General features: G+C 55.8%; 46 protein-coding genes (1 of these 46 cut by a window edge). 32 read left to right on the top strand and 14 right to left on the bottom strand.

Features of this window, described 5'->3' with window-relative positions; all coding sequences use genetic code 11:
• Positions 1-259: 259 nt before the first annotated feature.
• The 3 genes from PGR09_RS09080 to nhaB form a co-directional block, all read right to left on the bottom strand.
• Positions 260-604 (bottom strand): DUF1971 domain-containing protein, encoded by a 345-nt coding sequence (locus tag PGR09_RS09080; RefSeq protein WP_045390422.1) that lies wholly within the window; start codon positions 602-604, stop codon positions 260-262.
• A 119-nt stretch (positions 605-723) separates the two neighbouring features.
• Complete coding sequence (gene dsbB, locus PGR09_RS09075; RefSeq protein ID WP_015705844.1) at positions 724-1,254, bottom strand: disulfide bond formation protein DsbB; 531 nt, start codon at positions 1,252-1,254, stop codon at positions 724-726.
• 132 nt (positions 1,255-1,386) lie between these two features.
• Positions 1,387-2,937 (bottom strand): sodium/proton antiporter NhaB, encoded by a 1,551-nt coding sequence (gene nhaB, locus PGR09_RS09070; RefSeq protein WP_045390425.1) that lies wholly within the window; start codon positions 2,935-2,937, stop codon positions 1,387-1,389.
• 235 nt (positions 2,938-3,172) lie between these two features.
• Between nhaB and fadR the strand changes: the two genes are divergently transcribed.
• The gene (gene fadR / locus PGR09_RS09065) at positions 3,173-3,892 is read left to right on the top strand and encodes a fatty acid metabolism transcriptional regulator FadR (protein ID WP_045390428.1); all 720 of its coding nucleotides are present in this window, start codon (positions 3,173-3,175) and stop codon (positions 3,890-3,892) included.
• Between the two features lie 67 nt (positions 3,893-3,959).
• On the opposite strand, the gene PGR09_RS09060 is transcribed toward fadR, so the two are convergent.
• A complete protein-coding gene (locus tag PGR09_RS09060) occupies positions 3,960-5,492 on the bottom strand; it encodes a SpoVR family protein (RefSeq protein ID WP_015705842.1) in 1,533 nt (510 codons plus the stop codon).
• Between the two features lie 321 nt (positions 5,493-5,813).
• On the opposite strand from PGR09_RS09060, the gene PGR09_RS09055 reads away from it, so the two are divergent.
• Both PGR09_RS09055 and dadX read left to right on the top strand, forming a co-directional pair.
• Positions 5,814-7,112 carry a D-amino acid dehydrogenase gene (locus PGR09_RS09055; protein ID WP_047045257.1) on the top strand — a complete coding sequence of 433 codons (1,299 nt, stop codon included), beginning with the start codon at positions 5,814-5,816 and terminating at the stop codon, positions 7,110-7,112.
• A gap of 9 nt (positions 7,113-7,121) precedes the next feature.
• Entirely contained in the window at positions 7,122-8,192 is a 1,071-nt protein-coding gene (gene dadX, locus PGR09_RS09050; RefSeq protein ID WP_047045256.1) for a catabolic alanine racemase DadX, read from the top strand.
• 16 nt (positions 8,193-8,208) lie between these two features.
• Here dadX and PGR09_RS09045 read toward each other — a convergent pair whose 3' ends face one another.
• Together PGR09_RS09045 and ldcA are read right to left on the bottom strand one after the other, a co-directional pair.
• Positions 8,209-9,942, bottom strand: a complete 1,734-nt coding sequence (locus PGR09_RS09045; RefSeq protein ID WP_015366069.1) for a potassium/proton antiporter — start codon at positions 9,940-9,942, stop codon at positions 8,209-8,211.
• 90 nt (positions 9,943-10,032) lie between these two features.
• On the bottom strand, positions 10,033-10,947 hold the full coding sequence (gene ldcA, locus PGR09_RS09040; protein WP_289578501.1) for a muramoyltetrapeptide carboxypeptidase: 915 nt from the start codon (positions 10,945-10,947) through the stop codon (positions 10,033-10,035).
• 95 nt (positions 10,948-11,042) lie between these two features.
• Between ldcA and emtA the strand changes: the two genes are divergently transcribed.
• Positions 11,043-11,654: a membrane-bound lytic murein transglycosylase EmtA gene (emtA, locus tag PGR09_RS09035; protein WP_015366071.1), complete on the top strand. Its 612-nt coding sequence runs from the start codon at positions 11,043-11,045 to the stop codon at positions 11,652-11,654.
• 57 nt (positions 11,655-11,711) lie between these two features.
• Here the strand turns inward: emtA and PGR09_RS09030 are convergent, their stop codons facing one another.
• From PGR09_RS09030 to PGR09_RS09010, 5 genes are all read right to left on the bottom strand, one after another.
• On the bottom strand, positions 11,712-12,533 hold the full coding sequence (locus tag PGR09_RS09030; protein WP_430916069.1) for a TIGR04222 domain-containing membrane protein: 822 nt from the start codon (positions 12,531-12,533) through the stop codon (positions 11,712-11,714).
• 15 nt (positions 12,534-12,548) lie between these two features.
• Positions 12,549-13,400 (bottom strand): TIGR04222 domain-containing membrane protein, encoded by an 852-nt coding sequence (locus PGR09_RS09025; protein ID WP_289578503.1) that lies wholly within the window; start codon positions 13,398-13,400, stop codon positions 12,549-12,551.
• A gap of 198 nt (positions 13,401-13,598) precedes the next feature.
• Positions 13,599-15,719, bottom strand: coding sequence for a TonB-dependent siderophore receptor (locus PGR09_RS09020; protein WP_430916068.1), 2,121 nt, complete (start codon positions 15,717-15,719; stop codon positions 13,599-13,601).
• 221 nt (positions 15,720-15,940) lie between these two features.
• Positions 15,941-17,674, bottom strand: coding sequence for an alpha,alpha-trehalase (locus PGR09_RS09015; protein WP_289578506.1), 1,734 nt, complete (start codon positions 17,672-17,674; stop codon positions 15,941-15,943).
• A 122-nt stretch (positions 17,675-17,796) separates the two neighbouring features.
• A complete protein-coding gene (locus PGR09_RS09010; RefSeq protein WP_315710919.1) occupies positions 17,797-18,567 on the bottom strand; it encodes an AraC family transcriptional regulator in 771 nt (256 codons plus the stop codon).
• A 91-nt stretch (positions 18,568-18,658) separates the two neighbouring features.
• Here PGR09_RS09010 and PGR09_RS09005 point away from each other — a divergent pair, with 91 nt between their 5' ends.
• The 7 genes from PGR09_RS09005 to tdcG all read left to right on the top strand — a co-directional run bounded on the left by PGR09_RS09005 (position 18,659) and on the right by tdcG (position 28,779).
• On the top strand, positions 18,659-19,804 hold the full coding sequence (locus PGR09_RS09005; protein WP_430916067.1) for an MFS transporter: 1,146 nt from the start codon (positions 18,659-18,661) through the stop codon (positions 19,802-19,804).
• A gap of 584 nt (positions 19,805-20,388) precedes the next feature.
• On the top strand, positions 20,389-21,327 hold the full coding sequence (tdcA, locus tag PGR09_RS09000; RefSeq protein ID WP_045390453.1) for a transcriptional regulator TdcA: 939 nt from the start codon (positions 20,389-20,391) through the stop codon (positions 21,325-21,327).
• 94 nt (positions 21,328-21,421) lie between these two features.
• Positions 21,422-22,411: a bifunctional threonine ammonia-lyase/L-serine ammonia-lyase TdcB gene (gene tdcB, locus PGR09_RS08995; protein ID WP_045376007.1), complete on the top strand. Its 990-nt coding sequence runs from the start codon at positions 21,422-21,424 to the stop codon at positions 22,409-22,411.
• A gap of 21 nt (positions 22,412-22,432) precedes the next feature.
• Positions 22,433-23,764 (top strand): threonine/serine transporter TdcC, encoded by a 1,332-nt coding sequence (tdcC, locus tag PGR09_RS08990; RefSeq protein ID WP_045390456.1) that lies wholly within the window; start codon positions 22,433-22,435, stop codon positions 23,762-23,764.
• Between the two features lie 28 nt (positions 23,765-23,792).
• A complete protein-coding gene (gene tdcD / locus PGR09_RS08985; RefSeq protein WP_430916066.1) occupies positions 23,793-25,001 on the top strand; it encodes a propionate kinase in 1,209 nt (402 codons plus the stop codon).
• A gap of 32 nt (positions 25,002-25,033) precedes the next feature.
• Complete coding sequence (gene pflB, locus PGR09_RS08980) at positions 25,034-27,328, top strand: formate C-acetyltransferase (RefSeq protein ID WP_045390461.1); 2,295 nt, start codon at positions 25,034-25,036, stop codon at positions 27,326-27,328.
• Positions 27,329-27,414: 86 nt separating this feature from the next.
• Positions 27,415-28,779, top strand: a complete 1,365-nt coding sequence (gene tdcG / locus PGR09_RS08975; protein WP_047045224.1) for an L-serine ammonia-lyase — start codon at positions 27,415-27,417, stop codon at positions 28,777-28,779.
• A gap of 4 nt (positions 28,780-28,783) precedes the next feature.
• Here the strand turns inward: tdcG and PGR09_RS08970 are convergent, their stop codons facing one another.
• Positions 28,784-29,470 carry an RluA family pseudouridine synthase gene (locus tag PGR09_RS08970; RefSeq protein WP_289578598.1) on the bottom strand — a complete coding sequence of 229 codons (687 nt, stop codon included), beginning with the start codon at positions 29,468-29,470 and terminating at the stop codon, positions 28,784-28,786.
• Positions 29,471-29,656: 186 nt separating this feature from the next.
• Here PGR09_RS08970 and PGR09_RS08965 point away from each other — a divergent pair, with 186 nt between their 5' ends.
• The 19 genes from PGR09_RS08965 to tssJ all read left to right on the top strand — a co-directional run bounded on the left by PGR09_RS08965 (position 29,657) and on the right by tssJ (position 51,699).
• A complete protein-coding gene (locus PGR09_RS08965) occupies positions 29,657-30,445 on the top strand; it encodes an ABC transporter ATP-binding protein (RefSeq protein WP_430916064.1) in 789 nt (262 codons plus the stop codon).
• A gap of 15 nt (positions 30,446-30,460) precedes the next feature.
• A complete protein-coding gene (locus PGR09_RS08960) occupies positions 30,461-31,417 on the top strand; it encodes an ABC transporter substrate-binding protein (RefSeq protein ID WP_430916063.1) in 957 nt (318 codons plus the stop codon).
• Positions 31,414-32,421 carry a FecCD family ABC transporter permease gene (locus PGR09_RS08955; protein WP_430916062.1) on the top strand — a complete coding sequence of 336 codons (1,008 nt, stop codon included), beginning with the start codon at positions 31,414-31,416 and terminating at the stop codon, positions 32,419-32,421. The genes PGR09_RS08960 and PGR09_RS08955 overlap by 4 nt, the downstream gene beginning before the upstream one ends.
• 473 nt (positions 32,422-32,894) lie before the next feature.
• Positions 32,895-33,119 carry a hypothetical protein gene (locus tag PGR09_RS08950; protein WP_227505020.1) on the top strand — a complete coding sequence of 75 codons (225 nt, stop codon included), beginning with the start codon at positions 32,895-32,897 and terminating at the stop codon, positions 33,117-33,119.
• 70 nt (positions 33,120-33,189) lie between these two features.
• Positions 33,190-34,533, top strand: a complete 1,344-nt coding sequence (gene tssK, locus PGR09_RS08945; protein ID WP_430916061.1) for a type VI secretion system baseplate subunit TssK — start codon at positions 33,190-33,192, stop codon at positions 34,531-34,533.
• Positions 34,530-35,195: a type VI secretion system protein TssL, short form gene (gene tssL, locus PGR09_RS08940; protein WP_315710905.1), complete on the top strand. Its 666-nt coding sequence runs from the start codon at positions 34,530-34,532 to the stop codon at positions 35,193-35,195. The genes tssK and tssL overlap by 4 nt, the downstream gene beginning before the upstream one ends.
• Positions 35,192-36,871 (top strand): OmpA family protein, encoded by a 1,680-nt coding sequence (locus PGR09_RS08935; RefSeq protein ID WP_430916060.1) that lies wholly within the window; start codon positions 35,192-35,194, stop codon positions 36,869-36,871. The genes tssL and PGR09_RS08935 overlap by 4 nt, the downstream gene beginning before the upstream one ends.
• Positions 36,872-37,071: 200 nt before the next feature.
• A complete protein-coding gene (locus tag PGR09_RS08930) occupies positions 37,072-39,450 on the top strand; it encodes a type VI secretion system Vgr family protein (protein WP_430916059.1) in 2,379 nt (792 codons plus the stop codon).
• A gap of 39 nt (positions 39,451-39,489) precedes the next feature.
• Positions 39,490-39,747, top strand: coding sequence for a PAAR domain-containing protein (locus PGR09_RS08925; protein ID WP_047045199.1), 258 nt, complete (start codon positions 39,490-39,492; stop codon positions 39,745-39,747).
• Positions 39,744-40,904: a hypothetical protein gene (locus PGR09_RS08920; RefSeq protein WP_047077779.1), complete on the top strand. Its 1,161-nt coding sequence runs from the start codon at positions 39,744-39,746 to the stop codon at positions 40,902-40,904. The genes PGR09_RS08925 and PGR09_RS08920 overlap by 4 nt, the downstream gene beginning before the upstream one ends.
• A gap of 2 nt (positions 40,905-40,906) precedes the next feature.
• Complete coding sequence (locus PGR09_RS08915) at positions 40,907-41,665, top strand: DUF4123 domain-containing protein (RefSeq protein WP_047045193.1); 759 nt, start codon at positions 40,907-40,909, stop codon at positions 41,663-41,665.
• 56 nt (positions 41,666-41,721) lie between these two features.
• The gene (locus tag PGR09_RS08910; protein WP_430916058.1) at positions 41,722-42,309 is read left to right on the top strand and encodes a DUF3304 domain-containing protein; all 588 of its coding nucleotides are present in this window, start codon (positions 41,722-41,724) and stop codon (positions 42,307-42,309) included.
• A complete protein-coding gene (locus PGR09_RS08905) occupies positions 42,282-42,623 on the top strand; it encodes a hypothetical protein (RefSeq protein ID WP_430916057.1) in 342 nt (113 codons plus the stop codon). The genes PGR09_RS08910 and PGR09_RS08905 overlap by 28 nt, the downstream gene beginning before the upstream one ends.
• A gap of 179 nt (positions 42,624-42,802) precedes the next feature.
• Positions 42,803-43,372 carry a DUF3304 domain-containing protein gene (locus tag PGR09_RS08900; RefSeq protein WP_430916056.1) on the top strand — a complete coding sequence of 190 codons (570 nt, stop codon included), beginning with the start codon at positions 42,803-42,805 and terminating at the stop codon, positions 43,370-43,372.
• 237 nt (positions 43,373-43,609) lie between these two features.
• The gene (locus tag PGR09_RS08895; RefSeq protein WP_430916055.1) at positions 43,610-44,851 is read left to right on the top strand and encodes a hypothetical protein; all 1,242 of its coding nucleotides are present in this window, start codon (positions 43,610-43,612) and stop codon (positions 44,849-44,851) included.
• Positions 44,852-44,916: 65 nt separating this feature from the next.
• Positions 44,917-48,300, top strand: a complete 3,384-nt coding sequence (locus PGR09_RS08890; protein WP_430916054.1) for an ImcF-related family protein — start codon at positions 44,917-44,919, stop codon at positions 48,298-48,300.
• A 72-nt stretch (positions 48,301-48,372) separates the two neighbouring features.
• The gene (gene tssF, locus PGR09_RS08885; protein WP_430916053.1) at positions 48,373-50,133 is read left to right on the top strand and encodes a type VI secretion system baseplate subunit TssF; all 1,761 of its coding nucleotides are present in this window, start codon (positions 48,373-48,375) and stop codon (positions 50,131-50,133) included.
• The gene (gene tssG / locus PGR09_RS08880) at positions 50,097-51,182 is read left to right on the top strand and encodes a type VI secretion system baseplate subunit TssG (RefSeq protein ID WP_430916052.1); all 1,086 of its coding nucleotides are present in this window, start codon (positions 50,097-50,099) and stop codon (positions 51,180-51,182) included. The genes tssF and tssG overlap by 37 nt, the downstream gene beginning before the upstream one ends.
• Positions 51,160-51,699, top strand: a complete 540-nt coding sequence (gene tssJ / locus PGR09_RS08875) for a type VI secretion system lipoprotein TssJ (protein WP_315710884.1) — start codon at positions 51,160-51,162, stop codon at positions 51,697-51,699. The genes tssG and tssJ overlap by 23 nt, the downstream gene beginning before the upstream one ends.
• 94 nt (positions 51,700-51,793) lie before the next feature.
• Here the strand turns inward: tssJ and PGR09_RS08870 are convergent, their stop codons facing one another.
• Both PGR09_RS08870 and PGR09_RS08865 read right to left on the bottom strand, forming a co-directional pair.
• Positions 51,794-53,059, bottom strand: a complete 1,266-nt coding sequence (locus PGR09_RS08870; RefSeq protein WP_045398194.1) for a Y-family DNA polymerase — start codon at positions 53,057-53,059, stop codon at positions 51,794-51,796.
• A 2-nt stretch (positions 53,060-53,061) separates the two neighbouring features.
• Complete coding sequence (locus PGR09_RS08865; RefSeq protein ID WP_015705808.1) at positions 53,062-53,481, bottom strand: translesion error-prone DNA polymerase V autoproteolytic subunit; 420 nt, start codon at positions 53,479-53,481, stop codon at positions 53,062-53,064.
• A gap of 653 nt (positions 53,482-54,134) precedes the next feature.
• Between PGR09_RS08865 and PGR09_RS08860 the strand changes: the two genes are divergently transcribed.
• Both PGR09_RS08860 and PGR09_RS08855 read left to right on the top strand, forming a co-directional pair.
• Positions 54,135-56,351, top strand: coding sequence for a type VI secretion system Vgr family protein (locus PGR09_RS08860; protein ID WP_047077920.1), 2,217 nt, complete (start codon positions 54,135-54,137; stop codon positions 56,349-56,351).
• 12 nt (positions 56,352-56,363) lie between these two features.
• Positions 56,364-57,671 carry the 5' portion of a hypothetical protein gene (locus tag PGR09_RS08855; protein ID WP_430916050.1) on the top strand. 246 nt of this gene lie beyond the right edge of the window, so only the first 1,308 of its 1,554 coding nucleotides appear in the window; the start codon lies at positions 56,364-56,366; its stop codon lies off the right edge, out of view.

The raw sequence follows: 57,671 nt of genomic DNA, 5'->3' as shown, positions 1-57,671 counted from the left end.
ATAAAAATAGACCCGGCGCGGTGGCCGGGCTGAGAGGGAGTTGACGAGCTGCCAGGTCTCCCCGGCGCGATGACTGCTTGCGGCGATCAGATGGGCAGGAAACTCATCATCAAATACGCGACGACAATGCAGATTAGCGTCATATACCAGACTATGCTCATGGTGACTTATCCCATTTCAGACTCAAGAAAGACGAGCCTATCGGGTAACGACTTTAAACATCCGGATGTCGATTTTCAACCGCAAGCACGTGAGGGGCTTAGCTTTTCCTGGCGTGGAACAGGCCGTCTTCGCCGTGGCTTTCATCTTCAACCCAGAAGTTAATATTGAATTGGGCATCATCGCTGAGCTCGATACGATGCCAGTATTGCGGCGGGCTGGTGGCGAACTGCCCGGCATTAATGACGACTTTCATCTCCGGTTCGCTAGCCTGCTCATCATGAAAACCGTAATAAGTTACTGTGCCTTCCATTACGCACAGCTGACCGAAAACGTTAGCGGCAGTATTGTGATGGGTGAGCAGCGCTGGCGGAACATTTTCTTTAGTGAAGAACGGAGTGGAGCGTTTGACTTTCCAGTTAGCCGGGATACGCAGGTGGGACATAGTAAGCTCCTTAGTGGATGCAAATAAGATGTATTTAATGTGCAACTTTAAGGGGGCATCGTCAACTTACAGGCACAAAAAACGCCCCCGAAGGAGCGTTTACCATCTGGCAGGATAGCTTAACGGCCGAACAGATCGCGCTTTTTGGCTTTAAATGGCTGAGCGATCAGTACCAGCAGGCCGATGACCAGATAAGCTGCAAAGATGCCTACCAGCCACTGCGGCATTTCCAGAGTCAGGAATTCCCACTGGCGCACGGAACAGTCGCCGGTGGCAACGAATACCTGCGGTAGCCATTTATCCAGCGGCAGCCACGTCGGGAAACGAGCGGCGAAATCGCAGGTCTGGAACGGAGAAGGGTGTAGCTGAATCATGGTGTGCTCCCAGGCTAACTGCAGACCGCGCAGTGCGCTGTATAGCCAGATGAGCAACGCGACATAGCGCAGCGGGGTTTTCGGCGCGATAGCGCCCACCAGACCGGCGCCCATAATGCCAAACAGAGCGCAGCGTTCGTAAATACACAACACGCAGGGCTGCAGCAGCATCACGTGCTGGAACCACAGCGCCACTAATTCAAGTATAAAAGCGGTTAACGCCATCAAGAGCCAGGCGCCGCGTCCCCTTGAGCACTGGTTTAAGTATTGCAACATAATCATTTCCCTGGAACATGCTAAATCATGGCAGTGTAAACGAAAACTACCGCGACGCCATCCGCTAGTCGGAAAATATTACGTAAATGAATATTCGTTACCCGGGGGGAACCCGGGTAACGGGCTGCGCAATTAGGGCAGTACTGGGGTGGTCAACCAGCCATGGCTGAGCATCCACTGGGTGGCCGGCATCAACAGGGTTTCGACGCACAGCAGGCCGACCAGCGTGAGCACGATGGTATAGGGAAGCGCCATCCACACCATTCTGCCATAAGAGAGGCGGATCAGCGGCGCCAGCGCCGAGGTCAACAGGAACAGGAACGCGGCCTGGCCGTTGGGGGTCGCGACGGAAGGCAGGTTAGTGCCGGTATTAATGGCGACCGCCAGCATTTCAAACTGCTGCAGGCTGATAACGCCGTGTTCCAGCGCCGCTTTTGCTTCGTTGATATACACCGTACCGACAAAGACGTTATCGGAGATGGACGACAGCAGGCCATTAAACAAATAGAACAGCGATAGCTGAGCGTGCGGTGAAGCCTGCAGGACGAACTCAATCACCGGGGCAAACAGATGCTGATCGATAATCACCGCCACGATGGCGAAAAAGACCGTCAGCAGGGCGGTAAACGGCAGCGCTTCGGTAAAGGCTTTACCGATGGCGTGTTCGTCGGTCACGCCGGAAAAGGTGGTCGCCAGCACGATGACGGAGAGGCCAATCAGGCCAACTTCCGCCAGATGCAGGGCGAGGGCGGCAATCAGCCACACGCCGATGATCCCTTGAGCGATAAGGCGCATCCGATCCTGGCGGCTGCGGCTCTGGCGGCTACGGTCGTCGAAATCCTGTAGGACTTTGCGCACCGGGACTGGCAGCGGCTCGCCATAGCCAAACAGGCGGAATTTTTCCAGCAACAGACAGGTTATCAGGCCGCATACGATTACCGGCAGGGTTACCGGCGACATACGGATGAAGAATTCGCCGAAGTGCCAGCCGGCGGCTTTGGCGATAATCAGGTTCTGCGGTTCGCCGACCATGGTCATCACGCCGCCGAGCGCGGTACCGACGCCGGCGTGCATCATCAGGCTGCGTAAAAAGCTGCGGAACTGTTCGAGCACGTCGCGGTAGTGTTGATCGATATGGCTGTCATCAAGCATGTCGTTATCATCAGGCCGCGCGGAGGCGACGCGATGATAAATACCGTAAAAGCCGACCGCTACGCTAATGACCACCGCAACAACAGTTAGCGCGTCAAGGAAGGCGGAGAGAAAAGCCGCTGCCAGGCAGAAGGCCAGCGACAGCAGCATCTTGCTGCGGATCCCGAGGAGCAGCCGAGTAAAAATAAACAGCAATAGCTGCTTCATGAAGTAGATCCCGGCCACCATGAACATCAGCAGCAGCAGGACTTCGAGATTATTGGCTATTTCTTCGCGAATATGTTCGGGGCTGGTCATACCGATCAGCACCGCTTCTATCGCCAGCAGGCCGCCAGGCAGCAGCGGGTAGCATTTGAGCGCCATCGCCAGGGTGAAGATAAACTCCACCACTAACAGCCAACCGGCGACAAACGGTTGAAGATAAAACGCCAGCGGGTTAACCACCAGGAAGATAATCAGGAGAAGCTTGTACCAGTCTGGCGACTGGCCAAGAAAATTGCGCCACAGGGCGCGGCCATAAGACATTTCCACGACAGAGGTCCTTCCGTCAAACAACATGATTTTATGCGTAACTATTGCAAGATTACCAGTTGAGTAAAAAGGGAAGCAACTTTCTTCGCGGCGCATTACAGGTAATGGAAGGCGTTAAGCAAAAGCTGAAAATGAAACGGCGATCCCCTTTTAATTACTTTCAGATGCTATCTGGCGTATGGCTGCTCTGGTATGATGAGTGCAATTTGCAACGCTGTGTAATGGAAATCTTATTATGGTCATTAAGGCGCAAAGCCCTGCGGGTTTCGCGGAAGAGTACATCATTGAAAGTATCTGGAATAATCGTTTCCCGCCTGGATCCATTCTCCCTGCTGAACGTGAACTTTCTGAACTGATTGGTGTGACCCGAACCACTCTGCGCGAAGTGTTGCAACGTCTGGCCCGTGATGGCTGGTTGACTATCCAGCACGGTAAACCGACGAAAGTGAACAACTTCTGGGAAACCTCCGGACTGAATATCCTTGAAACGCTGGCGCGTCTCGACCACGATAGCGTGCCGCAGCTGATTGATAACTTGCTGTCGGTGCGAACCAATATCTCAACGATTTTTATTCGTACCGCTTTCCGCCAGCACCCGGACAAAGCGCTGGAGGTCCTGGCTACCGCGCGTGAAGTTGAAGATCATGCCGATGCTTTCGCCGAACTGGACTACAACATCTTCCGCGGTCTGGCGTTTGCCTCCGGCAACCCGATCTACGGTCTGATCCTCAACGGCATGAAGGGGCTGTATACCCGCATTGGTCGTCACTATTTTGCTAATCCGGAAGCGCGTAGCCTGGCGCTGGGTTTCTACCACCAGTTGGCGAAAGTGTGCGAAGAGAGTCAGCACGATAAAGTGTACGAAATCGTCCGCGCCTATGGCCACAACAGCGGCGAGATCTGGCATCGGATGCAAAAAACGCTGCCCGGCGATTTAGCCATCAATATGCGCTAAGTACGGACCACCCTATAAAAAATGCCCGGATAATCCGGGCATTTCGCTTTTTGGCACTTGATCCGATTTACAACGCGTTCTGCCGCGGCGGGGTGCGATCCAACAGCTCAACGCTGCCGTCGGCATTCTGCTGCTCAAGGATCACATCAAAGCCCCACAGGCGGTGAACGTGTTTAAGCACTTCGCGACGGCTCTTATCCAGCGGCACGCGGTTGTGCGGCACATAGCGCAGCGTCAACGAACGGTCGCCGCGCAGGTCAACGTTCCAGACCTGAATATTCGGCTCAAGATTGCTGAGGTTATACTGCGCCGACAGCTTAGAACGAATTTCCCGATAGCCTTCCTCATTATGAATGGCGGAAATCTCCAGGTAATTATTATGGTCGTCATCGAGTACCGTGAATAAGCGGAAGTCTCGCATCACCTTCGGCGACAGGAACTGGCTGATAAAGCTCTCATCTTTAAAATCGCGCATGGCGAAATGCAGCGTCTCCAGCCAATCGGAGCCGGCGATATCCGGGAACCAGTAGCGGTCTTCTTCCGTTGGCGACTGGCAGATACGTTTAATATCCTGGAACATAGCGAAACCCAGCGCGTAGGGGTTGATTCCGCTGTACCACGGGCTGTTGTAGGGCGGCTGGAACACCACGTTGGTGTGGCTGTGCAGAAACTCCAGCATAAAGCGCTCGGTCACTTTACCTTCGTCATACAGATGATTGAGGATGGTGTAGTGCCAGAATGTCGCCCAGCCCTCGTTCATAACCTGAGTCTGCTTCTGCGGATAAAAATACTGGCTGACCTTACGAACGATACGCAGGATCTCGCGCTGCCAGGACTCAAGCAGCGGCGCGTTCTTCTCCATAAAGTACAGCAGATTCTCCTGCGGTTCGGAAGGATAGCGGCGGCTTGCCTCGATGGCTTTTTCCTCTTCCCGTTTTGGCAGAGTACGCCATAGCATGTTCACCTGGCTTTGCAGATACTCTTCACGGCTTTTCTGCCGCGCCTTCTCCTCCTGCAGCGATATTTTCTGCGGGCGTTTGTAGCGGTCGACGCCGTAGTTCATCAGCGCATGGCAGGAGTCGAGCAATTTTTCAACTTCATCGACGCCGTAACGCTCTTCACATTCGGTAATGTATTTACGCGCAAAGATCAGATAGTCGATGATTGAGCTGGCATCGGTCCAACTGCGGAACAGATAGTTATTTTTAAAGAAGGAGTTATGCCCATAGCAGGCGTGCGCCATTACCAGCGCCTGCATGGTAATCGTGTTCTCCTCCATTAAATAAGCGATACACGGGTTGGAGTTAATGACTATCTCATAGGCCAGGCCTTGCTGGCCGTGTTTATACGCCTGTTCGGTTTCGATAAATTTTTTGCCGAACGACCAGTGCGGATAGTTGATCGGCATCCCGACGCTGGAGTAGGCGTCCATCATCTGTTCGGAGGTGATCACCTCGATTTGATGCGGATAGGTATCGAGACGATACAGCTTCGCCACCCGGTCAACCTCGGCAAGATAGGTTTCCAGCAGTTCAAAAGTCCAGTCGGGTCCATCGCTTAACCGGGTGGTGTCCCTGTTCATGGAATCAATCGTAGCCATTAGCGCGCCCTCGTTGTTGGTGGTTCTCTCTTTGTGGAGAACCTCTTATCAAGCATAGAACACGCCATAACAAACTGCGTCTGCGGGTAATTTCTTTTCTTCGCGATTTCGCAATCCTAAAGGCCTTTATTTAACATCTTTGCAGCATTTTATACTGAGGAAAAATAAAGCGCAGCACGAGATCGTAAATCTCTGGTGTCAGTGCTGGTGCGGTTTGGTGTGAGATAAGTCACCATAAATAAAGCGTATGTTGAATAATATTTTCATCTGGGTTATCAATTTGTAATTAGATGATTGTTCTTTAACTATTACGGAGTGGCTATGCGAGTCGTCATACTGGGAAGTGGGGTGGTTGGGGTAGCGAGCGCCTGGTATTTAAGCCAGGCGGGACATGAGGTGACGGTTATCGACCGTCAGCCAGGGCCCGCTGAAGAAACCAGCGCCGCCAACGCCGGGCAGATCTCTCCCGGCTACGCGGCGCCGTGGGCGGCGCCGGGCGTGCCGCTGAAGGCGATTAAATGGATGTTCCAGCGCCATGCGCCATTGGCGATTGGCCTTGACGGCACGCAGTTCCAGCTCAAGTGGATGTGGCAGATGCTGCGTAACTGCGATACCCGCCACTATATGGAAAACAAAGGGCGTATGGTGCGCCTGGCGGAATATAGCCGTGATTGCCTGAAAGCGCTGCGTGAAACCACCGGTATCCAGTATGAAGGCCGCCAGGGCGGCACCCTGCAGCTCTTCCGCACCGAAAAACAGTATGAGAACGCCACTCGTGATATCGCCGTGCTGGAAGAGGCCGGCGTGCCGTATCAACTGCTGGAAGCCAACCGCCTGCTCGAAGTCGAACCGGCGCTGGCCGAAGTCAGCCATAAACTGACCGGCGGCCTGCGCCTGCCAAATGATGAAACCGGCGATTGCCAGCTCTTCACTACCCGTCTGGCGGCGATGGCCGAGTCGGCAGGGGTGACTTTCCGCTTTAATACCTCCGTCGATGCGCTGCTTTACGAAGGCGATCAAATCGCCGGTGTGAAATGCGGCGACGAAATTATTAAGGGCGACGCCTACGTGATGGCGTTTGGTTCTTACTCCACCGCGATGCTTAAAGGGCTGGTGGACATCCCGGTCTATCCTCTGAAAGGCTACTCGTTAACTATTCCGATTGCCGAAGAGAGCGGCGCACCGGTATCGACTATCCTTGATGAGACTTACAAAATCGCGATTACCCGTTTCGATCAGCGTATTCGCGTTGGCGGGATGGCGGAAATTGTCGGCTTTAATAAAGAGCTGCTGAAGCCGCGCCGCGAGACGCTGGAGATGGTGGTTCGCGATCTGTTCCCGCGCGGCGGCTACGTTGAGCAGGCGACCTTCTGGACAGGCCTGCGACCAATGACGCCGGACGGTACGCCGGTGGTTGGCCGCACGCCGTACAAAAATCTGTGGCTGAACACCGGGCACGGTACGCTGGGCTGGACCATGGCCTGCGGGTCCGGGCAGCTTCTGAGCGATCTGATCTCCGGGCGTACGCCGGCGATCCCTTATGATGATCTGGCCGTGGCGCGTTACAGCCCGGGCTTTACGCCGGCTCGCGCTCAGCATCTGCACGGCGTGCATAACTAAGGAGCCTCCATGTCTCGTCCGGTAAAAGCCAGCATTGACCTGTCGGCTTTACGTCAGAATTTACAGATTGTTCGCCGCGCTGCCCCTGGGGCGCGCGTTTGGGCGGTGGTGAAGGCCAATGCCTATGGCCATGGCCTGGCGCGGATGTGGCAGGCGCTGAACGCCGCAGATGGCTACGCATTGCTGAATCTCGAAGAGGCGATCCTACTGCGGGAAAAGGGCTGGAAAGGGCCGATTCTGCTGCTGGAAGGATTCTTTCACGCCGATGAACTGGCGCTGCTGGATAAGTATCGCCTGACCACCAGCGTACACAGCAACTGGCAAATTAAAGCGCTGCAGCAGGCTAAACTGCATGCGCCGCTGGATATCTATCTCAAAGTAAATAGCGGTATGAACCGGCTGGGCTTTATGCCAGAACGAGTGCATACCGTCTGGCAACAGCTGCGATCGCTCGCCAACGTCGGTGAAATGACGCTGATGTCGCATTTCGCTGATGCGGAAAACCCGGATGGCATCGTGGAGCCCTTGCGCCGTATCGAGCAGGCGGCGGAGGGGCTGGACTGCCCGCGTTCGTTGTCGAACTCAGCGGCCACGTTGTGGCATCCGGAAGCGCACTTTGATTGGGTGCGCCCGGGAATTGTGCTGTACGGCGCATCGCCGTCGGGTCAGTGGCGGGATATTGCCAATAGCGGCCTGAAACCGGCGATGACCCTCAGCAGTGAAGTGATTGCCGTACAGACGCTGAAAAGCGGCGAACGGGTGGGCTATGGTGGGCTGTATCAGGCATCCGGCGAGCAGCGCATCGGCATTGTCGCCTGCGGTTATGCCGACGGCTATCCACGCGTCGCCCCGAGCGGCACGCCGGTGCTGGTCGACGGCGTACGCACCACCACCGTCGGGCGTATTTCGATGGATATGTTGGCGGTAGATCTGACACCTTGTCCGCATGCGGGTATTGGCGCGCCGGTTGAGTTGTGGGGGCAGGAGATTAAGATTGACGATGTCGCTGCGGCCAGCGGCACCGTCGGTTATGAATTAATGTGCGCTCTGGCGCCGCGCGTACCGGTGGTGACAGTGTAACTTTGTGTGAGGCGGATCACTCCGCCTCATCTTCCGCAACCCGCACACCCACCTTCAGTACGTGGTCGTCCTCTTTTTCGGCGACAGTCCACACCATACCGGCAAACTCCACCTGATCGCCGACGACCGGCGCGGCGCCCAACAGTTGCTGAATCACATCGCCCAGCGACTGCTGATGTTCGCGAAATTCTTCACCGCCGTCGAGGCCATAAATCTGCGCCACATCGGCGAATTTAGCTTCCGCATCGAGGATAAAGTCGCCAAAGAACCGCTGATCGAGTGAGACCGGCGGCGACTGGCTGAACATTTTACCCAGCGCCGGTAGGTCGCGCTCGCGGCCGATAACGCAAAGAATATCACCATCCATCAGCCGCGTGCTGCCGGTAGGATGCAGCAGTACGTTGTCGCGGAAGAGTGCGGCGATACGCGTTTCCGGCGGCATGTGGAGGTCGCGCAACGCTGCGCCAACGCACCATTTATCATCACCCAGCTGGTAGACAAACTGTTCCCACGGATTTTCCGGATGGATATCCAGCCCGACGCGTGAGATAGGCCAGCCGACCGGCGGTACCACGACCTTCGCTTTTTTCGCCGCCCAGGAGAGCGAGGTGCCCTGAAGCAGCAGTGAAATCAGCACCACGAAAAAGGCGACGTTAAAGAACAACCGCGCGTTCTCAAGCCCGGCCATCATCGGGAAAACGGCGAGGATAATCGGCACCGCGCCGCGCAAACCGACCCAGCTGATAAACACCCGCTCGCGCAGATTAAAACCGCGGAACGGCAGCAGGCCAGCAAATACCGACAGCGGACGCGCGATGAAGATCATCCACATTGACAGCAGTAGCGCCGGAATCGCGATCGGCCACAGGTCGGACGGTGTGACCAGCAGGCCGAGGACGAGGAACATGGCGATTTGCGCCAGCCACGCCAGGCCGTCAAAGTTTTGCAGAATGCCGTGGCGGTTGCGAATGGGTTTATTACCGAGCAGGAAACCGCAGAGATAGACCGCGAGGATACCGCTCCCGTTCAGTGAGGTGGTGACGGCGAAAATCATGATCCCGCCGCTTAGCGCCAGCAGCGGATAGAGCCCGGTAGGCAGGACGATGCGGTTAATCATCTGCAGAAGCAGATAACCGCCGCCGAGTCCAATAGCGATGCCCAGGCCAAACTGTTGAATGATATGCACCACAAACATCCAGCTCAGTCCGGCTTCATGCTGCTGGATCATTTCAATCAGGGTAATGGTGAGGAACACCGCCATCGGGTCGTTGCTGCCGGATTCAATTTCGAGGGTCGAGCCGACGCGCTCGTTAAGCCCTTTACCGCCGAGCAGCGAGAACACCGCCGCCGCATCGGTGGAGCCGACGATGGCGCCAATTAGTAGCCCTTCGATTAAATCGAGCTTGAACAGCCATGCCGCCATCATCCCGGTGAGGGCGGAGGTTATCAGCACGCCGACCGTCGCCAGCGACAGCGCTGGCCAGAGCGCCACGCGAAACGAACTGGCTTGGGTGCGCATTCCGCCGTCCAGCAGGATCACCGCCAGCGCGAGGTTACTCACCATATAGGCGAAAGGATAGTTATCGAAAGGAATGCCGCCGATACCGTCTACGCCTGCCAGCATACCGATGGCGAGGAAGATAACCAGAATCGGGATGCCGAGGCGTGAGGAGAAAGAACTCAATAAAATACTGCAGGTTACTAAAACAGAACCCAGGATAAACAGACTAATGACCGCAGCGGCGTCCAATGTTCACGTACTCCTTGTCAGCGTGAAGGGGTGAAAATTACACCATTTTAACAATCCGCGCGTTTGCAGGATACTCGCGCAGAGGAATTTTTATTCCGTCAGCACCGGATGGCCGCTTATCGTTAAGGTTGCGGCTGAGGCGTTGTTGACCAGCCGCGCCCGCGCGCCGAGAGGCAGGGTAACGGTGCGCTGTTCATGACCGAACTCGAGGCCGGTCAGCAGCGGGATGGCGAGTTGCTGACGTAGCCAGGCGTAGACGGTGGGAAGATCATAACCGTCGTCGTAGTCGTTGGGTTGCGCGCCGGTAAAACTGCCGAGCACGATAGCCCGCTGGCGGGCAAGGATCCCGCTGTTGAGTAACTGCAGCAGCATTCGTTCAACGCGGAACGGATGCTCGTTGATATCCTCAAGCACCAGAATACCGTCGTCAATCTGCGGGAGCCACGGCGTGCCGATGAGCGACGTGACCATCGCCAGATTGCCGCCCCACAGGGTCCCTTCGACGCGGCAGGTTGGGCCGTCGCTTTGCCATTCGAGAGTAAATTCGGGTTCGCGTAGCGCCTGCCAGAAGTGATGTTCAGTAAACGCATTCAGGGTTTCGGCGCCGAAATTGCCCGCTAACATCGGCCCGCTGAAGCTGATAGCGTTGGCTTTAGCCAGCAGTCCCATCTGGATGGCGGTGAAATCGCTGTGGCCGCAGATAAGCAGCGGTTCCCGCTGTTGGCGTTTCGATAATGCCTGCCAGTCGATATGCGGTAGTAACCGGGTGGCGCCATAGCCGCCGCGCACCGCCAGCACGATGTGGTTTTTTCCCTCAAGGGATGCAAGTTGGTTAATATCGGCCAGACGTTCGCTGTCGCTGCCGGCGAAACGCTGCTGTCGACGGGGGATCGCCTGTTGGTTCAGTACCTGATGACCGGCCTCCTGAAGACGGGCCACGCCAAGGGCCGCAGCCTGTTGATTGATACAGTAACCGGAAGGGGCGACCAGATAAAACTGAGACATGGCAATTCCTTGCAAAGAATGAAAGGGTTATCATGCCGCCTGGAACGTTTATTGTCATCTCCGTGCGGCAAACTTCAGCCAATAAGGATAGATGTGTGAAATTGAGATGGTTTGTTTTTTTATTTGTATTGTTGGCCGGTTGTAGCTCGAAGCACGATTACACCAATCCGCCGTGGAACCCGGAAGTCCCGGTGAAGCGGTCGATGCAGTGGATGCCGATCAGTGAAAAAGCCGGCGCCGCGTGGGGGGTTGACCCGCAGCTGATAACGGCGATCATCGCGATTGAGTCCGGCGGTAATCCCTCGGTGGTCAGTAAATCCGGTGCGGTAGGACTGATGCAGTTGAAGCCGTCGACCTCCGGGCGCGATGTCTATCAACGGATGGGCTGGCGTGGCCAGCCTTCGGTCAGCGAGCTGAAAAACCCGGAACGCAATATTTCGATGGGCGCCGCTTATCTGAGCATTCTGGAAAACGGCCCGCTGGCGGGGATTAAGGACCCGCAGGTGATGCGCTATGCGGTGGTGGTCTCTTATGCCAACGGCGCAGGCGCGCTGCTGCGCACCTTCTCGTCGAATCGCCAGGACGCCATCGACGAGATTAACGATCTTGATGCCGATGAGTTCTTTGAACACGTGGCGAAAAAGCATCCTGCCCCGCAGGCCCCGCGCTATATCTGGAAACTGCAGAAAGCGCTGGACGCGATGTAGCGTCATCTCTCACCCCGTCAGGCAGGATTCGCCTTGCGGGGTGCCTTTCAGATAATCCTAACTTTCGTGGCTAATTGAACTGATGTAGCTGACGGGACCAATCAACTCTTTGTAATCCCGGTAACTTTCAGGAAGGGACTCGATTCCATTAACCGCCACCACCAGCATAGCCGTGGCCTCATCCATTTCATCGCTAGTCTGGGCTAATTTTTCGCGTAATAATCCGATAAGCGCCTGAGAATTATTATGTGAGACCCCATTCAAATCCAGACGATTATGATCCCAGACGTTGCAACCCCATGCTGTGAACCACAACAGGCTTCCTGTAACCATCAATATCCAACAAAAAGTGTTTTCAGCGACATCGACGTAGATAAATATTCGACAAGCTAATATTACGGCTAAGATGAGTGAGGGGATACTGAACAACAGAAAATTGCATCGGCGGCGTAGCATACTTAAGGCCAACTCTGGGCTTTTTTGCTGATTCTGCCAGATGTTAAGGTTGGTGATATGCAGGCTAGTAGGCAGATCTTCATGACATGGTTTTCGTACCTCAAAATGGTCAAATAAAATTCTTTCAATGACGTTCATTTCATTGCTTGCATAACGTCCGTTAGCCAACATCTGCCCGGGCTCGGGGATCCACAGATATCCTTTATGTAACAAACTGAACATTGCTAACTGAATGACCCGCGTGCCGCCGCCGTCAATCCAGGCAAGAAGCCATGGGTCGATCCCGGTCGTTAACTGCTGGGCTTTAGCCGCAGGCCGCGTCAGGGCGATAATGATTCCGATAGAAAGATAAATAGCCGGGACGACAACGATAATACAGCCGAGAAACAGTAAAGGATGCATATGCATAATAAGAGTCCACATGATGTCGCCCTCAGACTACTCAAGCCGTTCAACAGAAAATGCATAATTTATTGGCTTGATGATCGTTATAAATTCACGATATTTCTCGGGTAGCAGGGAAGTTTTACCGATGGCGACGTAATAATCAGCTGTTTCATCCGTTGTTGTCTCGGCCTCAGCCATGAGAGTATCCTTTAATCTATTTACATAATTATGAACAATGTTAATTGAGATCCCCTCACGGTCCATCCGGGTGGCATTTAAGGTAATGATGAGCCAAAGTAACAACCAAAGCCCGGTAACGATAAGCATCATGAGCCAGCTTAATACGCCGGAGTGGATAAGCGTGCTACTATCGAAAAACGTTTTCCACAGATATGTACCGATTAAAATTAATGAAGGAACGACGATCAGGATCATATTCCACGTATGTTGCGCCGGACTGAGCATCAGGCCCCTACACTGGGGATCGTCTGACCAATGGTTTTTATCGGCGACGTAAAGAGAAAGGGGTAAATTCTGGGCGCTGGGTTTTGGTGTAGAAAAATGGTCAAAGAGTATTTTTTCTACACGAGTCATCTTGCACTCTGCATACTGCTGGTTGGCGCAAAGTTCGATATTCTCAGCGCAATGAATAATGGTTACGTAGTTTTTTCTTAATAGCCTGAACATGGCTAATTGAATAACGACGGTGGCTCTGCCCCGTAGCCAGGCAAGAAACGACGGAGATATGGAGTAAGGTGGTGGTATCGGCGTGTTTTTCTCAGAAGGACGAGTCTTTGAGATAATAATCATCACTAGAATATATATCACCGTGGTTGATAATATATGGTAACCCATAAAGGATAATGGGGATAAATCAGAGATGAAATTGATTAAATTGTTCACTTCACACTCCTTGTGATAACCGCAACCTTGCGCGTGAATTTTTACCAGAATAGTAGCTAGTTTAATAGGGTGGTTCTGGTTAAACAATAAATTTAGTTTGTCTGGCGGCTTTCATTAAAAAGCACTCATCAGATATTTATGTGGTTTATGAAATTAAGCCTCCGACTTATTTCAGGAGGCTTATGTTTACGAGGTAAATTAAAAATCGTAGCCCACGGTTGCCGTGACGCTACGCTCAGCCCCCCAGTAACAGTTGCCGGTACCGTAGCAGCCGGAAATATACTCGCGATCGCCGATATTATTCGCATTAACCTGAATATAGGCGCCTTTCATCGCCGTTGACCATGCCCCGAGGTCGGCGCGCGCCATCGCATCTATCAGGGTGACTGACGGTAAACGCTCGGTATTGGCGTCATCGGCCCACTGCTTACCGATATAGCGCACACCCGCGCCAAGGGTGATGCCCGCCGGCAATTGATAGCGCGCCCAGAATGAGGCCATCTGATCCGGCGTCAGCTGAGGGGTATTATTATCGGTGCCGTCTTTCGTGTCCTGAAAGCGCAGGCGATTCCAGGTATAAGAGGCAATCGTGCTCAATTGCGGCGTAATCTGGTTATGCGCTTCCAGCTCTACGCCCTGTGAATGCACTTTCCCGGCGGGAATATAGGTGGCGGTGGCGATGTTCGGATCGCGGGTGGCGACATCTTTTTGCATCAAATCGTAAATCGCGATGCTATACAAATCGCTGCTGCCCGGCGGCTGGAATTTCAAGCCGGCTTCCACCTGTTCGGCGGTGGTGGGTTTTAATAACGTACCATCGGCGCCCGGCAGCATCGCCGGGGTAATCGCCTGGCTGTAGCTTAAGTAGGGCGAAAGGCCATTATCGAGCGCGTACAGCAGCGAGGCGCGGCCGCTGATGTGATCGTCGGAGCGGCGGTTTGACGTGCCTGAGGTGTCGCTAACCTGTTGTGAAACGATGCGGTCGTAGCGTCCGGAAACGTCAAAGTGCCAACGATTCCGCACCATTTCATCCTGCAGATAAATCCCGGTCTGGTAATAACGGCGATTATTATTATCGCTGTAGGTGATGGTATGCCCGGTTTGCGGCGTATAGCCGGTAAAGGGGTTAAGCGGCGCCGCGCCGCCGGCGCCGGTCCATAAGTCGTTGCGGAAGCGATGATACTCAGCGCCGAGGATTAACGTATGCGCCACTTCACCGGTCGCGAAATCGGCGCGCAGGCGGTTATCGGTTGACCAGCCGTCCAGCGACCCGCGGGAACCGCTGTAGCCGCGGGAAAGCAGGTCGCTGTCACCCACCCAGCCAACCTGATAAACCTGATCCAGCGAGACATTCGTATGGGTATAGCTGCCCGCGGAGTAAGCCGACCAGACATCGCTGAACTGGTGGTTGAATTCATAGCTGTAGATTTGCTCGCGGCGCTGGTAGCCATCGCCCGGATCGCCTTCATTGGTGCTGGGTGAGAGCTTACGGCCGTTGTGCGCATAACGGGTACCATCCAGCGGCAGAGAGCCGTGGTAGCCGCCGGAGGGATCTTTTTGCAGGTAGGCGCGCAACAGCAGCGAAGTATCGCTATCCGGCTGCCACAGCAAGGAAGGCGAAATCGCATAGCGCTCTTCGCGGGTATGATCATACTGCGTATCGCTGCTGCGGGTCATGCCGATGAGCCGCCAGGCCCATTGGTCATTAATGGCATCGGTATAGTCGAAGGCCGCGCCCTTAGTATTTTGCGTGCCGCCGGTCAGGCGAAAGTGCCCCTGCTGGCTGAACTGCGGCCGTTTGGAGGTCAAATTGACCACCCCGCCCGGCACGCTTTGGCCATAAAGGGCGGAAGAGGGGCCGCGGATGACGTCGACGCGTTCAATAAACCATGGGTCGATCTGCAGTACGTTATGGCTGCCGCCGTCGCTCATCAGGCGCATGCCGTCAAGGAACAGGTTATCAACGTCGCCGCCGTGGTAGCCGCGCAGCGAGATGGTATCAAAGCGCGTCGCGCCGCCGCCAAAACTGGAATAAACCCCCGGCGTATATTGTAGGGCCTGGCTTACGGTATTGGCGCCCTGATCGGCGATCTGCTGGCGGGTGATCACCGATACCGACTGGGCGGTAGTAATCAACGGCTGGTCGGTTTTCGTGGCGCCGGTTGACGTTTTGGCGCTATAGCCTTGAGTTTGCGCGCTGGCGGAGTCGTCAGGTTGCGCGGTCACGATCAGGGTATCTTGCGCCTGAGCGGCGAGAGGGAAGGCGGCCGCGAGGGCGCACACCAGCGCGGAGCGCTTAAAATTAACAGAGGAGATCATGCCATAATCCTGAATAGCGCGGTCTGGCACTCCTGTGCGCCGCCGCGGAAATAAACGAAATGCTTTTTCGTTAAAAATAATGCGAATTATTATCGTTTGCTTTTGCATGATCAAGCAAAATAGTCCTCCTCAGAGCAAGAAGATATTTTGCTGGCTGTCGGCGGATGATGGGGTAACGTCGATGGAAAAAGCGCGGCGAAGATATCGCCGCGCGCAGGGGATTACTGGGCTTTTTTCTCCGTAGCCGCCACGGCATCGTTCGCGGCGGGCTGCTTGCCAGCGGTGATTTCTGCCTGCGCCGGGCGGGTTGCCGGCAGCGCATCGCACGGTTTATCTTGCGGGCAAACCAGGTCGAGCATCTTTAACGTCACGCCGTTGGTCCAGCCAAAGCCGTCCTGCAGAGGATACTCTCCGCCGCCGCCGCCGGTACCCGTCGAACTCACGTCATATTTCTCAACCAGCTTCTGCTTGCTGTCATAGGTGTGCTGGACGTTGCTGAGGAAGCGCCAGGTGACGTCCATGGCCACCTTTTTCTGACCATAGTTCTGCAGACCTTCCACCGCCACCCACTGGAGCGGCGCCCAGCCGTTTGGCGCATCCCACTGTTGGCCGCTATTGACCGTGGTGGTGGTAAGCCCGCCGGGCTTCAGCAGGCGGCTTTCGGCGGCGGCGGCTACCTTCGCGGCACGTTCGCTGGAGGCCGCTTTGACGTACAGCGGGAACAGCGCCGCGGCGGTCAGCTGATTGCGAACTTTATGGCTCTTCAGATCGTAATCGGCATACCAGCCCTCTTTATCGTTCCACAGATATTTTTCCAGCGCCTTCTGGCGGGCATTCGCCAGCGCGTCGTACTGTCCGGCTTTAGCGCTGTCGCCTGCGGCTTTACTGGCGCGGGCAATGGTTTTCTCCATGTGGAACATCAGCGCATTGAGATCGACCGGAATGATGCTGGTGGTGCGGATAGTCCCCAGCTGCTGCGGATTATCCATCCAGCGAGAACTGAAGTCCCATCCGGAGGCCGCGGCGGAACGTAGGTCACGATAGATTTCGGTGGCCGGGCGGTTAGGATTGTTTTTGGCGGTAGTCACGTCGTCAAGCCAGGACTCCGGGCGAGGCGTATCGTTATCATCCCAGTAGCGGTTAAGCAGCGCGCCATCTTCCAGACGTACCACGCGTTTATTCGCGTTGCCGGGCGTCAGCGCATCGGCGCCTTCCATCCAGTAGCGATACTCTTTTTCCATCTGCGGCAGCCAGGTCTTTAGCGCCCGATCGCCATCGTGGCTGGCCAGCAGCTCAACCATAAAGGAAAAGAACGGCGGTTGCGAACGGCTCAGATAGTAACTGCGGTTGCCGTTTGGAATATGCCCCCAGCGGTCAATCTCGGCGGCAAAATTGGCCACCATGTCTTCCACTTTATCCCAGTGCCCGCTTTCGGCGAGGCCCAGCATGGTGAAATAGCTGTCCCAATAATAGACTTCGCGGAAGCGTCCACCGGGCACCACATAAGGTTTCGGTAGCGGCAGCAGCGAATCCCACTTCTCGACCTCGACGGTGCTGCGGGTTAGCACCGGCCATAGCCCATCAATGTGTTGACGCAGGGTTTGCCCTTTCGGTGGCACGTATTGATCGTTATCACGCGGCAGGGTGAAGTTGATCTCGACGAAATGGCGCAGATCGAAGCTGGCCTGACCTTTTTGCATCCGATAGTCGGCAAGGATCATTAGCGGATCGCTATTCGGGACCGCATCAGCGAAGGTTTTTTGGTCAGGGAAGAGTTTCGCGCTTTGCACGTCGTTAAATAGCGGGCCTAAAAGTTCATCAGGCGATTGCGGCACCGGGGAGGTGTTGTCATCTGCCTGCGCGGCGAATGTCGCCAGGCTTAACATTGCGCCTCCCAGCGCCAGTTGAATAAGGTGGGTCAGGGTTTCCGGGCGACGTAGAACCGATCTCGTCATCGATAATTCTCCATTTTACGTTTTGCTGACTTCGCGCCACTGCGAACGGCCATCAGAAAACCTTAGCCGAATATCGGCCGCCTCGCGTGCTGGAGTTAACATTTTGGCCGAAAACAGAGTATTTACCTGGCGACATATTGTCCCGGCGTTTTGCCGGTCTGAGTACGGAAGAAGTAGATGAAGGCGCTATCGCTGGCAAACTCCAGCGCCTGGGCGACATCCGTGATGCGCTGGCCGCAGGACAGCAATTCTACGGCTTTCATCAGCCGCCACTGCTGGCGCCACTGCTGATATGACATGCCGGTTTCGCGCTGAAACAGGCGGCTGATGGTCTTTTCTCCGGCGCCGCATTGCGCCGCCAGTTGTTGAAGTAGCGGCGGTTGCTCATGGCCGTTGAGATGACGCAGGCGTTTATCCTGCGGCAGCGTTAGCATCATCGGTTCGTGTTTTGCCGCGCCGATTTCCGCCACGCAAAGCGCCGCCAGGTGCAGGGCCGGGCCCTGTCGCCAGTCGGTATCCCAGGGGCTGGCGCTAATGCGTTCCAGTAGCTCGCGCAGCAGCGGCGTAACGTTGAGGATCGCAGGCTGACGGGGCAACTGCGGGTATGAGTCATTGGCGAACCATACCGAACGGTAATCAACGATGTGCTGCATTTCGGCGCGGTGGGTGACGCCTGCGGGGATCCACGCCACGCGGGTCGGCGGCAACATACACAATAGCGCGCCGTCGTTCAGCGTCAGCCGGATGCAGCCCTGACGGGTAAATAGCATCTGTCCCATTTGATGTTGATGCAGACCATCGTCATGATCGCCGTTAAGGGTCGCTTGCACGCCAATCAGCGGCGCATTGAATATATCTGGGTCAAAGGATGCATCCGCGCTGAGCCAGGCCATGATGTCTGATTCTCGATGTTAAGTGTCATTATATTTATAATCACCGATTTTGCCGCTCCCTACAATGGCGCCTCTGATGAGGGAGATTGATATGTTAAGTCGTTCGGCGATGGCGCTGGTTACCGCATTACTCATGTTTCCGCAAATCGCGGAAACTATCTATAGCCCGGCGCTGACTGATATCAGCGCCCATTTTTCCGTTAGCGCCGCCGATGCGGCGCAGACGCTGGCGGTCTATTTCATCGGCTTTGCCATCGGTGTGCTGTTCTGGGGCTGGTTCAGCGACCGGCGTGGACGGCGGCCGGCGTTATTGCTCGGTCTGGCGGTGTATACCGCAGGCTGCATGCTGGCGCTGGCGGCGCCAAATTTTGGCGTATTGCTGGCGGCTCGCATCGTGGCGGCTTTCGGCGCGGCTATCGGGTCGGTGGTTGGGCAAACGGTGTTGCGCGATGCGTTTGAAGGTCGGCAGTTGGCGGCGATTTTTTCCTTCGTGGGCATGGCGCTGGCTATCAGCCCAGCAATTGGCGTCTATTCTGGCGGCGTGTTGGCGGGGTGGTGGGGGATGTATGGCGTGTTTAGCGCCCTGGCGTTGCTGGCGGCGACGCTATTGCTGCTGTGCGCGGCGGTAATGCCGGAAACCCGGCCGTCGCGAACGGCAAATCAGGCGCTCTGGCCGCTATTACTGCGCATGATGGTGGATACAAAAATCCGTTTAGCGGTGGCGCTGGTGGCGGCATTGAATATCGGTTTGTTCAGCTACTACAGCCAGGGGCCGTTCCTTTTTGCCCGCCTGGGGCTGGATGCGCGGGCTTTTGGCTACAGCGGTATGGCGCTGGCCGCGGGAGCGTTAGCCGGCGCGCAGGGGAATCGTCTGTTGCTACGACGTGGAGCGGGGCAGCAGCACATATTTATTTGTGCCGGTCTTCTGTTATTGCTCGCCAGCGCAGGCGTTGGCCTGTTAACACATTCATGGCTCTTTTTGCTACCGATGATGGGGGTAGCGACAGCCTATGCCATGGCGATCCCCGTGGTGCTGGGTACGGCGCTTAGCGATTACGGCGATTGCCGCGGTAGTGCCGGGGCGCTGCTTGGCCTGGCCTATTATTTGATTATCGGCTTGGGGCTGGCAATTGTGGGTTGGGGGGAATCCTTGGGTATCACGTTAGCGATCTGTGCGGCGGTGAGTGCGCTTACCGGTTGGCGTTATCTGCGGCACATGGATGATGAGTTTTCCTGATTTGTGATGATTAGCACAAATCACTGCTTGGCAGGTATGTGACTGGATGAAAAATCGATATTGATTTTAATCAAGGAATTACCTGCTATAAAATAGCCTAAAAATTAGGTTAAAATAATGTTTATAATGATAACCAATTGTTTGTTTTTGTTTTCAGCTAAATTAATGAAATATATCTTTACATACAAATAACGTGAAAAATTGTGACCTCATCCCGTAATGAATCGAAATAAATACAGTTTTCTCATTTTATTTGATTGTTTACACCTGAGGTTTAAACAGAAATTAATGTGAAATGCCTCCTTTTATTGCTTGAAAATTACCCTTTGCTCGCTCATTTTTAGCTTAAAAATTAACCTTTTTTATCCCCATAAATATTTTTTATCCCCTCATATTTCTTTGACTAAAATCATGATTAATTTCATGTTTTTGATTTTAAATTATTGATTTTAAATGTTTTAATTTGTTTTTTGGATAAGGTTGATTATAGGTGAAAGGGCTTTGTGAGTGGTCTCACACAACCACCAGATCATCATTTGATACACTTCCCGCCGTCAACAAAGTCATTAACGTGGATAACCAATATGAATACTATTCCGCTCCCTAAAACTCAGCACCTGGTTGTATTCCAGGAGGTGATCAGAAGTGGTTCGATTGGTTCAGCAGCGAAAGAATTAGGATTAACTCAACCTGCAGTCAGTAAAACAATTAATGATATTGAAGACTATTTCGGTACCGAGCTCATCGTCCGTAAAAATACCGGTGTAACTTTGACTGAAGCCGGGCAGGTGCTGTTGACCTGGTCGGAGTCGATTACCCGTGAAATGAAAAATATGGTTAACGAAATGCACAGTATGACCTGCAGCACAGTCGTTGACGTCTCGTTCGGTTTCCCGTCGCTAATCGGCTTCACTTTTATGTCGGATATGATCCATAAATTCAAAAAATTATATCCAAAAGCACAGGTCTCGATGTATGAAGCGCAGCTTTCTTCGTTCCTGCCGGCGATCCGCGATGGTCGTCTCGATTTCGCCATCGGCACGCTGAGCGATGAAATGAAGCTGCACGATCTACATGTCGAACCGCTATTTGAATCGGAATTCGTCCTGGTGGCCAGCAAATCGCGAACGCGGAGCGGCAGTGCCACGCTGGCATCGTTACAGCACGAACAGTGGGTATTGCCGCAAACCAATATGGGTTACTACAGTGAACTCCTCGCCACGCTTCAACGCAGCGGCATCAACAATGAAAACATCGTTAAAACAGACTCTGTCGTTACTATTTATAATCTTGTTCTCAATGCTGATTTCCTGACGGTTATTCCGTGTGATATGACCGCACCATTTGGCTCTAATCAATTTATTACTATTCCTGTCGAGGACGCATTACCGGTAGCGCATTATGCTGCGGTATGGTCGAAGAATTATCGCATTAAAAGCGCGGCCTCGGCGTTAGTTGAATTAGCGAAAGAATATTCAGCCCATAGCGGTTGCCGACGACGACAATTAATCACCGTTGATTAACTGTCTTTTATATTGATTGAAACTTAAGCTGCGATTTATTTATCAGTCGCTGCCCATTAACGCTATTTGTTTAATTCCAGGTTAAGAGGTTCTCATGCATATTACATACGATCTTCCAGTTGCTATTGAAGATATCCTCGAAGCGAAAAAAAGATTGGCAGGTAAAATATATAAAACGGGGATGCCGCGTTCGAATTATTTCAGCGAACGATGCAAAGGCGAAATCTTCCTTAAGTTTGAAAATATGCAGCGCACCGGTTCTTTTAAAATTCGCGGCGCGTTTAATAAACTCAGTTCGCTGACTGATGCGGAAAAGCGCAAAGGCGTGGTGGCGTGTTCCGCCGGTAACCATGCGCAGGGCGTTTCGCTCTCCTGCGCTATGCTCGGCATCGACGGTAAAGTGGTGATGCCGAAAGGCGCGCCAAAATCAAAAGTGGCCGCCACCTGCGACTATTCGGCGGAAGTGGTGCTACATGGCGATAATTTTAACGACACCATCGCCAAAGTCAGCGAAATTGTTGAAATGGAAGGGCGGATATTTATTCCACCATACGACGATCCGAAAGTGATAGCCGGCCAGGGGACTATTGGTCTGGAAATCATGGAGGATTTATATGATGTCGATAACGTTATTGTACCGATTGGCGGCGGCGGTTTAATTGCCGGTATCGCGGTGGCGATTAAATCGATCAACCCGACCATTCGTATTATTGGCGTACAGTCTGAAAACGTTCACGGCATGGCGGCCTCGTATTACGCCGGAGAAATCACCAATCATCGCAATAATGCCACCCTGGCTGACGGTTGCGACGTTTCTCGCCCGGGAAATATTACTTATCAGATCGTTCGTGAATTAGTTGACGATATTGTGCTGGTCAGCGAAGACGAAATTCGCAACAGCATGGTCGCACTTATTCAACGCAATAAAGTGATTACCGAAGGGGCCGGGGCGTTAGCCTGTGCCGCATTATTAAGCGGTAAGCTGGACAGCTATATTCAGAACCGAAAAACCGTCAGCATTATTTCCGGCGGCAATATCGACCTGTCTCGCGTATCGCAAATTACTGGTTTAGTTGACGCTTAATCTTTTTGATGAGGATAGGATATGAGTACTACAGATAGCATTGTATCCAGCCAGACCAAAGAGTCGTCCTGGCGCAAATCGGACACCACCTGGACCCTGGGCTTATTCGGCACCGCCATTGGCGCCGGGGTATTATTCTTCCCGATCCGCGCCGGTTTCGGCGGCCTGATCCCCATCTTACTGATGTTAGTGCTGGCCTACCCGATCGCCTTCTATTGCCATCGGGCGCTGGCCCGGCTGTGCCTTTCCGGCTCAAATCCTTCCGGCAACATCACTGAAACGGTAGAGGAGCACTTTGGTAAAACCGGCGGGGTGGTGATTACTTTCCTTTATTTCTTCGCGATTTGCCCGCTGCTGTGGATTTACGGCGTGACGATCACCAATACCTTTATGACCTTCTGGGAAAACCAGCTGCAGCTGCCGGCGCTGAACCGCGGTTTTGTCGCGCTGTTCCTGCTGCTGCTGATGGCGTTTGTCATCTGGTTCGGTAAAGATCTGATGGTGAAGGTAATGAGCTATCTGGTATGGCCGTTTATCGCCAGCCTGGTGCTGATTTCTCTGTCGCTGATCCCTTACTGGAACTCCGCAGTTATCGATCAGGTCAATTTAAGCGAGATTTCGCTGACCGGTCACGATGGCATTCTGGTGACCGTCTGGCTGGGTATTTCGATTATGGTGTTCTCGTTTAACTTCTCGCCTATTGTCTCTTCATTCGTGGTCTCCAAGCGCGAAGAGTATGAAAAAGACTTTGGTCGCGAGTTCACCGAGCGCAAATGTTCACAGATTATCTCTCGCGCCAGCATGCTGATGGTGGCCGTGGTAATGTTCTTCGCCTTCAGTTGCCTGTTTACGCTGTCGCCGCAGAATATGGCAGATGCCAAAGCGCAGAATATCCCGGTGCTCTCGTACCTGGCGAACCACTTCGCCTCGCTGTCCGGCACCAAATCCACCTTTGCAACGGTGCTTGAATATGGCGCGTCAATCATCGCGCTGGTGGCGATTTTCAAATCCTTCTTCGGACACTACCTCGGCACGCTGGAAGGACTGAACGGTCTGGTGCTGAAGTTTGGTTACAAAGGCGATAAAACCCGCGTTTCCAGCGGCAAGCTCAACACCATCAGCATGATTTTTATCATGGGCTCAACGTGGATTGTCGCCTACGCCAACCCGAACATTCTCGACCTGATTGAAGCGATGGGCGCGCCGATTATTGCCTCGCTGCTGTGCCTGCTGCCGATGTACGCCATCCGTAAAGCGCCATCGTTGGCGAAATATCGCGGCCGCCTGGACAACGTCTTCGTCACGGTAATCGGTCTGCTGACCATTCTGAACATCGTTTACAAACTGTTTTAATTAAGCTCAGGACGAGCGGAGTGATGACATGAATGAATACCCGGTAGTACTGGTCATTAACTGCGGCTCGTCTTCAATTAAATTTTCAGTACTTGATGCCGCCAGCTGTGAAGTATTAATGGCTGGTATTGCAGATGGCATTAATTCTGAAGATGCGTTCCTGTCAATAAATGGGGGAGAGCCGGCTAAGCTGGCTCACCACAGCTATGAAGGCGCATTGAAGGCGATCGCATTTGAATTAGAAAAGCGTGATTTAATGGATAGCGTGGCGTTAATTGGCCACCGTATCGCGCACGGCGGCAGCATATTTACCGAATCGGCGATAATTACCGATGAAGTTATCGACAATATTCGCCAGGTGTCGCCGCTGGCGCCGCTGCATAATTACGCCAATCTCAGCGGTATTGAATCAGCTCAGCAGTTATTCCCGGGCGTACAGCAGGTAGCGGTCTTTGATACCAGCTTTCATCAGACGCTGGCGCCAGAGGCATTTCTCTACGGCCTGCCGTGGGACTATTACCAGCGACTGGGCGTGCGCCGCTACGGTTTCCATGGCACCTCGCACCGTTATGTGACTCAGCGCGCGCTGGCGTTGCTTGATTTACCCGAGCAGGATAGCGGGCTGGTCATTGCTCATCTTGGCAACGGGGCGTCGATTTGCGCGGTACGCAACGGCCGCAGCGTGGACACCTCGATGGGCATGACGCCGTTGGAAGGACTGATGATGGGTACCCGCAGCGGGGATGTCGATTTTGGCGCGATGGCGTGGATCGCCGGCGAAACTAACCAGACGCTCAGCGATCTGGAGCGCGTGGTGAATAAGGAGTCCGGCCTGCTGGGGATATCCGGATTGTCATCCGACCTGCGGGTGCTGGAAAAAGCCTGGCATGAGGGGCATGAACGCGCGCGGTTGGCGATTAAAACCTTTGTGCATCGTATTGCCCGCCACATTGCCGGCCATGCCGCCTCGCTACGCCGCCTTGACGCGATTATTTTTACCGGCGGTATCGGCGAAAATTCGGTATTAATCCGTCAACTGGTGATTGAGCATTTAGCGGTATTCGGCGTCAGCCTGAATGAGGCGCTAAATAAACAACCCAACTCCGCCGGTGAACGCATTATTTCTTCCCGCGAGGCTCGAGTGATATCTGCAGTCATACCCACCAATGAAGAGAAGATGATTGCGCTTGATGCTATTCATTTAGGCAAAATTAATGCATCCCTGGAATTTGCTTAATTACGTTGTGGTCCTGTAGAGAGATTATTTTCATGAAGGTAAATATCGATACCAGCGATATGCTGTACGCCGAAGCATGGCACGGATTTAAAGGTACGGACTGGAAAGAAGAAATTAATGTCCGTGATTTTATTCAGCACAACTATACGCCGTATACCGGAGATGAATCATTCCTTGCTGAGGCGACGCCGGCGACGACCGCGCTGTGGGAAAAAGTCATGGCCGGCATTCGCGTAGAGAACGCCACCCACGCGCCGGTTGATTTTGATACTAATATCGCCACCACCATTACCGCTCACGATGCCGGCTATATTGAGCAATCGCTGGAAAAAATAGTCGGCTTGCAAACGGATAAACCGCTCAAGCGCGCGCTGCATCCGTTTGGCGGCATTAACATGATTAAAAGCTCGTTTGATGCCTATGGCCGGGAAATGGATAGCCAGTTTGAATATCTGTTCACCGAGCTGCGTAAAACCCACAATCAGGGGGTATTTGACGCTTATTCGCCGGATATGCTGCGCTGCCGTAAATCCGGCGTACTGACCGGTCTGCCGGATGGCTATGGCCGCGGGCGTATCATTGGAGACTACCGCCGCGTGGCGCTATACGGCATCCGCTATCTGGTGCGTGAACGTGAACTGCAGTTTGCCGATCTGCAGGCAACGCTGGAGCGCGGGCAGGATCTGGAAGCCACTATTCGTCTGCGTGAAGAGCTGGCGGAACACCGCCGCGCGCTGCTGCAAATGCAGGAGATGGCGGCGAAATACGGCTGCGATATCTCCCGCCCGGCGCGCAACGCTCAGGAAGCGGTACAGTGGTTGTACTTCGCCTATCTGGCGGCGGTGAAATCGCAAAACGGCGGTGCGATGTCGCTGGGGCGTACCGCCTCTTTCCTCGATATCTATATCGAGCGCGACTTCCACGCCGGGATCCTCAATGAACAACAGGCCCAGGAACTGATCGACCACTTCATTATGAAGATCCGCATGGTGCGTTTCCTGCGTACGCCGGAATTCGATACGCTATTCTCCGGCGATCCTATCTGGGCAACCGAAGTGATTGGCGGGATGGGGCTGGATGGCCGCACGCTGGTGACTAAAAACTCCTTCCGCTATCTGCATACGCTGCACACCATGGGCCCAGCGCCGGAACCCAACCTTACCGTATTGTGGTCGGAGGCGCTGCCGATTGCCTTTAAGAAATATGCCGCCCAGGTCTCGATCGTCACTTCCTCGCTGCAGTATGAAAACGATGACCTGATGCGCGCCGATTTCAACAGTGATGATTACGCTATTGCCTGCTGCGTCAGCCCGATGGTCATCGGCAAACAGATGCAGTTCTTCGGCGCGCGCGCCAACCTCGCCAAAACGCTGCTGTACGCAATCAATGGCGGGGTGGATGAGAAACTCAAAATCCAGGTCGGGCCGAAAACCGCGCCGCTGATGGATGAGGTGCTGGATTACGACAAAGTGATGGCCAGCCTCGATCATTTTATGGATTGGCTGGCGGTGCAGTACATCAGCGCGCTGAACATCATTCATTACATGCACGATAAATATAGTTATGAAGCCTCGCTGATGGCGCTGCACGACCGCGACGTATACCGCACTATGGCCTGCGGGATTGCCGGGCTGTCGGTGGCGGCGGATTCGCTTTCGGCTATTAAGCACGCGAAGGTGAAACCCATCCGCGACGACAGCGGCCTGGCGATCGATTTTGAGATTGAAGGCGATTATCCGCAGTACGGCAATAACGATCAGCGCGTCGATAGTATTGCCTGCGATCTCGTTGAACGCTTTATGAAGAAAATTAAGGTGTTGCCGACGTACCGTAACGCGGTGCCCACGCAGTCGATCCTGACGATTACCTCAAACGTGGTGTACGGCCAGAAAACCGGTAATACCCCGGATGGCCGCCGCGCCGGTACGCCGTTTGCGCCGGGGGCCAACCCGATGCATGGCCGCGATCGCAAAGGGGCGGTCGCTTCGTTGACTTCCGTGGCTAAGTTGCCGTTCACCTACGCGAAGGATGGAATCTCTTATACCTTCTCGATCGTCCCGGCGGCGTTAGGTAAAGAGGCGAGCGTCCGGCAAACCAACCTCGTCGGTCTGCTCGATGGCTACTTCCACCACGAAGAACGGATCGAGGGCGGCCAGCATCTGAACGTCAACGTGATGAACCGCGAGATGCTGCTGGACGCCATAGCTCATCCGGAAAATTATCCGAACCTGACCATCCGCGTCTCTGGCTATGCGGTGCGCTTTAATGCGCTAACCCACGAACAGCAGCAGGATGTCATTTCGCGAACCTTCACCCAGGCGCTGTAACGCAACGGGGCGACGATAATGGTCGCCCCATTTTTATCATGGGTGTGAAACCTGGTCTTCACTGCACGGTAAACCGAGGTGTAGATATGATTAGCGCTTTCGATATTTTCAAAATTGGTATTGGTCCTTCGAGCTCTCATACGGTGGGGCCGATGAATGCAGGAAAAAGTTTTATCACCGAGCTGGCGACCCGCGGCGACCTGACGCAGACTACGCGCATTGTCGTCGATCTGTACGGTTCGCTATCGCTGACCGGCAAAGGGCATGCGACCGATGTCGCCATTATCATGGGGCTGGCGGGAAATAGTCCGCAGGATGTCGATATTGACGCCATCCCGGCCTTCATTCAGCAGGTGACCGCGAGCGGCCGTCTGCCGGTGGCGAAGGGGAGTCGGCAGGTTGATTTCCCGCTGCCGGAGAGCATCGTATTTCATGATAGCGCGCTGGCCCGCCATGAGAACGGTATGCGCATCAGCGCCTGGGATCATCAGCAGCCGCTACTCAGCAAAACCTATTACTCAATTGGCGGCGGATTTATCGTTGAGGAATCGCGTTTTGGCCAGACTCACGATATCGCAACGCCCGTCCCCTTTGATTTCCGTTCCGCCCATCAACTGCTTCAGCTGTGCGAACACAATGGCCTTTCCATCTCTGGCCTGATGATGCAAAACGAGCTGGCGCTGCGCGATAAGGGGCAAATCGATGCTGGCTTCGCCGCCATTTACGCGGTGATGCGTAACGGTATTGAGCGGGGAATGAATACCGAGGGCGTGCTGCCGGGGCCGCTCAACGTGCCGCGGCGGGCGGCGGCGCTGCGCCGACAGCTGGTGGCCAGCGATAGTCTGTCCCGCGATCCGATGAACGTCATCGACTGGATCAATATGTTTGCGCTGGCGGTGAGCGAAGAAAATGCCGCCGGTGGCCGGGTCGTCACCGCGCCTACCAATGGCGCATGCGGGATTATTCCCGCGGTTATGGCCTATTACGACAAGTTTCGCCGCCCGGTCAATGCCAACTCGATTGCCCGCTATCTGCTGGCTGCGGCGGCTATCGGTTCACTGTATAAGATGAATGCCTCTATATCTGGCGCAGAAGTTGGCTGTCAGGGCGAAATTGGCGTGGCCTGCTCTATGGCGGCGGCTGGGCTGACGGAGCTCCTTGGCGGCAGCCCGGCGCAGGTATGCAACGCCGCGGAAATCGCCATGGAACATAACCTCGGTCTGACCTGCGACCCGGTGGCCGGGCAGGTGCAAATCCCCTGCATCGAACGCAATGCCATCAATGCGGTGAAGGCGGTTAACGCCGCGCGGATGGCGCTCCGCCGAACCAGCGAGCCGCGGGTTTGTCTCGACAAGGTCATTGAGACAATGTATGAAACCGGTAAAGACATGAACGATAAATATCGCGAAACCTCACGCGGTGGGCTGGCGATAAAAGTGATTTGCGACTGACGAATCAGAAAGGGCTGGGCTGGCGCGCCGCTATCGCTTCACCGCTGACCGGATGGTGAAAATGCAGTTCGCTGGCGTGGAGCATCAGGCGTGAAGCCTGATGTGACGCCAGCCCTCCGTAGAGATCGCAGCCGAGAATCGGATAGCCGAGATGTTGGCAGTGGATGCGTAGCTGATGGGTGCGTCCGGTTTCCGGTAGCAATCGTACGCGAGTTACCGCCAGCGAACCATTGGCTGTTGACAACCATTCCCGTGATAGCACCTGAAAGCGCGAGCGCGCCGGTTTACCTTCCCGCGAGTTAATGGTCATACGCGGAAACAGCGCCGGATCTTTAGCAATCGGCGCGTCTATCACCCCTTCATCTTCCTCTGGATGCCCACACAACAGGGCGTGATAAACCTTGCTTACCGCCCGCTGGCTGAACTGCTGACACAGCGCGACGTTGATCGCTTTGTTACGCGCCACCACCATAAGGCCGGAAGTCCCGAAATCGAGCCGATGAACCAGCGAGCACCCAGGAAAATCCTGCACCAGGCGGTGATGGACCGAATCCAGGTTCTGCGGGTTCTTACCCGACAGGCTGAGCAGACCGCTGGGTTTGTCGATCAATAACAAATGTTCGTCCTCGTAGAGGATCTTAATCTGCGCGGAACAAGGTGGGGCGATGAAGGTATCAATTACGGTAGACATGGGCAGGCGCTGCTTAAGGGTGAGGGCGGATGATAGCGAATCTCTGTCTGGAAGGCGACCCGTAATCTACGCTCCGGAACGGAAGACTTTTTAGCGAATAACGATAACAAAGTATGCAACCCCTTTGCAGAGACGAGTGGGGTGTGATACATAATTGTTATGTTATAACATACAAAATAAAGTAATATGTCCAAGGTCGATACTGAAATACTTCGCATCAATACGCTGCATCTGACAGCCAAAAGGGGGGCCGTGATACTCGACGGTATTCATTTCTCGCTCCGAGCCGGGGAAAAGCTGGCGGTTATTGGACCTAACGGCAGCGGTAAGTCGAGCCTATTAAGAGCCATTATTGGCGAACTCTGTCCGGATAAAGGGACGCTGTACTGGCAGGGGCGTCCACTACGGCAACTGTCGCCGGAAGCGCGCGCGCGGAATATTGCCTTCCTGTCGCAAAACGATATCCCCGATTTGCGTCTGACGGTGGAAGAGTATGTTCAATTGGGGCGTTTACCGTATCGCGAATCACCGTCCTCGGCGCAGGGACGTCGCATCGTGGAGAGCGTTATTAGTGATACGGATCTGAAACCTTTACGCCATCGCCAGTTGGGCGACCTCTCCGGCGGTCAGCGCCAGCGCGCCGCGCTCGCCCGCGCGCTGGCGCAATCGCCCACATTATTACTGCTGGATGAGCCGACTAATCACCTCGATCCGCTGGCGAGAACCGAGTTACTTGCCCTGGTAAAACGCGCAGAGGTTGCGGTGATTGCGGTGTTACACGACCTTGCCGCGGCTGAAGCCTTTGCCGACCGGATGCTGGTTCTCCACCATGGCAAGCAGGTGATTTGCGACGTACCCGAAGCTGCGCTGCACCCCAGCGTGAGCTATCCGGTTTTTGGCATGACCAGTTTTCGCGTGGCGCATCCCGTTAGCGGTAAAGCGCTGCGCATTTTTGAAGTTCCTCATCGCGCTTAATGAACTCGAGTAAATATGAACAAACTTTTAACTACTTTATTGCTGCTGTTAAGTAGCCCGTTGGCGCTGGCTAATCAATTTCCCGTCACCGTGGATAGCTGCGGTAAGCCCATCACCTTTAATCAACCCCCGCAGCGCGCGGTGATTAACGATCTTAATATGGCGGAAATGGCCTTCGCGCTCGCTCTCCAGCAGCGGATTGTGGGGCTAACCGGCATCACCGGCTGGTACAAACTTACGCCGGAGTTCAAAGCGGCAATGGGGGCCATCCCCGAGCTGGCGCCTAAATATCCGGCGCTGGAAACGCTGCTGGCGGTTCGGCCGGACTTTTTCTTCGCCGGCTGGAACTACGGCATGAAAATCGGCGGCGATGTGACGCCGCAGACGCTGGCGCCATATGGGATTAACACCCTGGTACTCAGTGAAAGCTGCGTCCAGGCCGGCGGGCGCGGGAAGAAAGCTGATATGAGTTTGCTGTACAACGATGAACTCAAGTTGGGCAAGATTTTTGGCAAGCAACAACAGGCAGAAGCGCTGGTGGAAGGATGGAAGCGTCGCCTGGCGCATCTGCCTGCCAGGGCAGCGAATACGCAGCCGCTGCGGGTCTTTGTCTATGACTCCGGCGAAGATAAACCTTTTACCAGCGGCAAGTACGGGATGCCGACGGCCATTATCGAGGCGGCCGGGGGACGCAACGTGATGGATACTCTGGACGCGAACTGGACAACGACGAGCTGGGAGGCGGTGGCGGCCAGAGAACCACAGGTGATTATTCTGCTCGATTACCAAACCGGCACGGGAACCGAGGCGCTGCAGCGCATACTGGAATCCCATCCCCTGATGAAACAGACCCCCGCTGTCCGGCAGCAGCGTTATCTAAAGTTGCAGTATGCTGAATTGACTCCGGGGCCGGCGAATATTGCGGCAGTTGAGAAGCTGGCGCATCTCTTATATGCCACGGACGTGAAATGAAGCCGTCAGTGCAACGTTTTGTTCTATGGACGGCGCTGGCATCCGTCGTTTTATGCGCCTTGATGATTTCGAGCCTGCGGTTGGGGAGTGTGGAACTCTCATGGCGACAGGTGATATCAGCGTTAGGGCTATCATCGGCTCCCATTCCCGAAATTTTGAAAACTATCATCATTGACTTACGCCTACCACGGAGCCTGCTGGCGGCGTTGACCGGCGCAGGACTGGCGATCGCCGGCTTGCTGTTACAGACTACGACACGTAACGAACTGGCCGATCCATTCTTGTTCGGTCTCTCTTCAGGCGCTTCCGCCGGCGTGGTGCTGGTGATCACCCGTTTCGGCGAGATACTGGGGGCGTTTACGCTGCCGGTCTCGGCCTTCATCGGCGGGATATTATCCGCGCTGGCGGTGATGATGTTGTTTCGCGTCAACCAGCTAAGGCGAGCGGAACAGTTAATTATCTGCGGCCTGGCGGTGTCGTTTCTTTTCAGCGCGCTGACCAGCTATCTGGTCTTTTCCGGCGATCAGCGAGCGGCCGGTTCGTTGCTATTCTGGTCATTGGGCGGTCTGGGACTGGCGCGATGGGACAACCTGTTCATTCCGTTATTGAGCCTGGCGTTGTTGAGCGGATTTACCCTGATTCGCTGGCGGGCGTTGGATGCGCTGCTGGCGGGGGAGCAGACGGCCTGCTCGCTGGGCGTCGACGTGGAGCGGCTGAGAAGCGAAACCTTTCTCTGCTGCGCGTTGGCTACCGCTTTGCTGGTCTCTTTAACCGGGGTCATTGGTTTTGTCGGCCTGATGGTGCCTTATCTGGCGCGTCGGGTCGTGGGCGTCAGGCACCGAATGGCCGTGCCAATGTGCGCTCTGCTGGGCGCGATATTGCTCATTGGCGGCGATATACTTAGCCGAAGCCTGATAGCGAATCAAGAATTACCGATTGGTATTATTACTGCCGGGCTTGGCGGCGCGTTTATTGTTAGTCTGCTGATGCGGGCAACACGATAAGCCGGGTCAAGGCTAATAAAACCCATTAATTGCGCGCAATTAATGGGTTTTATTATTTGAATGAATGTTATTCGCCGAATATAAAAATATTCTCCGCCGTTGAAGAGGTGACTTTTCTGGCTGGTGCGCATTTGGGGGAGATAGAATTTTTGTAAATAATTCGCCAGAAATATAATTGAGCCGAAAATTCTTTCAGGTCAATATTGTTGCGGCATAGCGGTAAGTGATGATTTATATCAATGGAATAGGCATCATTGGCGCATGCCCCGTTAGTCAGTGAGTTTTTGGTTTAATTCCCTACTAAAAACACATGAGCCCACGCGATATATTGCAATATTGCGATTGCTAGTTATTTTGTTTGTTATTTCTATAGTGAATATTCTTGATATCAATCTAAATATGGTTCATTAATCTGGGTGGCTGACGGTAACTAGTGATTCATTCTGATGTGGTTCGGATATATAAGGGATGTAATGAACAACGCCTTCCCAGGTGAGCGACTCAATACCCGTATTCATTCACAATTGTCACTGCATATCGAAATTGAACCGAGGGCCGTCGAGCTGACGCTTAAACTTCTGGCCGTTAGTCGTTTCGATAATATTAAAGCCCACCCAATATTCGTTCAAGAAAAAATAAATACCAATAACAATAATTCAATTTTTTCTCTTTCGGAGCGCCGTTCGCCCGTGAGTTAGCAAGGTGAAATGAAATCTGGGGTTTAAGAACGTCTTATTGAAGAAGCAAAAGTAACGCACAGGAGGTGCGATGAAAACATTACGACCACTGTGGGGCAGGGGTCAGATGATCTCCCCACAACATTTTCAACAACAGGTGAACCAGGCGGCCTGGCAAAGCGAATGTATTGCCCGTCTGGGAGTAATGAATCCCTGGGGCGTCATCCGCGTCGAATTTGACGCCGCCCTGCTAAAGCAAGGGACACTGAAAGCCAGTCACCTGTACGTGCGCTTTCCTGACGGCACGCTTATCGACAGCGATAACGCTGATGCGCTTCCTGCGGTAATGGTATTGCCGCAGGAGGACTGCCGTGAATTAACCGTGGTGCTGGCGCTGCCTCATGAGAATGAAAACGGCGGCAACTGCCTGCAGATGGAAGAGCGCGCAGAGCGGCCGGTACGTTGGCGTCTGGCCTGGCGAGAAGTGCGCAACAGATATGGCGAAGACAGTCGACAAATTGCGGTGCTGCTTGCGCAACTGACGCTGCGCGCTGCGGATGACGATAACGGCGATTATCAAACCGTCGCCCTCGCCAGACTACGTCGCGACAGTCAGAACTGTTGGTCGCTGGATGAGCACTTTATCCCGCCGCTGCTGAAAGTGTTGGCCAGCCGCTGGCTTTACGAACAGACGGAACAGCTGACGAATCAGCTGCGCGCGCGCCTGCAGCGCCTGATGGCGATGCGCCGGGAGAGCAACGCCAGGATGGCGGATTTTGCGGTAGCGGATGTATCACTGTTCTGGCTACTGAACGCGCTCAACAGCGCGGAGCCGGTGTTGAGCCATTTTCTACGCCATCCACAGGTACATCCGGAACGGCTGTATGAAGCGCTGGCCGGCCTGGCGGGCAGTCTGCTGACCTTCTCCCTTGACCATACTACGGCGGATATTCCGCCTTATCGCCATCAGGCGCTGACAGAAGTCTTTCCACCGTTGTTCAAATTACTCGGCGTACTGCTCGAAGCCAGCCTGCCATCCAGGGTCGTGGCGATTGAAATGACGCACGATGACCGGCGTAAGCGCTGGCATGCCCGTCTGCACGATCCAAGGTTGCGCGAAGAGGCCGATTTTTATCTCTCGGTGCGTTCCGCGCTACCTGCGGCGCAGCTGCTGGAGCAATTTCCGCAACAGTGTAAAGCCGGTAGCCCCGATGAGGTTGACCGGGTGGTCAACGGTTCGCAGCCGGGTATTCCGCTAAAGGCCATGAGCCATGTTCCCGCCGCCATCCCGCTGCGCCTGGAAAATCAGTATTTCACCCTTGATATGACTCATCCGGCGGCGCAGGCGATGCTGGCGGAAGGGAGTTGCGTCTTTTATGTGCCCGGCCTGCTGGGCGACCCTGAACTCGAACTGTATGCGGTGCTGCGCTCATGACTCAGGATCTCAATATTGATGCTCTGCTGGCGGATAGCTGGCTTACGGTGACGGAACTGCGTCTCGGCGCCAAACTGGCCGAGGGGGAGGGGAAGCTCCTCTGGCAGCGTTGTGTAAACAACATTGAACAGGTGATGGCGCAGCTTGTGGCCGCGGATGTCAGTGAGGCGAACCGCCAGCATATCCTTTATAGCTGGTGCGCGCTGCTGGATGAAACCGCCAAAGGCCGCAAAGAGGAAGATGACGCCAGTATCACCTGGTACGATCGACCGCTGGAGGTCAAATATTTTGGCGGTATGGAAGCCGGGGATGCGCTCTATGAGCGCATCCGCCAGGTGCTGCGCGAACCGGCGCCGGATCTAGCCGTACTGACCTGTTTTCATCGGGTGCTGGCGCTGGGGTTTAAGGGCCGGTATAGCCTTGATGACCCGGCGCGCGCAGCGCTTGTCAGCGCGCTCGGCGAGCGTGTACCGCCGTTTGCGAGCGACCCGCATCAGCCGATACTGGCGGCGCTCTCCGGGCGCAACGGCATGGCTGACTGGCTGCGCCGTTGGCCTATCTGCATTGGATTGTCGCTGGCGGCGGTGGCCGCGCTGTGGCTGGGGTTGAACTACTGGCTGGATGGTCTGGTAGCGGCTTTGCAACTGGGGAGCGGGCAATGAACGCGCGCTATCAGCGCCTGTTATGGTTGTGGGCGGGGCTGCTGGTAGTGCTGCTGAGCCTGCTGTTTCTGCCGTTAACCACCGGCGGCCGGTTGCTGGCTGTTGGGTTGACGGTGGCGGGCGTAGCGGCCGGAGTGGTCTACGTCGAGCGGCAACGACGCGGGCGACCAGAGGATGCCGACTGGATGGTTGAGCTACCGCCGGCGCCTTACCGACTGCCGGTTGTGCTGGTCTGCGGCGACACCGCGGACTGGCCGGGAGAAAGCGCGGTTTATCCTACCTCACAGGGTTGCTGGCTGAGAGTCACCACCGCCGCGTTACAGCAGACGGCGCGTTATTTGCAGCGTGAGCGGCCGGCGCTCATCGCGCAGCTGGCAGTGATATTCTGCGTGCAGCCGCAACAACATGATGATGACGCGGCGCTGACGGCCCGGCTTCGCGAGTTGCGCTGGCAGCTTGCTCAGGTGCGGCGTGATACCCGCCGGGCGATACCGTTACTGCTGAACAGCACCCTGTCCGGCGCATCGCTGGAGCCGTTATGGCAGACAGCGCGTGCCGGAGAGATGACGCAGGTGTGGCCCTCTGACGGCGTGCCGTGCAGCAGCGCAAGCTGGCTTGCGCAAGAGAGCGGGAGTAGCCGCCTGGCGGCGCAGGTGAGGATGAATGCGTTTACCCGCTTTACGCAGCAGATGGCGCTGAGCGCGCTGACTGCGGCAACCGACGATGTTCCCCCGATTGCTCCGGCAGTCGTGCTGTATCATTTCACGCCTGCCGGGGCGCCTGTCGTGGCGGATAACCTATGGCAGCGCTGGCTGTCTGGTCATACCGCCCTCAACTCACTACCGGGCTGGTTGCCGGAAATGACTTCAGAAGCGCGGACATTGCCTGATTTCATTTTGCCAATACTACCGCTGGGCGGTGGCATCACGCCGAAAAACCGTGCTCTGCGGCGGGCATTCTGCCTGTTCTCCCTCGCGGCCATGATCGCGCTGTGCTGCAGCGCATGGAACAACCATCAACTCCTTCAGCGGATCGGCTTTGATGTTCAGCGCTATGAACGGACGGCGATGGACGACCATGCAGCAAAAGCCCGCGCCGTACAGATTTTACGTCAGGATGCGGCGCAACTGGACGCCTTCGCGCGTGATGGCGCGCCGCTGGCGCTGGGGCTCGGGCTATATCGCGGCGAGCGTCTGCGTCAGACGGTACTGGAAACGATTCGCTCCTACGTCCCCCCGCCACCGCCGAAAGCGGTAGAAAAAATCGTGCCGAAAATTATCCGCCTCGACAGCATGTCACTTTTCGATACCGGCAAGTGGACGCTGAAACCGGGCTCCACCAAGCTGCTGGTGAACTCGCTGGTAGGGATAAAGGCCAGGCCAGGTTGGCTTATCGTCATCGCCGGGCATACCGACAGCGTGGGTGATGATAAATCCAACCAGACACTCTCTCTGAAGCGTGCCGAATCGGTGCGCAACTGGATGCGCGACACCGGTGACGTGCCGGAAAGTTGTTTTGCGGTACAGGGTTATGGCGAAAGCCGACCTATCGCCAGCAACGAGGCGCAGCAAGGCCGTGCGCTGAACCGCCGGGTCGAAATTAGCCTGGTGCCGCAGGCCGATGCCTGCCGGGTGGCGACAAATTCCGCCTCATCCCCGGCGGATGGTGCTTTCTAAACCGACTATCTCATCAATCTCCGTGTGGGCAGGTTTTCCTGTCCGTCGTTTTTGTTGCCGGGGACCGGGGTCAACACAATCTGCCCAACCTTGTGCGCTTTTGGGCTCCTCATCAACAGGAAACAGCGACGGGCGGTAGCGTGGCTGAAAGTGATGGAAGGGAGATAAAGAAAATGGTGTTTGATAAGGGAAAATAAACCATGAGTGACATAAAGCCTTTGTTTTTCAACCACAGTCATCATCTTTTACAGGTGCATGGCTGTAACTCCTCGCTGGATGTTCTGTGCTTCGAAGGCGAGGAAAACTTAAGCGAGCCTTTCCGCTATACCATTGAATTTACCAGCTGCGATCGCGCCATCACCCCGCAGCAGATGTTGCTGCAAAACACCTCGCTGACCTTGCAGGCGCCGGTTGACCAGGGATTTGGCATTAAGCTCCAGCAACCGGTGCGCGTGCTGCAGGGGACGATCACCACTTTTGAACGGCTTTCCACCTCAAAGGAGGAAACGCGTTACGCCTTGACGTTACAGCCGCGTCTGGCGTTACTGTCGAAGAGCCATCAGAATCGAATTTACCAGGACATGTCGGTGCCGCAGATTGTGGAGCACATTCTCAGAACCCGTCACCACATGCGCGGGGAAGATTTTGTATTTCGACTGGCGCATGAATATCCGCGCCGTGAACAGGTGATGCAGTACGGCGAGGACGATCTGACTTTTATCTCCCGGCTGTTGGGCGAGGTGGGGATCTGGTTTCGCTTCACCGCAGATACCCGGCTAAATATTGATGTGGCGGAGTTCTTCGACGACCAGCAACACTACGAGGCGGGGCTGGCGTTGCCCTCGGTCGCCCCGTCAGGGCAGCATGACGGCGGCAGCGAGTCGGTGTGGGATTTGCAGAGCCGACACCACGTGGTTGAGCGTTCGGTCTTCACCCGTGACTACAACTATCGTAACGCGCCCGAGGACATGAATCTCAACATCAATGTCAGCCGCGGCGATAGTACCACCTATGGTGAAGCCTATCACTGGGCGGACAACTATCTGGCGCCGGGTAGTCGCTACCAGCATACGCCGGACCCGGAGAGCGGGGCCTTTTATGCCCGTATTCGCCATGAGCGCTACCTGAACCAGCAGACGCGGCTGAGCGGGGAAACAAACTGCGCGACATTGGCACCCGGCCAACTGCTAAAAGTGAACGGCGGCGAGGAAGTGACGGAGGTCTGGCGCCGGGGCGTGGCGATCACCGCTATTCACTGTCGCGCCCGCCGCGATCGCAGCTTCGAAGTGACGTTTCAGGCCATTCCCAGTGTAGAAACCTATTGCTTTCGCCCGGCAATCATCAGCAAACCCAAGATGGCCGGGACGTTGCCAGCGCGCGTCACCAGCACCAAAATCAACGATCTCTACGGCCATATCGATCGCGACGGACGTTATCGGGTGAACTTATTATTCGACCGCGATCGCTGGCAGCCGGGTGAGGAAAGCCTGTGGGTGCGGCAGGCACGCCCTTACGCCGGTGAAACTTATGGCCTGCATCTGCCTTTGTTAGCGGGAACCGAAGTGGCGATCGCTTTTGAGCAGGGGGATCCGGATCGGCCCTACATCGCCGGCGCGCTGCACGATTCCACGCACCAGGACCATGTGACGCTTTACAACTACAAGCGCAACGTGCTGCGCACGCCAGCGAACAACAAAATTCGCCTCGATGATACCCGAGGTAAAGAGCACGTTAAGGTCAGTACCGAATATGGCGGCAAGAGCCAACTGAACCTCGGCCATCTGGTGGATCATCAGAACACGCCGCGGGGAGAAGGGTTTGAGTTACGCACCGACAGCTACGGCGCGATCCGCGCAGGCAAAGGGATATTTATCACCGCCGACGAACAGCTGAAAGCGATGGGGGCGGTCGCGGAAATGGAGCCCGCCAGTAAATTGCTCAGCGCCGCCGCAGTTCAGCTCAACGACTGGCAGGAGATTGCCCGCACCCACTACAACACTCCACCGGATATCAGCACGTTAAAGCAGTTCGTCGGCAAAGCCGTCAATCTGGCGAGCCCCGTCCTGCTGATGAGCGCGCCGAAGGGCATCGGCATCGTGACGGCGGAAACGACGCTGCTGCAGAGTGGTAAAGGACTGTATCTGCAAAGCGCCAGCGATATTGCGCTGGCCAGCGGTAATCGTTTGTCGGTGAATACCAAAAACGCTATCTCACTGCTTTCCCACCGCGAAGGGATGCGTATGGTATCGGTGAAAGGCCCGCTGGAGATAGAGTCGCACGGCGATACTCTGGCGCTCACTTCACTGAAAGATATTACCGTTCAGTCAACGCAGGGTCATCTGCAGCTTACCGCCAAAAATGGTATCACCCTGGGCTGCGGCGGCGGCTACATTCGTCTGACTCCGCAGGGGGAAATCCACCTTCATAGCCCGAGCCTGCTCAGTTTTAAGGGCACACATAAGATGCAAGGGCCCGCCGGCGAGACATTTCCGCTTCCCGACCTTCCCACATCGATTTGTAAAGATTGCCTGATTCATGCGCAAGAACTGGCTCAGACCTTTGTTCCGCGTGCCGCCTGACAATCGCTCATTGATATAACTTACCCGGAGGAACAGACCTTGAAACCCATTATTCGGCAGGGTGATAGCTTGCGTGAGCATGGCGGTACGGTGATCGGCGGCCATTACCTCTGTTTTGGTAAAGGTATCGCCTGTAAAGGCGACCAGGTGAGCTGCAATAAACATGGCCTGACGGTCATAGCCGAAGGAAGCTCGCTGTATGAAGTGGATGGTGCTCCGGTGGCTCTTGAGGGGCATCGTTGCGCCTGCGGCTGTACGCTGGTGAGTTCACGCCCTGATTGCGAAGTCGCGCTATGAGACAGCTCACCGACTATCTGCCTTACAAAACCGCCACGCCACCCCACAACGGACGGTGGTTGTCCTTTGGCGCGGGGCTGACGTTTATCAGCGGAGGAGGAGCGGCGTTAATGCCTGCCGAAGCGCGTGGAGGGGCGTTAATTGCCGTCGCGATCGTTAGCGCCGTGCTTTTGGTCTTCATCATCTGGATGCTGCGTCTGCTTTATTACCGCCTGTCGGTCCACTACACCCAGTACTACCAGCGGTTGATCGATCTCGATCATCAAACGTGGTGGGCCCGGCATCAATATAGCGTAGGGCTGGGGGAAACGGTGCTGCTGGGGCCGGTGGGGTGTGAGCCCGAGCACTGGCAGACGCTGCTGAAGCGAGAACATCAGGCGCCAAAAGAGAAACTGGAGGCCGGTGCGCGGGCGCTGCGGCTGATCCACTCGGACATCGTTGATATCGACCTGCGCGAACAACAGCTGGCCCGGATGCTGGTGCGGCAATGGTTGGCGCAGCGAGGCGATCATCAATTTCCCTGTCTGAGCGGCTGTTACTGGCAGGGCAGCGAACCGGCATGGCGAGAATTTTGCGCCGAGCTGCGAAAGCGCTATCCCACCGCTCAGTTGCCGCATATGGCGGAACCCTGGCAAGGTGAGGCCAGCTTATCGGAGATTACCGCACGAATGAATGTGGCTGGCGACGCATGTTTCATTCTGGTGGCAGGGTGCCAGTCGGTAGCGGCGACGGCTGATACCGCAAGACCGGCGGGTGAATCCGCCGTGCTGTGGTTACTGGCCCGGGAGGGGGAGGCGCGACTGACCCGCGGCGAGGTTTATGAAGGCGCCGCGGTGGAAAATATCCAGCAGGTCTGTCAGCGGGCGATGCAGCAAAGCGGGGCCGAACGTCCGCCCGATCCCTGTATCGCATTTACACAGCCGCAAATCCCGGAACTGGCGCAAAGCGGCTGGAACAGCAACCAACTACTGCAGGATGAAAACTGGGGAGAGACAGGGCAGATGGAGCAGCTCATCACCATCGCGCTGGCGGCGATATTTGCCCGCCGCTTTCATCAGTCTTGCGGCTGGATCGCCCGCGATCCGCGTCATGCTCTCTCTCTGGGCATCGTCACCGCAGCCGTGCCGGCACCGCAACCTCAAGATAAGAAGGAATGAACATGTCGTTAATGAATCAGGAATGGACTAGCAAGCTGGAACAATTTGCCCGAAAGCTCGCGCTGCGCGACGTCTATCTCATTGCCGATCAAGGTGTTTTAAGCAATCCGTTGTTGGATGGCTTAAATAGACTTTCTCCTCCGGTGCAGTGGTTCTCGCTCTATCAGGGGCAACCGGAAGAGCCGCTGCTGGAGATGGCGCCTTTATTGATGCGGCTTGAGCTAGCTTGCTGGCAGCATCGTCAGTGGCTCGCCGATCTGATCGCCGCATTTTCCTACAAGCCGGGTCTGCTGATCTTTCTCTCACCGCTAAGTTTTTCAACGCTCGCCGCCCACTTGCGCAATCTGGCCGATGGCGCCTGGGAAGACCGTTCTGGCCTGGTGCGCTATTACGATACCCGCATGTTCCCCTTGCTGATGCGGCATGTGCTCACTGAAGAACAAAAAGCGTGGTTTTTAGAACCGGTTTATCTCTGGAGCTACCGCGATAGAGACAACAAGATCTGCTGGCTGGAAGGCGAGTGTTCGCCAGTTCAGGCAACGATCCCGGAGGCGATCAAGATTAATTTCAGCGATGAGCAAATAATGAAACTGGATGTCGCTATCGATGCCCAGCGATTTACGGTTTCTGAAAAATTCTGCACCTTTTTTACGACTCAGGAGGACAAATTTAATACCCTTTGGCAGCTCGGCTGGCAGGCGCATCAGCAGAATTTTATCGGTGATTTAGCTTCCTGGTTTGAAAGTCACTTTGAGGAATGAAACATCCTCCCTTTTGATAATCAATAGGCGATTATCAGTTCTGTATGGACACATCAATGATAAAGCATATCCGTATTTTGCCCGGCGGACTGAAGGTGCTGGCCGCCGCTTTTCTCTGCCTGCTGACGGCCTGCCGCGATCACAGTCGCGACGGCATGAGCGCCGCCGACATAACGTTGTTAAACCACGGTCCGGATGCCATTGTTTCGATGCAGGTGAATGGCTACGGCGGGCCAGGCGCTAACTCCTACGGCGGCGGCGGCTTCTGCTGCGTGATGGTGCCCAACGACTGGCGGCCGGGGCTGATGGCAAAAATCACCTGGACTTCCGACCCTAATTCCTGGATGAAGTCCAGTGAGATGCCGGACGACTATGAAACTCATTATCAGAAACATGGGCCGATTACCGTGCCGATTGAACGCTGGGAGAAGGGGCAGGCCTGCGGTTTTCATGTGCATATTTTCCCCTGCGATAAGGTGCGGATAGTCCGTTCCTGTGTGCTCCCGGGGGGGCCGGTTCAGCCAGGTCAACCTGAATATCCAGTCCCTCAGTCTCCACCGGACTGGAGGGAAAGGGCACACAAAATACTTATCGAACATATCAAGGAGGAAGTTGTATGTCCGACACCGCAGACTCCACGCTGAATGCCCTGAAAGCACTTATTGCCGCCTTTCAGACCGGTGCCACACCGACCGCTGTTAAAACCTCCACCGCGGAAGCGGCCAGCTTACCGCCGACGTTTCCCGGGTCGGATGACAAAAAGCCCGCGGATAAAACCACGCGGCAGAAAACTAAATACAACGAGCGCGGCCGTCTGCCGGCGAGCAGAACGCAGACCAAAGGCAACTATGCCAGGCAGTACCTGGAGGGATATGTCGGGGAGTCCGATCATCAATCGGACAAAAAAACGGCGCCAGGCTGCCCCGCCAGCCTGCATACACAATTCGCTGCTGACTAATATTGCCCGGCTCTGGTCTATGAGAAACCGGTATTGATATTTGCAGCGGCCCATTTTATTTGACCGCTACAAATATCATCATCAGTTATATATGGCGGTTCATCTATTAGCATAAATACAAGCATTTAATTACGCCATTTATTAATAAGTCATCACTTTATATTTGTAAGGACACATCAATGATAAAGCATATCCGTATTTTGCCCAGCGGGCTGGCGGTGCTGGCCGCCGTTTTTCTCTGCCTGCTGACGGCCTGCCGCGACCATAGTCGCGACGGCATGAGCGGCGCTGATTTAAATGTCTATAACCACGGTCCGGACGCCATCGTTTCGGTGCAGGTGAATGGCTACGGCGGGCCAGGCGCTAACTCCTACGGCGGCGGCGGCGGCTTCTGCTGCGTGATGGTGCCTGATGTCTGGCGCCCGGGGCTGACGGCAAAAATTACCTGGACCTCCGATCCTAACGCCTGGATGAAATCAAGTGAGATGCCCGATGATTATGAAACTCACTATCAGCGCCATGGGCCAATTACCGTGCCGATTGAGCGCTGGGAGGAGGATCAGGCCTGCGGTTTCGACGTGCATATTTTCCCCTGCGATAAGGTGCGGATAGTCCGTTCCTGTCATATGCGTGATTCCCCTGAATACCCAGTACAACCTGAACCTGACGAAGAAAAAAAAGCAGATAGCGTTATTTTCAAACATATCAAGGAGGAAGTTGTATGTCCGACACCGCAGACTCCATGCTGAATGCTCTGAAGGCGCTTATTGCGGCTTTTCAGACCGGTGCCACTCCGGTCGCGGTCAAAACCTCCACCGCAGAAGCGGCCAGCCTACCGCCAAAGTTTCCCGGGCCGGATGATAAAAAGGGGAAAACGTCAGCGGATAACTCCACGCAGCAGAAAACCGAATACAACGAGCGCGGGCGCCTGCCTGCGAGCAGAACGCAGACCGAAGGCAATTACGCCAGGCAGTACCTGGAGGGGTATGTTAAAGAGTCAGAACATCCCTCGGACATACCCGGCCGGAGCGGTGGAGGTGGTCTACCCCGGGATGCATGCCGATGTCGGCGGCGACTGTAAGCCCACGGAACTCGGCAAAGTGCAGACCGATGCCGCCAGCCTGCTGTCAAAGATTGTGCTGCACGATATGTATGCCGCCGCCTTTGATGCCGGGGCGCCGCTGAGCGTACCCGAGGAGGTATTGCCCGGCGGCGCCAAAGGCAAAAAGTATCGGGTAATGAGTAATGCCGTTATAAAACAATTCAAAATCTCCGCCCAGGCCATCGCCCTGTTTAACGCCTGGCAGCAGGCCGGGGCGCAGCAGGCGGGGGCGAAGAGCGAAACGCCGGCCGTCAACGAGGCGGAGGTGGTGGCCATCGCCGTGGCTCAGGGCCGGGATCCGGTCGCCGCGCTGAAGGCGGCTCACGACAAGGCGGATAGCGATAAGGCGAAAGCCGCAGCCACCGCCGCGAAGCCGCCGGAGAACGGCCCGCTGGGCAAACTGCCGGATCCGGTGTATGTGCCGCTGAAGGCCAAAGCGCTGGAGGTGATGCTGGCGGACCAGCTGAGCTGGATCACCGCCTGGCGCACCGAGCGCTTTGCCAGCCCGCAATACGCCGATAAGTATTATCAGCGTAAGCCTTTTTATCAGCAGGCGCTGAATGAATCGTCCGGCGCGCTGCCGTCGGCGGCGGCGCCCGCGGAAAACGAAGGGCCGCGTGAAGTGCCGTTTATCGATAAGGATCGTCTGGATCGCGCGGCGTGGGGCTATGACTTTGCCCATACCGGTATCGTGGCGCTGCTGGGCCAGGTGCTGCTGGATGTGATCCCCACCACGCAAACCAACCAGCTCGGTGGTCCGCTGGTGGCGGCGCAGGAGTCGGAATATATCCAGATCAAGAAAAGCGGCGATGCCCGGCGGGCGGCGCTGATGGGCTCGCCGACGATGCTGGATTTTTACGATAACTACGTGCATGACACGCTGGCCAAATATAATCATGATCCGCTGCATTCCTCGTTTTCCCACGGTTATTTTGCGTCGCGGACGATTTACGATAACGATGATGATACGTGGGATTCGGTGAAACAATTTGGCCAGCGGGTAAAATCGATTATAGATATTAATGTCGGCGATATATTAGTGCAGGCGCGAACGGATATGAAAGATCTGAATACGGTATCGGGCGTGCTGGGTAAAATATATCGCCATATTCATTATATCCGCTAAGTATCCTTAATAACGCTATACGGGCGTGATGATGCACGCCCGTGGCTAAGGGAATCATCAATTTTATGTTCAAGGAAAAAAATGCCGCGGTAATGACCGTAGCGGCTACCGCGACCCTGTGTCTTGCCGTCTGGACAATTGTGGTCCTGCTGGGCGGTCTGGGATGGTGGAACTGGCACGCCAACCGCACGCTGCAGTGGACGGCGGTCCGCGAGATAGTGACCGTCTGCAGCCTGGTCTGGGCGTTTGGTCTCTGTCTTTGGGTACTGGGCTTTATTGCTTTCCACCTGTTTATCAGGCAAAAAGCCGATGGGCAACAGCGTCAGACGCGGACTTTTATTAGCCAGCAGACAAAACCGGCGCAGCCGTTTGCGTCCTTAAAGCACACTCTTCGTCGCCGCTACGGCCGATTGTGGCGCAATAAGGTCCGCCTGCTGTGGGTCGCTGGCGAGGCGGCGCAGATTGCCGCCATCGTTCCCGGCCTTGCGCAACAGCAATGGCTGGAGGGCCGCGGTACGGTGCTAATTCACGGCGGTAGCCTGTCGGCGAAGGTGGATAACGAGCGGCTCAGCGCCCTGCGTCGGCTGCGCGGCCGCCGACCGCTGGATGGTATCGTGCTGGCGCTGGACAATGCTCAGGCCACCGCCGCGAACCTGGACGGGTATTTGCGTACGCTGGAGCAGGTTGCGCAGGTCCTGCGCTACCAGCCGCCGGTCTATCTGTGGCAACTCCACGACAGCGACTGGCCGCAGGATACGCGCATTACCCAGACGCTGGGGGCGTTGCTCCCGCCGCGGGCCGTCCCGCAGGATGTTGAACGGCAGCTTCGCGCCATTCTGCCAGCCATGCTGGCGCAGGGGACCCACCAGTTGTGCGCTGATTCGTCCCACGATTACCTGCTGCGTGTCGCTAAATGGCTGAAGGAGGGCGGTATCAGCGGCTGGAAGACGCTACTGACGCCGTGGATTACCGGGTATCTGCAACAGATCCCGCTCCGCGGTCTGCTGTTCAGCCCCTCGTTAAAGGCGGAAGAGGCGGCGGACAATGGGCTCTATCCCCACCATTGGTCAGCCCCGGCCGTCTGGCAGGGGATCATCGCAGACTGCGGCCGCGCGCGCGGCGTGCCGGTGGGGGGGGCGTGGCGCCGCTCCCTCGGTGTCGGCCTGCTGGCGCTGTTTGGCTTGTGGGCGGCGGGAAGCCTGCTCTCTTTTATCGTCAACCGCCAGCAAATTGTCAGCGCCACCCAGCGGGTACAGCTGCTGCGGCAGCCCGTCGTTAACGACCAACAGCTGATCGATTTGCAGGTGCTGCGTAACGATATCGGCCGTCTACAGAATCAGCTCGCCAACGGCGCGCCCTGGTATCAGCGCTTTGGTCTTAATCATAACGCGCCGCTTTCTACCGCGCTGCTGCCGTGGTATGGGCGGGCTAACCAGCGTCTGATCCGCGACGCGGCGGCAGAAGCGCTCACCCGGCAACTGACGGTGTTGGTCAACCTGCCGCCGCGCAGCCCGCAGCGGGCGCAGCTGGCGAAAGCGGGCTATGACCAGTTAAAGGCCTATCTGATGATGGCGCGTCCGGATAAAGCCGATGCGGCGTTTTACCGCCAGACAATGACCGCCGCGCAGCAGACGCGTCGGGGAGTCGCCCCGGCGCTTTGGCAGAGTATCGCCCCCGATCTATGGGCCTTCTATATGGACAACTTGCCGTCGCAGCCGGCGTGGAAAATCACCCCGGACGCCGCGCTGGTGACGCAAGCGCGTCAGGTGCTGCTGGCGCAAATCGGGCGGCGCAACGCTGAAAGCACGCTTTACGAGAACATGTTGCTGCAGGTGCGCCGCAACTATGCCGACATGACGCTGGAAGATATGACGCCGCAGACCAATGCCAGCCGGTTGTTTACCACGGAAGAGGTGGTGCCGGGGATGTTCACCCGCCAGGCGTGGGAAGGCGGCGTGCGCGAGGCGATCGATAAGGCGGTGGCGGCCAGGCGCGATGAGATCGACTGGGTGCTGAGCGATAGCCGCCAGACCGTCAGCGGCGATGTCTCCCCGGAGGCGTTGAAACAGCGGCTGACCGATCGCTATTTCACCGATTTCGCCGGGGCGTGGCTGGGTTTTCTCAATAGCATTCGCTTGAATCCGGCGCGCAATATTGCCGATGTTACCGATCAGCTGACGTTGGCGGGCGACGTTCGTCAGTCGCCGCTGATTGCGTTGATGAATACCCTTGCCTGGCAGGGGCAGACCGGGCAGCAGCGTGAGGGCGTGGCGGATTCGCTGGTGAAGTCGGCTAAAAATCTACTCGATAAGGATAAGCAGCCGTTTATCGATCAGCAGGCCGGCGGCGTGCGCGGCCCGCTGGAGAGTACCTTTGGGCCGCTGCTGGCGCTGATGGGCAAAAATCCCTCTCAGAGCGTGGTCGCCGCAGACAGCACCCTCAGTTTACAGACCTGGCTGACTCGCCTGACTCGCGTACGCCTGCGGCTCCAGCAGGTGGCAAACGCCCCCGACCCGCAGGCGATGATGCAGCAGCTGGCGCAGACCGTGTTCCAGGGCAAAAGCGTCGACCTGACCGACACCCAGGAGTACGGCAGCCTGGTGGCGGCCAGCCTCGGCGAAGAGTGGAGCGGTTTTGGCCAGACCATGTTCGTCCAGCCGCTGACGCAGGCCTGGGAGACGGTGCTGCAGCCATCGGCGGCCAGCCTCAACGAGGCGTGGCAGCGTTCTGTGGTCGCCAACTGGCATTCGGCTTTTGACGGCCGCTATCCGTTTGCCGCGGGTAAAAACGATGTCTCGCTACCGATGCTGGCGGCATTTATCCGCCGCGACAGCGGGCGGATCGACCGGTTTCTCACCAGCCAGTTGGGTGGCGTGCTCAACCGCGAGGGCAGCCGCTGGGTGGCCGATAGCACGCACAGTCAGGGGCTGACGTTTAACCCGGCCTTCCTGAAGGCGATTAATCAACTGAGTTCCTTGTCCGACATCCTGTTTACCGACGGCAGCCAGGGGATGGGGTTTGAACTACAGGGGGTGGCGACGCCGGGTATTGTTGAAACGCAGCTCACCCTCGACGGCCAGAATATGCACTACTTTAACCAGCTTGCCGAATGGAAAAGTTTCCGCTGGCAGGGGACGTTCAACAAACCCGGCGCGATGCTGACCTGGAGCTCAACGGCGGCGGGCGCCCGGCTATTGGCGAACGACAGCGGCCCGTGGGGCACGCTGCGTATGCTGGAGAGAATGAAGCGCCAGCAGATCGGCGATGGGCTGTTTCGCCTGACGGTCAATACGCCGGATAGCCGGCAACTGCAGTGGTTACTGCGTACGGAACTCGGCGATGGCCCGCTGGCGTTGCTGAAACTGCGAAACTTCACGTTGCCGACACAGATTTTCATCGTGGAGGCCCCACGAGCAGAACCGTTTGCCGACGGTGACGTAGAGGAATAAGGGCCGACATTCACTCTGCAAGCGCTGCTTTACAAGCAGCGAGTTTTCTAATTCTGACATCTGAGATATTCCATGGACGATTTAACTCTGCGTTATTTTGACGCTGAAATGCGCTATCTGCGCGAGGCTGGCGAGGAGTTTGCCCGCGCCCATCCCGATCGCGCCGCGGCGTTAAACCTCGATAAAGCCGGCGCCCGCGATCCCTATGTTGAGCGGCTGTTCGAGGGCTTTGCTTTCCTGATGGGGCGGCTGCGCGAAAAGCTCGACGACGACCTGCCGGAGCTGACCGGCGGGCTGGTGAGTATGATCTGGCCGCATTATCTACGTACCATTCCGTCGCTGGCGATGGTGGAGTTCAGCATCGACTGGCGGGAGATGAAAGAGCCACAGCGGCTGGAGAAGGGGACGGAGGTGATCTCCCGGCCTATCGGCGAGACGGGCACCCGCTGCCGTTACACCACGACCCAGCCGCTAACCTTACAGCCGCTCGCGCTCTCCCGCGCCAGTATCAGGACGCTGGCGGATGGCCGCCAGGCGATTTGTCTGCGTTTTGATTGTGGCGAGCTGGTTGACTGGAGCACGCTCGACCTGCGCCGTATCCCGCTATACCTGAATGCCGATGCGCCGCTGGCCTGCGCGCTGCATGAAGCGCTGACCCTGAACGTGGCGCACATCGGCATACGTCTGGCGGGGGAGACTGATAGTAGACCGCTGGCGGCCCATTTTGCCGTCTGCGGGTTTGCCAACGATGAGGCGCTGCTGCCTCAAAGCGGCGGGTTCAGCGGCTACCAGTTGCTGCTGGAGTATTTCAGCTTTCGTGAAAAATTTATGTCGGTCGCGCTGTGCGGGCTGGAGAATATGACGTTTCCTGATGCGCCGGGATGGTTTGAGATAGACGTGGTGCTGGATAAATCGTGGCCGCAGGAATACGCGTTGTCAGAGAAACATCTGCGCTTACACTGCACCCCGGTTATTAACCTGTTCCCGCTGGAGTCGGACCCGCTGCATCTGGACTCACTACAAAGTGAGTATCTGCTGCGCCCCATGCGCGTCCAGGATGGACACACCGAAATCTATTCGGTGGAGTCCGTCACCTCTTCTCACCTTTCCGGCACTCAGGCGTATGTGCCGTTTACCAGTTTTCGCCACAAAGGCGGCATGTTGCGCCATGATGCGCCGGAATATTATTACCACACGCGCGTTAAACGTGGCCCGTCCGGGCTACATGATACCTGGCTGACGCTGGGCGGCGAGGCGTTTGACCAGCATCGCGTGCCGCAGAATGAAACCCTGTCATTGAGCCTGATCGGCACCAACGGCCAGCTGCCGCGCCGGGCGTTGCAAAGCACGCTGCTGGACACGGTGGTCAAATCCACGACGTCGCGCCTCCAGGTGCGTAATCTCAGCGCGCCGACGTTACCGTGTTATCCACCGGATCGCGACCGTTTTCACTGGCGGGTGCTGAGTCATCTCGGCAGCAGTTTCTTGTGGATGATGGATAACGCCGAGGTGTTGCGCGGCGCGCTGGCGTTGTATGACTGGACGGATAACGAAATGAACCGCCGTCGCCTGCAGGCGATCGTCGATGTGAGCCACTGTGAGGTGGAACGTTTTGCCGAGGGGCATTTTCTACGCGGCGTGCAGATAGAAGTGACGCTCGACGGTAACGGCTTCGCCGGGCACGGCGACATCTGTCTGTTTGGCGAGATGCTCAACCGCTTCTTTGCCCTGTATACCGACATCCACCTGTTTAATCGTCTGATTCTGATACTGCAACCTACCGGAGAGCGTCTCGAATGGCAGGAGAACCACAAACGCCGCATTCCCGGCTGAGCCCGCGGCTTGAGCGGGATATTCAGCGCATCAACTTTTACCGCTTCTGTCAGCTACTGAAAAAATCGCGACCTGGCGCGCCGGCATTAGGCAGCACGCTGAACCCGGCGGATGATCCGATACGCTTTCGCCCGCATCCGGGGATGGGTTTTCCGGTCAGCGAACTCAAAGCGGTGGAGTATGATGAGGCGCATCCCGACGCGCCGCCGACGCTGCGCACCACCTTTATGGGGCTATACGGTGTCGATTCGCCGTTACCTACCGCCTGGCTGGATGATATTGCGCAGCAAAGAGAAGGGCATGAGGCGCAGGAAGCATTTCTCGATATTTTCAACCACCGCATTCTGAGCCAGTTTTATCGCATCTGGCGCAAATACTCGTATCCGGCAACCTTTGAAGACGGCGGTCGCGACCGTACTTCGCAGAGCCTGCTGGGGCTGATCGGGCTGGGCATTCCCGGCACCGCGCAGCATATTGCCGCGCCGGTATCTCGCTTTCTGGCATTACTCAGCGTGATGCGCCTGCCCGCGCGTACCGAAGAGGGAATTCAGGCGCTGGTACGCTTGTTGGCGCCCCATACGCGGGCGGAAGCGTCGCCGCACTGCCCACGGACGGTGTACCCGGCGCAGCCGCTGGGTTTTTACGGCGATAACGATTTCCTGCTTGATGGCTACACGGTGCTGGGCGATGAAACGACCGAGATTGCCAGCCAGTTGCTGATCGCGCTGTATACCGATGATATCGCCGAGGCCGCAGGCTGGATGCCGGAAGGGCAAATCTATGCGGACTTTCTGGTTCTGCTGCGGGTTTATCTCGGCTGGCGCTATAAGGCCAAAATCACCTTAACGCTTCCCACGCCGCTGTTACCCGCGCCGGTACTCGGCGAAACGCCGTTTATGCTCGGTATTACCGGCGTTCTGGGCATGGAGGGGGACGCGGTTCCGCCGGATTTACCGGCCACGTTTACCACGGAACTGGGCGGCTACCGCGGCATGCCGCTTGCACCATTATCACAAGGAAACCAACGTGTTGCATATCACTTCACTTAAACTATCCGCACTGATTATTCTGCCGTTCATGCTGGCGGGCTGCGGGCTAACACAGAAAATCAGCGACGTCGCCTCATCCGCCGTAAAGTCAGTATTTTATCGCCAGGTGAAAACGCTGCGTCTGGATTTTAGCGCGCGCAATGCGTTAAACACCGATAACCGCGAGGATAACAGCGCCTCCCAGCCGGTGATGGTGCGGGTCTATGTGCTGAAAGATCGCAAGACCTTCGATAAGACGGTTTACCAGCAGCTGGCGGCGGAAGGAGAGGACATTTTAAAAGACGACCAACTGGCCAGCCGCGGCCTGGTGCTCAAACCGGGAACGGCGATGAGTCTCACCATGCCGCTGGATGAACAGGCGCAGTATGTCGCCGTGGTGGCGCTGTTCCGGGCGCCGGATCTGACGAAAAACGACTGGAAGCTGGTGCTTGCCCGCGAGGATCTTGACCCGGATCGCGCCCGCGTCATTGAGGCCAGCCATCATCAACTTGTTCTGCAACCACGGAAGGACAAGTGAGAAAGGCGCTGCGCAATTTTATATTCAATTAATAACCTCACGGACGCCATGATGGCCAAACCTGATTTTATTTAAGGTTTGGCCTGTTGGGGAATCATTTAACCGTGGGCAGATCGCTATATCGGGTGGTGTATCGCGGGGAGAGCATTTCCCGCTTCATCTGCCACGGTTGCTGGATACCCTGGCCGGCGAAGTAAAGCGTCCCACGTCCGTCTTCTGCATTCAGGCGGTCCAGCACCTCCATCAATTTTTGGCTGTTTTTTCGCGGCGCATTTTCGTCAAACAGATTAAGTTGCGCGACGCCCTGGCTATAAAAATCGCCCAGCATTACCCCGGCTTTCTGATACCGGCAGCCACTTTGCCAGATGGCATCCAGACAACGCGTCGCGGCGGCGATAATATCTCTGCTGTCCTGCGTTGGGGTAAGCAGGGCCACCGAGGCATTATTGGCGTAATACCGTTCGTCAGGCGCGAAGGGTGAGGTTTTTACAAAGACGGAGATAAACCGGCAGTATTGATGTTCCTGACGAAGTTTCTCTGCTGCCCGGGAGGCGTAACTACAGATGGCCTGGCGCATTTCTTCGTACTCGGTGATGCGATGGCCGAACGAACGGGAGCAGACGATCTCTTGCTTTACCGGGGCAAACTCTTCCAGCTCAAGGCAGGGTTCGCCGCGTAATTCACGGACGGTTCTTTCCAGTACGACATTAAAGTGTTTTCTGATGAATCGAATATCCGTGTCAGCCAGCTGCAATACTGTCCGGATCCCCATCGCTTCAAGCCTCTTCGCAATGCGTCGACCCACTCCCCAAACCTCTTCCACCGGTAGCGCCGCCATCAATTTTCTTTGCCGCTCCGCATTCGACAGGTCAACCACGCCTCCTGTCTGCTGTTGCCAGCGTTTTGCCGCATGATTCGCCAGTTTAGCCAGCGTTTTTGTCTGGGCTATACCGACGCCTACCGTCAGGTGCGTGCGTTGCCGCACCGTGGCTCTGAGCTCATGTCCAAACTCGGTAAGAACGCGGCAGTTACGCACGCCGGTAAGATCGCAAAAAACTTCATCAATGGAGTATTTTTCGCAGCGAGGCGACATCTCTTCAAGCGTCGTCATTACCCGATTGGACATATCGGCGTAGAGTTCATAGTTGCTACTAAAGCAAACCACGCCATGATGTCTGAAGATATCTTTTTGTTTAAAGTACGGTTCACCCATTTTCACAAACGGTTTGGCTTCCGCAGAACGTGAAATCACACAACCGTCATTATTGGACAAAACGACCACCGGGCGGCCGCGTAAGTCCGGGCGAAAGACGGTTTCACAGGAAGCATAGAACGAGTTCACATCACACAGGGCAAACACGATCAGCCCGCCGATTTCACGATGTAGGTCACCACGCCAAAAATTTCCAGACACTCTTCACTGCCTGGCATAATCGGCTGATAGGCGGGATTATCAGGTTTGAGCATGACAACAGGATGCAACTGGAGGCGCTTAACCGTGAATTCCCCATCCACTGCGGCAATAACGATGCTGCCATGGACGGCCTTGCGGGAGCTATCCACCACCAGTAAATCACCATCGCCAATGCCAGCGCCAATCATTGAGTCACCGCTTGATTTCACAAAGTAGGTGGCGCCTGGATGCTGAATCAGCAGTTCATTCAGGTCGATACGCCGCTCAACATAATCCTGCGCGGGGCTAGGAAAACCGCAGGGAACAAGGTCGCTGAACAGCGGTAATGCCACGATCTGGCGTAGTTCGGTTAGTGTGAAAAACTGCATGATGATCACCGATTATTTTTTACTGTATGCATATACAGTATTGTAGATCGGTGGCAGAGATCAAGAGGGGCGTACCTTATCAAAACCTGCGCCAGCGCCCGGCTGGCGGGGGTTTTATGTCTGAAGCCGGTTGATAAACAATAGATTACCTCATCGCTAATATTAACGACTTCGCCGTTTAGCTGGCGAAAATAGCGCGACGATTTTATGTAAAAAGAATCTGAATATGACTGAGGTAAAGGATCTGATATTAACGAGACCGGGATGTCTGCGCGATTAACGCGCTGGGATTGCTCACCGGCCGACCGTATGCAAGAGCTGGCCGGTGAGCAAATGGCTGTGATGGCAGTTCGCAGCCGCGGTTATTTTAAAGCGTCCGCGCAGGTTTAAACATATTTCTTCGCGCCAGGAGGCTATTTTCAGACTTACCTCATTACCGTTGCTAATAAGTCAAACCACTAATTAACGCCTGTTAAGAAAGCTCCACTACTAATAATGACGGTATAAAGATGAACAAAAGCACAGAGTTGAATAATTAAGAGTATTCCTGGGGGAATTATCGGGCAGAGAGATGACTTCTGATAAATATTCAGGATAATTTATCAATCTTAAGGAATTTGCCCCGCGGCTGCCTGTACCATAAAGGAATCCATATGGTTAATCGGATATCGATCCTGTCATCTGTCGACAGCTCCTCGTTATTATTCTGGAAATTCAGCGGGCAGGAGAAACTGTCCGAACCTTTCCACTTTCAGGTCGATTTACTCAGCCAGGATTTTGCTATCGACCGTCAGGCCATGCTTGGCAAAAACATGACGGTGGCGGTCCCCGGCCAATGGGGGCAGGAGCGTTATCTTTCCGGCAAAATCACCGCCGTTACCGTGCGCGCCGAAGATCTTGGCGAGACGCGCTACGCCGTCTATCAGACCACGCTGGAACCCGATTTCTGGCCGATGATGCGCGACCGCAACTTCCGTATTTTCCAGCAGCAGCGGGTGCCGGATATCGTGGCCAAACTGTTTAGCGAGCATAACGTTAAGTTTGAGGACAAACTTACGCGTAGCTACCGGCAGTGGGATTATTGCGTGCAGTACGCGGAAAGCAGCTTCCATTTCATCAGCCGTTTGCTGGAGCTGGAAGGTATTAGCTATCTGTTCCGCCACGATAAAGACGGCCATACCCTGGTGCTGATGGATGACTATCAGCAGGCTGAATCCTTCCCCGGTTATGAAACTATTCCCTGGCATGCGCAGCCGGGCGGCGGCGCGGTCGGCGAAGAGGGCATCAGCCAGCTGATGGCGAGCCACGTCGTCACGCCGGGGCTTTACAGCACCGATGACTATGATTTTCGCAAGCCCCACGCCTGGATGCTGCAAACGCTGCAGAACCCGGTCTCGCCGACGCCGGGCAAAATCGACGTTTACGACTGGCCGGGGCGCTTTATGGAGCACGGCGACGGCGAAGCCTACGCCCGCATTCGTCAGCAGTCCTGGCAGGCCGAACAGCAGCAAACGCAGGGTATCGCCACCGCGACCGGTATCGTCCCGGGACACACCTTTACCCTGACGCATGCGCCTAATATGACTGATAACGCTAAATGGCTGGTGGTGGGCGCCCGCTATGATTTTGAAGAGAATCAGTATGCCTCCGGCGGCGGAAATACCGCGCAGCACCGCATCGCATTCACCGTTATTCCCGCCGCGACGCCATTTGTCCCCGCGTCAAGGACCGACTGGCCGCGCACCTACGGGCCGCAAACCGCCCGCGTGGTAGGGCCGAAAGGAGAATCGATCTGGACCGATAAATATGGCCGGATTAAGGTGAAATTCCACTGGGACCGCGAAAGCCAGGGCGATGAAAATAGCTCCTGTTGGGTGCGCGTTTCCAGCGCCTGGGCCGGGCAAGGTTACGGCGGGGTACAGATCCCACGCGTCGGTGATGAAGTGGTGGTGGACTTTATTAACGGCGAGCCGGACCGGCCGATTGTCATTGGCCGCGTCTATAACGAAGCCAGTATGCCGCCGTGGGCGCTACCGGCGGCAGCCACGCAGATGGGCTTTATGAGCCGCTCAAAGGATGGTTCGCCGGACAACGCCAACGCCCTGCGTTTTGAAGATAAACCCGGCGAAGAGCAGCTCTGGCTGCACGCCGAGCGCAACATGGATACTGAAGTCGAAAACGACGAGACCCATGATGTCGGCAATAACCGCACCAAAACCGTCGGCAAAGACGAAACCAGCCATATCAAACAGAATCGAACCCGCACGGTGGATGGCAATGAAAGCGTTACCGTCGGCAAAGATCGCAGCAAAACCATCAATGGTAATGAAACCACCACCGTTGAGCAGAACCGTACCGAGAGCGTGAAGGGGAATGAGACCCTAAGCGTTGAGCAGAACCGCGATGAAACTATTAGCGGCAACCATACCACCACGGTGAAAAGCAACCATACCGCGACCGTCGAAGGCAAGCAGTCTCTGACGGTCGTACAGGATCGCACCCGTCAGGTGCAGGGTAACGAAAGCGTCAGCGTCCAGCAGAACCGTAACGTGCAGGTCACCGGCAATCAGACGCTGGGAGTGACCGGCAATCACGATATTTCCGTGACCGGTAAGCAAACGCAGACCATTGCCAGCAAGCAAGAGGTGACGATCGGCGCCGGGCGTACCCTGAGCATCACCGGCGGTGATACCCGCTTTACGCAAGGGAGCGTAACCGACAGCGCTACCGATACCGTACATATCAACGTGGGTGAAAGCGGCATTCTGATAAGCAACGGCAGCGTGGAGATTACCGCTGGCGGGTCGACGATCACCATTAACGCCGCCGGCGTGATGGTGAATGGTAAGAAGATTGAGCTCAATGCCTGACAGGGAAAAGGAATGAACGCGGCGAAGAATCCGACCGAAAAAGTGATGAACGAGCTTGAGCTTAGCTGGCTGGACGCCAGCGAGCAGGCGGAGCAGATCCGCTTATTTATCTGGCGGGTGCCTGCCGGCGGCGAGTCGCTGCTTGATGGTTTTATCGCGCTGCAGCAGCACCCCGAAGGGCGCTCGCTGCCGGATCTGCTGCTGGGGCTAACCACGCCGTTTGAGACCAGCTATGGCTACAGCGACGCGCTCGGGCGCGAGTTTGTGGAACATTACGAAGCGACGCCGGATGCCGCTATATGGGATGCCGAACGCTTTCTTCCGACCTATAGCCCGGCGCAGTTGCGGCAGCTGCTGCAGGATTTTGCGACGACATTTCATGACGATTTACGTTATCTGGTGTTGGTGCTGAAACCCTCCGCCGTCAGCGATGAAAAGGCGTTGAACCGCTGGTTGAACGGCTGGCTGGCGCAGGAGGCGTGCAACGCCAGACTGTTACTGATCGACACCCTTGAGCAACCGATCTGGCAGCCGCTGTATGAGGCGCATCCGCGCAGGGTACGGCTGCTGACCGATGATGTCGACAGTATGAAAGTGATGCACCAAACCGCGCGCGGGCAGAGCGATCCGAATCCCGATCGCCTGCTGTTTCGCCGCTATCTGGCTGACGCCATGCTGCTGCTGGAAAAAGGCAGCGCCGCGCAGGTGGCCGCGCGCGGCGGCATGGCGCTCGGCGTCGCCCAGCGCTGCGGTTGGGCCGACCAGCAGGCGATGATGCATAACCTGATCGCCGGCGGTTGGTTGAAAGGTAACGATCATCAACGGGCCGTCGAACACTACCGCCAGGCGCAAAACATCAGCGGCGAAATTGCCGAGCCGGCGCTTAAAGGACAACTGCGTACCCAAAGCACTTTTGGCGAGGCCGGCGCCTGGTTTGCGCGCAAAGAGTATCTCCAGGCGGCGAAAGGCTATCGCCGGGCGGCGGGTGAAGCGCAAGCCATTCCACATCCGGTATTTGCCGTAGAAGGCTGGCGGATGTCCGGTTTTTGTCTCAACCTCGCCGGGCATCGGGCAAAAGCGATGGAGGAGTATGCCCACGCCATCCAGGCGGCGGAGCCGATCCCACGGCAAGAGCGCGCCCAGACCACGCTGCCGCTGGCATTTCAGGATCTGCTGCGCATCCATGATAAACGGCGAACCGAGGCGCTTGAAGCCTGCGCGACGCGCTGGCAAAGCGAAAAACAGCGCTTAATCCAGCAGGCGGAAGACCGCTTGCCGCGGGAACCTGTCGTCGAACAGGTAAAACGCGTGGATCGGCAG

It is taken from the genome of Klebsiella sp. 141251, from assembly GCF_050600725.1.
GTDB lineage: Bacteria > Pseudomonadota > Gammaproteobacteria > Enterobacterales > Enterobacteriaceae > Klebsiella > Klebsiella aerogenes.
This window is presented reverse-complemented; position numbering and strand designations above follow the sequence as displayed.

What these genes read in the sequence shown, in the direction of transcription:
- PGR09_RS08865 (WP_015705808.1), bottom strand. Translation starts at nt 53,481, where the DNA reads ATGCAGTTTTTCACACTAACCGAACTACGCCAGATCGTGGCATTACCG.
- dadX (WP_047045256.1), top strand. Translation starts at nt 7,122, where the DNA reads ATGTCTCGTCCGGTAAAAGCCAGCATTGACCTGTCGGCTTTACGTCAG.
- PGR09_RS09055 (WP_047045257.1), top strand. Translation starts at nt 5,814, where the DNA reads ATGCGAGTCGTCATACTGGGAAGTGGGGTGGTTGGGGTAGCGAGCGCC.
- PGR09_RS09060 (WP_015705842.1), bottom strand. Translation starts at nt 5,492, where the DNA reads ATGGCTACGATTGATTCCATGAACAGGGACACCACCCGGTTAAGCGAT.
- PGR09_RS09030 (WP_430916069.1), bottom strand. Translation starts at nt 12,533, where the DNA reads ATGTGGACTCTTATTATGCATATGCATCCTTTACTGTTTCTCGGCTGT.
- tssL (WP_315710905.1), top strand. Translation starts at nt 34,530, where the DNA reads ATGACTCAGGATCTCAATATTGATGCTCTGCTGGCGGATAGCTGGCTT.
- PGR09_RS08890 (WP_430916054.1), top strand. Translation starts at nt 44,917, where the DNA reads ATGTTCAAGGAAAAAAATGCCGCGGTAATGACCGTAGCGGCTACCGCG.
- pflB (WP_045390461.1), top strand. Translation starts at nt 25,034, where the DNA reads ATGAAGGTAAATATCGATACCAGCGATATGCTGTACGCCGAAGCATGG.
- PGR09_RS09080 (WP_045390422.1), bottom strand. Translation starts at nt 604, where the DNA reads ATGTCCCACCTGCGTATCCCGGCTAACTGGAAAGTCAAACGCTCCACT.
- tssG (WP_430916052.1), top strand. Translation starts at nt 50,097, where the DNA reads ATGGCAGGAGAACCACAAACGCCGCATTCCCGGCTGAGCCCGCGGCTT.
- PGR09_RS08955 (WP_430916062.1), top strand. Translation starts at nt 31,414, where the DNA reads ATGAAGCCGTCAGTGCAACGTTTTGTTCTATGGACGGCGCTGGCATCC.
- PGR09_RS08910 (WP_430916058.1), top strand. Translation starts at nt 41,722, where the DNA reads ATGATAAAGCATATCCGTATTTTGCCCGGCGGACTGAAGGTGCTGGCC.
- PGR09_RS08915 (WP_047045193.1), top strand. Translation starts at nt 40,907, where the DNA reads ATGTCGTTAATGAATCAGGAATGGACTAGCAAGCTGGAACAATTTGCC.
- tdcC (WP_045390456.1), top strand. Translation starts at nt 22,433, where the DNA reads ATGAGTACTACAGATAGCATTGTATCCAGCCAGACCAAAGAGTCGTCC.
- PGR09_RS08965 (WP_430916064.1), top strand. Translation starts at nt 29,657, where the DNA reads ATGTCCAAGGTCGATACTGAAATACTTCGCATCAATACGCTGCATCTG.
- PGR09_RS08950 (WP_227505020.1), top strand. Translation starts at nt 32,895, where the DNA reads ATGAACAACGCCTTCCCAGGTGAGCGACTCAATACCCGTATTCATTCA.
- PGR09_RS08970 (WP_289578598.1), bottom strand. Translation starts at nt 29,470, where the DNA reads ATGTCTACCGTAATTGATACCTTCATCGCCCCACCTTGTTCCGCGCAG.
- PGR09_RS08960 (WP_430916063.1), top strand. Translation starts at nt 30,461, where the DNA reads ATGAACAAACTTTTAACTACTTTATTGCTGCTGTTAAGTAGCCCGTTG.
- tdcD (WP_430916066.1), top strand. Translation starts at nt 23,793, where the DNA reads ATGAATGAATACCCGGTAGTACTGGTCATTAACTGCGGCTCGTCTTCA.
- PGR09_RS08905 (WP_430916057.1), top strand. Translation starts at nt 42,282, where the DNA reads ATGTCCGACACCGCAGACTCCACGCTGAATGCCCTGAAAGCACTTATT.
- tssK (WP_430916061.1), top strand. Translation starts at nt 33,190, where the DNA reads ATGAAAACATTACGACCACTGTGGGGCAGGGGTCAGATGATCTCCCCA.
- tdcG (WP_047045224.1), top strand. Translation starts at nt 27,415, where the DNA reads ATGATTAGCGCTTTCGATATTTTCAAAATTGGTATTGGTCCTTCGAGC.
- tssF (WP_430916053.1), top strand. Translation starts at nt 48,373, where the DNA reads ATGGACGATTTAACTCTGCGTTATTTTGACGCTGAAATGCGCTATCTG.
- PGR09_RS08930 (WP_430916059.1), top strand. Translation starts at nt 37,072, where the DNA reads ATGAGTGACATAAAGCCTTTGTTTTTCAACCACAGTCATCATCTTTTA.
- dsbB (WP_015705844.1), bottom strand. Translation starts at nt 1,254, where the DNA reads ATGTTGCAATACTTAAACCAGTGCTCAAGGGGACGCGGCGCCTGGCTC.
- tdcA (WP_045390453.1), top strand. Translation starts at nt 20,389, where the DNA reads ATGAATACTATTCCGCTCCCTAAAACTCAGCACCTGGTTGTATTCCAG.
- PGR09_RS09020 (WP_430916068.1), bottom strand. Translation starts at nt 15,719, where the DNA reads ATGATCTCCTCTGTTAATTTTAAGCGCTCCGCGCTGGTGTGCGCCCTC.
- PGR09_RS09010 (WP_315710919.1), bottom strand. Translation starts at nt 18,567, where the DNA reads ATGGCCTGGCTCAGCGCGGATGCATCCTTTGACCCAGATATATTCAAT.
- PGR09_RS08895 (WP_430916055.1), top strand. Translation starts at nt 43,610, where the DNA reads ATGTTAAAGAGTCAGAACATCCCTCGGACATACCCGGCCGGAGCGGTG.
- PGR09_RS08860 (WP_047077920.1), top strand. Translation starts at nt 54,135, where the DNA reads ATGGTTAATCGGATATCGATCCTGTCATCTGTCGACAGCTCCTCGTTA.
- PGR09_RS09015 (WP_289578506.1), bottom strand. Translation starts at nt 17,674, where the DNA reads ATGACGAGATCGGTTCTACGTCGCCCGGAAACCCTGACCCACCTTATT.
- PGR09_RS08935 (WP_430916060.1), top strand. Translation starts at nt 35,192, where the DNA reads ATGAACGCGCGCTATCAGCGCCTGTTATGGTTGTGGGCGGGGCTGCTG.
- fadR (WP_045390428.1), top strand. Translation starts at nt 3,173, where the DNA reads ATGGTCATTAAGGCGCAAAGCCCTGCGGGTTTCGCGGAAGAGTACATC.
- PGR09_RS08900 (WP_430916056.1), top strand. Translation starts at nt 42,803, where the DNA reads ATGATAAAGCATATCCGTATTTTGCCCAGCGGGCTGGCGGTGCTGGCC.
- PGR09_RS09005 (WP_430916067.1), top strand. Translation starts at nt 18,659, where the DNA reads ATGTTAAGTCGTTCGGCGATGGCGCTGGTTACCGCATTACTCATGTTT.
- ldcA (WP_289578501.1), bottom strand. Translation starts at nt 10,947, where the DNA reads ATGTCTCAGTTTTATCTGGTCGCCCCTTCCGGTTACTGTATCAATCAA.
- PGR09_RS08920 (WP_047077779.1), top strand. Translation starts at nt 39,744, where the DNA reads ATGAGACAGCTCACCGACTATCTGCCTTACAAAACCGCCACGCCACCC.
- tdcB (WP_045376007.1), top strand. Translation starts at nt 21,422, where the DNA reads ATGCATATTACATACGATCTTCCAGTTGCTATTGAAGATATCCTCGAA.